At 71.3% G+C, this 56,108-nt stretch carries 51 protein-coding genes and 2 tRNA genes; 26 read left to right on the forward strand and 27 right to left on the reverse strand.

Annotated elements, in window-relative coordinates; genetic code table 11:
• Positions 1-21 precede the first annotated feature (21 nt).
• The 3 genes from ACSJD1_RS00250 to ACSJD1_RS00260 form a co-directional block, all read right to left on the reverse strand.
• On the reverse strand, positions 22-1,449 hold the full coding sequence (locus tag ACSJD1_RS00250; RefSeq protein ID WP_438853324.1) for an MBL fold metallo-hydrolase RNA specificity domain-containing protein: 1,428 nt from the start codon (positions 1,447-1,449) through the stop codon (positions 22-24).
• A 4-nt stretch (positions 1,450-1,453) separates the two neighbouring features.
• On the reverse strand, positions 1,454-2,290 hold the full coding sequence (locus ACSJD1_RS00255; RefSeq protein WP_438853325.1) for a universal stress protein: 837 nt from the start codon (positions 2,288-2,290) through the stop codon (positions 1,454-1,456).
• A gap of 121 nt (positions 2,291-2,411) precedes the next feature.
• Positions 2,412-3,329, reverse strand: a complete 918-nt coding sequence (locus ACSJD1_RS00260; protein ID WP_438853326.1) for a DNA-3-methyladenine glycosylase family protein — start codon at positions 3,327-3,329, stop codon at positions 2,412-2,414.
• A 98-nt stretch (positions 3,330-3,427) separates the two neighbouring features.
• Between ACSJD1_RS00260 and ACSJD1_RS00265 the strand changes: the two genes are divergently transcribed.
• The 5 genes from ACSJD1_RS00265 to ligD all read left to right on the forward strand — a co-directional run bounded on the left by ACSJD1_RS00265 (position 3,428) and on the right by ligD (position 8,636).
• A complete protein-coding gene (locus ACSJD1_RS00265) occupies positions 3,428-4,429 on the forward strand; it encodes a TIGR00341 family protein (RefSeq protein WP_438853327.1) in 1,002 nt (333 codons plus the stop codon).
• A 95-nt stretch (positions 4,430-4,524) separates the two neighbouring features.
• A complete protein-coding gene (locus ACSJD1_RS00270; RefSeq protein WP_438853328.1) occupies positions 4,525-5,703 on the forward strand; it encodes a trans-sulfuration enzyme family protein in 1,179 nt (392 codons plus the stop codon).
• 105 nt (positions 5,704-5,808) lie between these two features.
• A complete protein-coding gene (locus tag ACSJD1_RS00275; RefSeq protein WP_438853329.1) occupies positions 5,809-6,282 on the forward strand; it encodes a hypothetical protein in 474 nt (157 codons plus the stop codon).
• Between the two features lie 86 nt (positions 6,283-6,368).
• Entirely contained in the window at positions 6,369-7,382 is a 1,014-nt protein-coding gene (locus tag ACSJD1_RS00280; RefSeq protein ID WP_438853330.1) for a hypothetical protein, read from the forward strand.
• Positions 7,383-7,391: 9 nt separating this feature from the next.
• On the forward strand, positions 7,392-8,636 hold the full coding sequence (gene ligD, locus ACSJD1_RS00285; RefSeq protein ID WP_438853331.1) for a non-homologous end-joining DNA ligase: 1,245 nt from the start codon (positions 7,392-7,394) through the stop codon (positions 8,634-8,636).
• Between the two features lie 7 nt (positions 8,637-8,643).
• Here ligD and ACSJD1_RS00290 read toward each other — a convergent pair whose 3' ends face one another.
• Positions 8,644-9,234: a TetR/AcrR family transcriptional regulator gene (locus tag ACSJD1_RS00290; protein WP_438853332.1), complete on the reverse strand. Its 591-nt coding sequence runs from the start codon at positions 9,232-9,234 to the stop codon at positions 8,644-8,646.
• A gap of 77 nt (positions 9,235-9,311) precedes the next feature.
• On the opposite strand from ACSJD1_RS00290, the gene ACSJD1_RS00295 reads away from it, so the two are divergent.
• The 3 genes from ACSJD1_RS00295 (at position 9,312) to ACSJD1_RS00305 (ending at position 11,779) form a co-directional block, all read left to right on the forward strand.
• The gene (locus tag ACSJD1_RS00295; RefSeq protein WP_438853333.1) at positions 9,312-10,406 is read left to right on the forward strand and encodes an SDR family NAD(P)-dependent oxidoreductase; all 1,095 of its coding nucleotides are present in this window, start codon (positions 9,312-9,314) and stop codon (positions 10,404-10,406) included.
• An 82-nt stretch (positions 10,407-10,488) separates the two neighbouring features.
• Positions 10,489-11,505: an SDR family oxidoreductase gene (locus ACSJD1_RS00300; RefSeq protein ID WP_438853334.1), complete on the forward strand. Its 1,017-nt coding sequence runs from the start codon at positions 10,489-10,491 to the stop codon at positions 11,503-11,505.
• 103 nt (positions 11,506-11,608) lie between these two features.
• Positions 11,609-11,779, forward strand: coding sequence for a hypothetical protein (locus ACSJD1_RS00305; RefSeq protein ID WP_438853335.1), 171 nt, complete (start codon positions 11,609-11,611; stop codon positions 11,777-11,779).
• Between the two features lie 66 nt (positions 11,780-11,845).
• On the opposite strand, the gene ACSJD1_RS00310 is transcribed toward ACSJD1_RS00305, so the two are convergent.
• Genes ACSJD1_RS00310 through ACSJD1_RS00330 form a run of 5 tightly spaced genes read right to left on the reverse strand, consistent with a single transcriptional unit; the run spans position 11,846 to position 18,801 of the window.
• On the reverse strand, positions 11,846-12,604 hold the full coding sequence (locus tag ACSJD1_RS00310) for an SDR family NAD(P)-dependent oxidoreductase (protein ID WP_438853336.1): 759 nt from the start codon (positions 12,602-12,604) through the stop codon (positions 11,846-11,848).
• A complete protein-coding gene (locus ACSJD1_RS00315; RefSeq protein ID WP_438853337.1) occupies positions 12,594-13,730 on the reverse strand; it encodes an ATP-NAD kinase family protein in 1,137 nt (378 codons plus the stop codon). Before ACSJD1_RS00315 ends, ACSJD1_RS00310 begins: the two co-directional genes overlap by 11 nt.
• A gap of 1 nt (position 13,731) precedes the next feature.
• Positions 13,732-15,306: an aminomethyl-transferring glycine dehydrogenase subunit GcvPB gene (gcvPB, locus tag ACSJD1_RS00320; protein WP_438853338.1), complete on the reverse strand. Its 1,575-nt coding sequence runs from the start codon at positions 15,304-15,306 to the stop codon at positions 13,732-13,734.
• Positions 15,303-16,730, reverse strand: coding sequence for an aminomethyl-transferring glycine dehydrogenase subunit GcvPA (gene gcvPA / locus ACSJD1_RS00325; protein ID WP_438853339.1), 1,428 nt, complete (start codon positions 16,728-16,730; stop codon positions 15,303-15,305). The genes gcvPB and gcvPA overlap by 4 nt, the downstream gene beginning before the upstream one ends.
• Before the next feature lie 7 nt (positions 16,731-16,737).
• On the reverse strand, positions 16,738-18,801 hold the full coding sequence (locus ACSJD1_RS00330; protein WP_438853340.1) for a beta-galactosidase: 2,064 nt from the start codon (positions 18,799-18,801) through the stop codon (positions 16,738-16,740).
• Positions 18,802-18,930: 129 nt separating this feature from the next.
• Between ACSJD1_RS00330 and ACSJD1_RS00335 the strand changes: the two genes are divergently transcribed.
• A complete protein-coding gene (locus ACSJD1_RS00335; RefSeq protein ID WP_438853341.1) occupies positions 18,931-19,587 on the forward strand; it encodes a GntR family transcriptional regulator in 657 nt (218 codons plus the stop codon).
• Positions 19,588-19,648: 61 nt separating this feature from the next.
• Here the strand turns inward: ACSJD1_RS00335 and ACSJD1_RS00340 are convergent, their stop codons facing one another.
• From ACSJD1_RS00340 to ACSJD1_RS00360, 5 genes are all read right to left on the reverse strand, one after another.
• Positions 19,649-21,409, reverse strand: coding sequence for an amylo-alpha-1,6-glucosidase (locus tag ACSJD1_RS00340; protein ID WP_438853342.1), 1,761 nt, complete (start codon positions 21,407-21,409; stop codon positions 19,649-19,651).
• On the reverse strand, positions 21,406-22,314 hold the full coding sequence (locus tag ACSJD1_RS00345; protein ID WP_438853343.1) for a carbohydrate ABC transporter permease: 909 nt from the start codon (positions 22,312-22,314) through the stop codon (positions 21,406-21,408). Before ACSJD1_RS00345 ends, ACSJD1_RS00340 begins: the two co-directional genes overlap by 4 nt.
• The gene (locus ACSJD1_RS00350) at positions 22,311-23,351 is read right to left on the reverse strand and encodes a carbohydrate ABC transporter permease (protein WP_438853344.1); all 1,041 of its coding nucleotides are present in this window, start codon (positions 23,349-23,351) and stop codon (positions 22,311-22,313) included. Before ACSJD1_RS00350 ends, ACSJD1_RS00345 begins: the two co-directional genes overlap by 4 nt.
• Entirely contained in the window at positions 23,348-24,628 is a 1,281-nt protein-coding gene (locus ACSJD1_RS00355; RefSeq protein ID WP_438853345.1) for an ABC transporter substrate-binding protein, read from the reverse strand. The genes ACSJD1_RS00350 and ACSJD1_RS00355 overlap by 4 nt, the downstream gene beginning before the upstream one ends.
• Before the next feature lie 135 nt (positions 24,629-24,763).
• On the reverse strand, positions 24,764-25,948 hold the full coding sequence (locus ACSJD1_RS00360) for a low temperature requirement protein A (RefSeq protein WP_438853346.1): 1,185 nt from the start codon (positions 25,946-25,948) through the stop codon (positions 24,764-24,766).
• A gap of 170 nt (positions 25,949-26,118) precedes the next feature.
• Between ACSJD1_RS00360 and ACSJD1_RS00365 the strand changes: the two genes are divergently transcribed.
• Entirely contained in the window at positions 26,119-26,775 is a 657-nt protein-coding gene (locus ACSJD1_RS00365; RefSeq protein WP_438853347.1) for a DUF305 domain-containing protein, read from the forward strand.
• 125 nt (positions 26,776-26,900) lie between these two features.
• On the opposite strand, the gene ACSJD1_RS00370 is transcribed toward ACSJD1_RS00365, so the two are convergent.
• Entirely contained in the window at positions 26,901-28,661 is a 1,761-nt protein-coding gene (locus ACSJD1_RS00370; RefSeq protein ID WP_438853348.1) for an LVIVD repeat-containing protein, read from the reverse strand.
• Between the two features lie 267 nt (positions 28,662-28,928).
• Here ACSJD1_RS00370 and ACSJD1_RS00375 point away from each other — a divergent pair, with 267 nt between their 5' ends.
• A complete protein-coding gene (locus ACSJD1_RS00375) occupies positions 28,929-29,651 on the forward strand; it encodes an SOS response-associated peptidase (RefSeq protein WP_438853349.1) in 723 nt (240 codons plus the stop codon).
• A 37-nt stretch (positions 29,652-29,688) separates the two neighbouring features.
• A complete protein-coding gene (locus ACSJD1_RS00380; protein WP_438853350.1) occupies positions 29,689-30,078 on the forward strand; it encodes a DUF2255 family protein in 390 nt (129 codons plus the stop codon).
• A 74-nt stretch (positions 30,079-30,152) separates the two neighbouring features.
• On the opposite strand, the gene ACSJD1_RS00385 is transcribed toward ACSJD1_RS00380, so the two are convergent.
• Positions 30,153-30,785, reverse strand: coding sequence for a DnaJ family domain-containing protein (locus ACSJD1_RS00385; RefSeq protein ID WP_438853351.1), 633 nt, complete (start codon positions 30,783-30,785; stop codon positions 30,153-30,155).
• A 72-nt stretch (positions 30,786-30,857) separates the two neighbouring features.
• Positions 30,858-31,142 carry an SHOCT domain-containing protein gene (locus ACSJD1_RS00390; protein ID WP_438853352.1) on the reverse strand — a complete coding sequence of 95 codons (285 nt, stop codon included), beginning with the start codon at positions 31,140-31,142 and terminating at the stop codon, positions 30,858-30,860.
• Positions 31,143-31,225: 83 nt separating this feature from the next.
• On the opposite strand from ACSJD1_RS00390, the gene ACSJD1_RS00395 reads away from it, so the two are divergent.
• Positions 31,226-31,627 carry a YbaK/EbsC family protein gene (locus tag ACSJD1_RS00395; protein WP_438853353.1) on the forward strand — a complete coding sequence of 134 codons (402 nt, stop codon included), beginning with the start codon at positions 31,226-31,228 and terminating at the stop codon, positions 31,625-31,627.
• Here ACSJD1_RS00395 and ACSJD1_RS00400 read toward each other — a convergent pair.
• The 5 genes from ACSJD1_RS00400 to ACSJD1_RS00420 form a co-directional block, all read right to left on the reverse strand.
• A complete protein-coding gene (locus ACSJD1_RS00400) occupies positions 31,590-32,210 on the reverse strand; it encodes a hypothetical protein (protein ID WP_438853354.1) in 621 nt (206 codons plus the stop codon). The genes ACSJD1_RS00395 and ACSJD1_RS00400 overlap by 38 nt on opposite strands.
• A gap of 113 nt (positions 32,211-32,323) precedes the next feature.
• A tRNA-Gly gene (locus tag ACSJD1_RS00405) sits at positions 32,324-32,399 on the reverse strand.
• A 92-nt stretch (positions 32,400-32,491) separates the two neighbouring features.
• Positions 32,492-33,595, reverse strand: a complete 1,104-nt coding sequence (locus ACSJD1_RS00410) for a hypothetical protein (protein WP_438853355.1) — start codon at positions 33,593-33,595, stop codon at positions 32,492-32,494.
• Positions 33,596-33,604: 9 nt separating this feature from the next.
• Positions 33,605-35,476 (reverse strand): substrate-binding and vWA domain-containing protein, encoded by a 1,872-nt coding sequence (locus tag ACSJD1_RS00415; protein WP_438853356.1) that lies wholly within the window; start codon positions 35,474-35,476, stop codon positions 33,605-33,607.
• A gap of 66 nt (positions 35,477-35,542) precedes the next feature.
• Positions 35,543-36,226: a phosphatase PAP2 family protein gene (locus tag ACSJD1_RS00420; protein WP_438853357.1), complete on the reverse strand. Its 684-nt coding sequence runs from the start codon at positions 36,224-36,226 to the stop codon at positions 35,543-35,545.
• A gap of 107 nt (positions 36,227-36,333) precedes the next feature.
• Here ACSJD1_RS00420 and ACSJD1_RS00425 point away from each other — a divergent pair, with 107 nt between their 5' ends.
• Positions 36,334-36,873 carry a YaeQ family protein gene (locus tag ACSJD1_RS00425; protein ID WP_438853358.1) on the forward strand — a complete coding sequence of 180 codons (540 nt, stop codon included), beginning with the start codon at positions 36,334-36,336 and terminating at the stop codon, positions 36,871-36,873.
• Positions 36,874-37,742: 869 nt separating this feature from the next.
• Positions 37,743-38,666: a thrombospondin type 3 repeat-containing protein gene (locus ACSJD1_RS00430; protein WP_438853359.1), complete on the forward strand. Its 924-nt coding sequence runs from the start codon at positions 37,743-37,745 to the stop codon at positions 38,664-38,666.
• A gap of 107 nt (positions 38,667-38,773) precedes the next feature.
• Here ACSJD1_RS00430 and ACSJD1_RS00435 read toward each other — a convergent pair whose 3' ends face one another.
• On the reverse strand, positions 38,774-39,376 hold the full coding sequence (locus ACSJD1_RS00435) for a hypothetical protein (RefSeq protein ID WP_438853360.1): 603 nt from the start codon (positions 39,374-39,376) through the stop codon (positions 38,774-38,776).
• 393 nt (positions 39,377-39,769) lie between these two features.
• Positions 39,770-39,856, reverse strand: a tRNA-Leu gene (locus tag ACSJD1_RS00440).
• 308 nt (positions 39,857-40,164) lie between these two features.
• Here ACSJD1_RS00440 and ACSJD1_RS00445 point away from each other — a divergent pair.
• From ACSJD1_RS00445 to pknB, 9 genes are all read left to right on the forward strand, one after another.
• Positions 40,165-40,965 (forward strand): HAD family hydrolase, encoded by an 801-nt coding sequence (locus ACSJD1_RS00445; RefSeq protein ID WP_438854093.1) that lies wholly within the window; start codon positions 40,165-40,167, stop codon positions 40,963-40,965.
• Positions 40,962-43,484 carry a glycoside hydrolase family 65 protein gene (locus ACSJD1_RS00450; RefSeq protein WP_438853361.1) on the forward strand — a complete coding sequence of 841 codons (2,523 nt, stop codon included), beginning with the start codon at positions 40,962-40,964 and terminating at the stop codon, positions 43,482-43,484. Before ACSJD1_RS00445 ends, ACSJD1_RS00450 begins: the two co-directional genes overlap by 4 nt.
• Before the next feature lie 99 nt (positions 43,485-43,583).
• Positions 43,584-44,333 carry an FhaA domain-containing protein gene (locus ACSJD1_RS00455; RefSeq protein WP_438853362.1) on the forward strand — a complete coding sequence of 250 codons (750 nt, stop codon included), beginning with the start codon at positions 43,584-43,586 and terminating at the stop codon, positions 44,331-44,333.
• Positions 44,330-44,860, forward strand: a complete 531-nt coding sequence (locus ACSJD1_RS00460; RefSeq protein ID WP_438853363.1) for an FHA domain-containing protein FhaB/FipA — start codon at positions 44,330-44,332, stop codon at positions 44,858-44,860. The genes ACSJD1_RS00455 and ACSJD1_RS00460 overlap by 4 nt, the downstream gene beginning before the upstream one ends.
• Before the next feature lie 3 nt (positions 44,861-44,863).
• A complete protein-coding gene (locus ACSJD1_RS00465) occupies positions 44,864-46,096 on the forward strand; it encodes a PP2C family protein-serine/threonine phosphatase (protein WP_438853364.1) in 1,233 nt (410 codons plus the stop codon).
• Between the two features lie 61 nt (positions 46,097-46,157).
• Positions 46,158-47,489 (forward strand): FtsW/RodA/SpoVE family cell cycle protein, encoded by a 1,332-nt coding sequence (locus ACSJD1_RS00470; RefSeq protein ID WP_438853365.1) that lies wholly within the window; start codon positions 46,158-46,160, stop codon positions 47,487-47,489.
• On the forward strand, positions 47,486-48,940 hold the full coding sequence (locus tag ACSJD1_RS00475; RefSeq protein ID WP_438853366.1) for a peptidoglycan D,D-transpeptidase FtsI family protein: 1,455 nt from the start codon (positions 47,486-47,488) through the stop codon (positions 48,938-48,940). The genes ACSJD1_RS00470 and ACSJD1_RS00475 overlap by 4 nt, the downstream gene beginning before the upstream one ends.
• The gene (locus ACSJD1_RS00480; RefSeq protein ID WP_438853367.1) at positions 48,937-50,628 is read left to right on the forward strand and encodes a serine/threonine protein kinase; all 1,692 of its coding nucleotides are present in this window, start codon (positions 48,937-48,939) and stop codon (positions 50,626-50,628) included. The genes ACSJD1_RS00475 and ACSJD1_RS00480 overlap by 4 nt, the downstream gene beginning before the upstream one ends.
• Positions 50,629-50,684: 56 nt before the next feature.
• Positions 50,685-52,361 carry a Stk1 family PASTA domain-containing Ser/Thr kinase gene (gene pknB / locus ACSJD1_RS00485; protein WP_438854094.1) on the forward strand — a complete coding sequence of 559 codons (1,677 nt, stop codon included), beginning with the start codon at positions 50,685-50,687 and terminating at the stop codon, positions 52,359-52,361.
• A 55-nt stretch (positions 52,362-52,416) separates the two neighbouring features.
• Here pknB and ACSJD1_RS00490 read toward each other — a convergent pair whose 3' ends face one another.
• The gene (locus ACSJD1_RS00490; RefSeq protein ID WP_438853368.1) at positions 52,417-53,055 is read right to left on the reverse strand and encodes an anthranilate synthase component II; all 639 of its coding nucleotides are present in this window, start codon (positions 53,053-53,055) and stop codon (positions 52,417-52,419) included.
• A 245-nt stretch (positions 53,056-53,300) separates the two neighbouring features.
• Between ACSJD1_RS00490 and ACSJD1_RS00495 the strand changes: the two genes are divergently transcribed.
• Positions 53,301-53,540 carry a cell division protein CrgA gene (locus ACSJD1_RS00495; protein ID WP_129234281.1) on the forward strand — a complete coding sequence of 80 codons (240 nt, stop codon included), beginning with the start codon at positions 53,301-53,303 and terminating at the stop codon, positions 53,538-53,540.
• Between the two features lie 321 nt (positions 53,541-53,861).
• Here the strand turns inward: ACSJD1_RS00495 and ACSJD1_RS00500 are convergent, their stop codons facing one another.
• Positions 53,862-54,719: a rhomboid family intramembrane serine protease gene (locus ACSJD1_RS00500; RefSeq protein WP_438853369.1), complete on the reverse strand. Its 858-nt coding sequence runs from the start codon at positions 54,717-54,719 to the stop codon at positions 53,862-53,864.
• 19 nt (positions 54,720-54,738) lie between these two features.
• Positions 54,739-55,278, reverse strand: coding sequence for a peptidylprolyl isomerase (locus tag ACSJD1_RS00505; RefSeq protein WP_438853370.1), 540 nt, complete (start codon positions 55,276-55,278; stop codon positions 54,739-54,741).
• A 120-nt stretch (positions 55,279-55,398) separates the two neighbouring features.
• Here ACSJD1_RS00505 and ACSJD1_RS00510 point away from each other — a divergent pair, with 120 nt between their 5' ends.
• Entirely contained in the window at positions 55,399-55,935 is a 537-nt protein-coding gene (locus ACSJD1_RS00510) for a hypothetical protein (RefSeq protein ID WP_438853371.1), read from the forward strand.
• Positions 55,936-56,108 lie beyond the last annotated feature (173 nt).

Below are 56,108 nucleotides of genomic sequence, written 5' to 3' on the forward strand. Positions count from 1 at the left end.
TGCCTCGGGCGAGCCCTTCCCTCAGATCGAGGCGTCGATCGCCGCGACCCGGTCCTCAGCCGCTTCGGCCCGCGCGACGGCGGGTTCGAGCGGGGCGACCTGGCCGAGGTCCGGCACGCGGGCCCGCCACCCGAGCTCGCGCCTGATGCGCGCTCGGAGCGTGTCGGCCGCGTGCGCCTCGCCGTGCACGACCCAGGTCATGCCCGGCGGCTCGGGCGCCGTTCGCATCCAGCCGAGGATCTGCTCCGCGTCGGCGTGCGCCGACATCGACTCGATCATCGCCACCTCGGCGCGGATCGGGACGTCGCGGCCGAACAGCCGGAGCGACCGCTCGCCGGCCTGCAGCGCGGCACCGCGCGTGCCGCCGGCCTGGAACCCGGTCAGCACGATCGCGTTGTGCGGATCCGACCCGTAGGCCTCGATGTGGTGCAGGATGCGTCCGCCCGTCAGCATGCCGCTGGCCGAGATGATCACGAGCGGGCCGCCGCGGAGGTTCAGCAGCTTGGAGTCGTCGACGGTCGTGACGCGCCGGGCGAGGCCGTACATGCGACGCAGCTCGTCGCCGCCGAGCCGGTGCTCCTCGGGGTGGCGCTCGTAGATCTCGACGGCGTCGACGGCCATGGGACTGTTGAGGTAGATCGGCACGTCCGGCAGTTCGCCGCGGTCAGCGAGCCGCGAGAGGTGCAGCAGCACGCTCTCGGTGCGGCCGATCGCGAACGCGGGGATGAGCACCACGCCCCCGCGCCGTGCCACGCGCCGGATGACGTCGCCGAGCTGCCGCTCGGGATCGTCGTGGGCATGCGTCCGGTCGCCGTAGGTCGACTCGGCGACCAGCACGTCGCACGTCTCGAGCGCCTCGGGCGGCCGCATGAGCGGGTCGTCGGGCCGACCGAGGTCGCCGGTGAAGTGCGCGGTGGCGCCGTCGACGTCGAGCCGCACCTGCGCCGCTCCCAGGATGTGGCCGGCGTGCACGAGGCGCGCCTCGATGCCCGGGGCGACCGTCCGCGACTCGTGGAACTCCACGGGCTGGAACCTCGGCATCGTCCGCCCGACGTCCTCCGACGTGTAGAGCGGACGGGGGTCGGCGTGCTTCGACCAGTGGCGGGATGCCGCGTGTCGGGCCTCCTCCTCCATGAGGTACGCGCTGTCGGCCAGCAGGATCTCGGCGAGCTCGATCGTGCCCGGCGTCGCGAGGATCCGCCCGGCGAAGCCGTCCCGCACGAGTGCCGGCAGGTACCCGGAGTGGTCGAGGTGGGCGTGGGTCAGCACGACCGCGTCGATCGACGCGGGTGCGACCGGGAACTCCTGCCGGTTCCGTGCCCGCAGCACCTTGTAGCCCTGGAACAGGCCGCAGTCCACGAGCACGCGCGCACCGTCGCCCTCGACGAGGTGCCGCGACCCGGTGACCGTGTCCGCTGCGCCGAGGAAGCGGATGCTCCGCGCGCCCACGGCTCTACCCGACGTCGCTGACGACGATGACCGGACCCGTCGCGCGAAGGAGGAGGTCGTGGCTGACGGAGCCGAGCAGGAAGCGCGCCATGCCGCCCGCCGTGTGGCTCGCGACGATCACGACGCTGGCGGACTCGGTCGCGACGGCGAGCACCTCCGCCGCGGCTCCGCGCTCGAGGCGACCCACGGGGTCGGCACCGTGCGCCCGCGCATGCGCCAGCGCGTCGTCGAGCACGTCCCGCCGCATGTCCTCCATGACCGAGACGTCGCTCAGGTACTCGACGTACGCCGAGTTCCAGCTCGTCGGGACGACCCACGCGTGCACGAGTTCGAGCGGCTCCCCGAGCCGTACCGACTCCTCGATCGCGAAGCGCACGGCCTCCTTCGAGCGGGCGGATCCGTCGACCCCGACCACCACCCCGCGGCGATCGACCTCCTCCCAGTCGGGCGGGATCACCGCGACCGCGCCGCGACCGCGGCGGCCGGCGAGGCGGGCGCCGAGCGTCCAGGCGGTCTCGTGGCCGCTCTGCGAGGACCCGACCACGACCAGGGCCCCGCTGTCGAGGTACGCGGCCAGTTCCCGGTCGGGGCGCCCGTGGACGGTGAGCGTGTCGATCGGCCGCGACGGATGCTCCGTCCGGAGGCGGTCGGCCCGGTCGATGAGCTCGACACGCGCCTCGGGGAGGTCGCCGGTCGCCCGGAGGTACTCGCTCGACGTGTCGGCTCCCGGCAGCGTGTGGACGATGAGGAGGGGCGCGGCGTCCCCCCGGTCCGCGGCCCACTTCAGCGCCGCATCCGAGTTCGGCGATCCGTCCCATCCGACGACGACCTGCGTGAACACCTGCGATCACCCCTTCGTGGCATTGACGACTGCGTGTCCCCAGCCTCGCCGAGGGGTGATCGCGGTCGCCGGGCCGAAGGTCACTCGGCCGGGCGAGGCGGCGACCGAGTGACCGCGCCGCTCAGCGCCCTCGATGGTCGACGAACGACATCCGCGGCCCCCGCCGCGGCCGGCCACGGAGCCCCGCCGCCATCATCAGGCGGATCACGCGATAGCGCTGCCCGGCCCACGGTTCGAGCGCCTCGAGCATCTCCTCGTCGGTCATGTCGCGGCCGAACAGCGCGTGGCCGACGTAGTTCGAGAGGTGGTAGTCGCCGACCGACACGGCGTCCGGGTCGCCCAGGGCGCGCTGCCCGACCTCGGCGGCCGTCCACGCGCCGACGCCGGGGAACAGGGTCAGCCGCGCCGCGGCGTCGACGTGCGCGAGCTCCGCGGCCTCCTCGATGCGTGCGGCGCGAGCGGCGACGCGCTGGATCGCCGCCGCGCGCTTGGGGTCGACGCCGGCGCGGTGCCACTCCCAGACCGGGATGGCGCGCCATCCGTCGGCCGAGGGGGCGACCCGCATCGGGCGAGGCACGGGCCCGGGTGCGGGGGTGCCGAACGCGAGCACGAGCCGGCGCCACGAGGCGTGCGCCTGCAGCGTGATCACCTTCTGCTCGAGGATCGCCGGCACGAGCGACTCCATCACGCGCGCGGTGCGCGGCACGCGCAGGCCCGGATTGCGCCGGTGCGCGGCGTCGAGTTCTTCGATGCCGGTGCGGAAGCCGGTCGTGTCGTCGCGCTCCCCGAGCATCGAGGGTGCGAGGGCGACCGCCGCGGCGGCCCCCGGCCCCCAGGCGTCGACGCGGACGAGGTCGACGTCGCGCTGCACGATGCGCAGGGTCGCCGCCCCGGCGTCGGTCAGGGTGGACCGCCAGATCGCACCGTCGGACGTGCGCACGAACGTCGGGTCGCCCGGACCCCTCCGGAGCACGCCGAGCGTCTGCGCGACGTCGGTCTCGTGCGGGGCGCGCCAGTCGAAGGCGAGGTCGGGATCCACCCCTCAAGTGTGCGCCCCGCCACCGTCGCGCGTCCGAACTGCTCGCGGCCCACGAGTCGCCGGTTGTCGCCGCGCGGCCCCGGTGGGATCATCCGGGTGTGGCGAAGTTGACCGCGATGCTGCTGCCGACGCTGCAGCGCAACCCGCTCACCGACCTGCTCGACCAACTCGACCTGGGGTCGGGCGACCGGGTGGGCAAGCGCAGCGGCTTCGTGATCATGCTCGTGCTGTCGGCGATCATCGCCGCGGCCGGGGTGCTGCTCGACTCGACCGCCACCGTGATCGGCGCGATGATCATCGCTCCCCTCGGCACGCCGATCCTCGGCATCGCCGCCGGGATCGTCACCGGTCGTGCCCGGCTCGTCGTGGCATCCGTCGTCTGGGTCGCCGGTGCGGTGGGGGCGGTGATCCTGATCGGGGCCGCGTTCTCGGTCGTCCTGCCGAACGGCGCGAACCTCGCCGCGAACTCGCAGATCACCGGGCGCACCTCGCCGCAGCTGATGGACCTCGTCGCCGCCCTCGCGACCGGCGTCGCGGGCGCGTTCGCCATGAGCCGCAAGGACCTCAGCGCCGTCCTGCCGGGCGTCGCGATCGCGATCTCGCTGGTCCCGCCCCTCGCCGTCGTCGGCGTCACGCTCGGGCAGGGCGACTTCGACGGCGCGTTCGGCGCGTTCCTGCTGTTCTTCTCGAACGTGGTCGCCCTGATCATCGCCGGAGCGATCGTGTTCACGATCGCCGGGTACTCGCGCGACGCGCTCGCGCTGCCCGCCCGGCGGCGGCGGGCGTACACGATCGTGACGGTGCTGACCGTGCTCACCGTGATCCCGCTCGGCCTCAACACCCTCGTCATCGTCGCGCAGGCCACGTGGACCGCCCGGATCCAGGCGGCCGCGACCGAGTGGATCGGCGACGACGGCGGCGAGATCGACGGCATCACCTGGAAGAGCCTCGTCGCGCGGATCTCGGTCCAGGCGCCCGGCGGACGGATCCCCCCGGTCTCGGAGCTCCGCGAGGTGCTCGAGTCGGAGATCCCCTCGATCGTGGGCGTGGAGGTGGACGTGACCGACGCCGTCGTGCACCCCGTCATCGACCGGCAGTGACGCCGGGATCGGATCGCGCGCCTGGGCGGCAGCGGTCGTCACGGCCGCCGACGATGGGCGAGGATCGACCTGGACCGTCGACGAGAGGACCAGCCATGCACGACCGAACCCGCGATCCCCGAGCGGACGAGGGCACGCACGACGACCTGCACCCCGAGACCGTCGCCGTGCACGCCGGCCGGCCGCCGCGCGAGCCCGACGGGCCGATGAGCACCCCCGTGCACCTCGCCTCGACCTTCCACGAGGGCGGCCCGACCGCCTACGGCCGCTACGGCAACCCGTCGTGGACGGCCTTCGAGGAGGCGCTCGGCGCGCTCGAGGGCGGGGAGTGCGTCGCGTTCGCGTCGGGCATGGGCGCGATCTCGGCCGTGCTCGCGCTGGTGCCGACGGGCGGCACCGTGGTCGCGCCCCGGCACTCCTACACGGGAACGATCGGCCTGCTCGACGACCTCGTCGCCACCCGGAACGTCGCGGTCCGCTACGTCGACGTCCGCGATGCGGCGGCGGTGGCGGATGCCGCGCGCGGTGCCGACCTCGTCTGGGTCGAGTCGCCCACCAACCCGGCGCTCGAGGTCGCCGACCTCACGGCGATCGGCCGCGCCGCACGCGCGGCGGGCGCGCTCCTCGCGGTCGACAACACGTTCGCGACGCCGCTCCTCCAGCGCCCTCTCGAGTCGGGCGCCGACCTCGTGGTGCACTCGGCGACGAAGTCGATCTCGGGCCACAGCGACGTCGTCATGGGCGCGGTGATCGCACGCGACGCCGCCCTCCGCGACCGCATCGTGACGCGACGGAGCCTCGGCGGCGCGATCCCGGGCCCGCTCGACGCCTTCCTCGCACTCCGCGGCCTCCGCACGCTGCCCGTGCGCCTCGAGCGAGCCCAGGCGAACGCCCGAGAGCTCGCCGCCCGCTTCGCGGACCACCCCGCGCTCGACGAGCTCCGCTACCCGGGCTTCGGCACGATCGTCTCGATCGTCGTCGCGGGCGGTGCGGATGCCGCTGAGCGCGTCGCGGCGTCGACCCGGGTGTGGGTGCATTCGACGAGCCTCGGGGGCGTCGAGTCGCAGCTCGAGCGCCGCCGCCGGTGGCCCGCGGAGGCGGACACGATTCCCGAGGGGCTCGTGCGCCTCTCGGTGGGTCTCGAGCACGTCGACGACCTCGCGCGCGACCTGGAGCAGGCGCTCGCACGCGCCGCCGACCCGGGCGACGGGGCGCACGAGGGTGCGAACGCTCGCACGGCCGGGCCGGTCCCGCCCGCCGCATCCGGCTACTGAGCACGGCGCGGGCCGGAGGCATCCGCATGACCTTCGGCCCCGTCACGCGCTCGGAGCTCGGATCAGGCTTGACGCGACCCGACCCATGCGAAGGGGGTGCCGAGGATGACCGTGCAGGGCGTGGCGCGCCGGCTGCTGCTGACGGTGCAGATCTTCGTCGGGATCACGAGCGTGCTCGGTGGAGCGGCGCTCGTGCTGAGCGGGGTGATCGACTTCAGCGGGACCGCCCTCGCGATCCCGCCCGATTACCTCGAGGGGTCGCCGTTCACGTCGTTCGCGATCCCCGGCCTCGCGCTCGCGATCGTGGTCGGCGGCACGCACCTCGTCGCGTTCGTGATGCTCTCGCGCCGCATGCGCTGGGCGATGATCGGCTGCGCCGTCGCCGGCTTCGGCATGCTCGTGTGGGTCTTCGTCCAGATGATGTTCATCCCGTTCAGCCCCCTGCAGGCGGTCTACTTCGGGCTGGGACTCGTCGAGCTCGCGGCGACCATGGTGCAGCTCGACATCCTGCACCCGTGGGCGCATGCGACCGTGCACCGCGACCACGCTCCGAAGGCCGCGGCCGCCGGCCCGGGCTGAGGCCCGTCGGCGGCTTCCGCCGCCTCGTGATCCGTGCCATGGTGGGGACGGAGGGCACCTGCTGCCCGACACGAGATGAGGTCGTCATGACCCGGATGCCGAGGGACGGAGTGTTCGCCGGGCGTCGCGCCCGTGCCGGCGCATCGTTCCTCGCGGTCGCCGTGGTCCTCGCGGCGACGAGCGTGTCGGTCGACCTCGCCGTGCCCGGGTTCGGTTCGACGGTGCAGCGAACGGTCGTCGGAGTCCTCTCCGACGTGCTCGAGATCGTCGCGGTCTGGGGTGCGCTCCCGCTCGGGCTGCTGCTGCTCCTCCTGGCGGGCGAGCCCCGCGCCTGGCGGCGCTGGGTCGCGGTGCTCGTCGCGGTCGGCGCGCCGATCGTGGTGCAGCTGACCGGCGTCGGCCGCTCGCCGTTCCTGATCCTGCTGGCGCTCGCGGCCGCCGTCGGGGGTTACGCGCTCATCGCTCTCGGGCTGTCCGAGCACCGCCGCGACCCGAGCCGGCCCGACCGGGTCGCGGTCGCGGTCGTCGTCCTCGCCGCCGCGGAGCTCGCGGTGGTCGCGCTCGGCGTGCTGCACCTGCTGGTGTGGAATCCCATGGCGACCGTCCCGCAGCTCTCGCTCGCGCAGATCTACGGGATCCTCGTGGAACGGTTCGGGGTGATCGACGGCGGCCCGTTCGTCTGGGCCGTCGGCGCCACGCTCGCGACGGCGGCGGGGTCCATCGTGGCGATCCAGGGCTCGCGACGCGGCATCGTCACGACGCACGACGTGATCACGGTCGGATTGCTGCTCATCCACGCCACGACCTTCTTCCTGTGGTGGGCCGGGTTCGCGCTCGGGCTGCACCTCGCCGACGCGTTCGCGGCCGTCGGCGGCGACGTCTCGGCGGTCGGCTCGCTGCTCGCCCTCCTCGGGGCCTCGTGCCTGGCCGCCGCGATCCTCCTCCAGCTGCGGCGTGCGACGGAGGGCGACGACGGGCCGGGCCCGCCCGCTGACGACGGAGCGGACGCGCCCGCCGGCCGATCGATCGCGCCGTCGAACGACGATCAGGCCGACGACTCGGGCGGCACGGAAGGAGCGCCGGCGGCGGTCACCCCCTAGCGTGGTGTCATGGCTGCGCGCAGCGACGACGCCGTGGTCCTCGACGTCGGGGGGCACGAGGTCCGGGTGAGCCATCCCGACCGGGTCGTCTTCCCCGAACCCGGACTCACCAAGCTCGACCTCGTCGAGTACTACCTCGCGGTCGCCGACGGCGCCCTACGCGGCGCGGGCGGTCGACCCATGGTGCTCAAGCGCTTCGTCAAGGGCATCGGCGCGGAACCCTTCTTCCAGAAGCGCGTTCCCGAGAACCACCCCGACTTCATCGACACCGCCACGCTGCACTACGCCCGCGGCACCTCGGCCGAGGAGGCGGTCGTGCGGGATGCCGCGGGCCTGGCCTGGATCGCGAACCTCGGATGCCTCGACCTCAACCCGCACCCGGTGCGGGCCGAGGACCTCGACCATCCCGACGAGCTCCGCGTCGACCTCGATCCGATGCCGGGCGTCGACTGGTCGCAGATCGTCGACGTGGCGATGGTCGCGCGCGACGTGCTCGACGACCACGGGCTCGTGGCCTGGCCGAAGACGTCGGGCTCGCGCGGCATCCACCTGCTCGTGCGCATCGAACCCCGATGGGACTTCCGCGAGGTGCGGCTGGCGGCGGAGTCGCTCGCGCGCGAGGTCGAACGCCGGGCGCCCGGCCTGGCGTCGGCGCGCTGGTGGAAGGAGGAACGCGGCGAGAGCGTCTTCGTCGACTTCAACCAGAACGCGAAGGACCGCACCGTGGCATCCGCCTACTCGATCCGGCCGCTGCCCGACGCGCGGGTGTCGACGCCGCTCGACTGGGACGAGGTCCGTTCGAGGCGCCCCGAGGAGTTCACCGTCGCGACCGTGCTCCAGCGCTTCGCGGAGCGCGGCGACCCGCACGCCGGCATCGACGAGGCGGTCGGCTCCCTCGACGGGCTGCTCCGACTGGCCGAGGAGCTCGGCCCGGCCGAGAAGGCGCCGCGGGGTGCCGCGCGCGGCGACGGGTCGGGGCGACGCGTCTCGACGATGCCGCTCATCGAGGTGGCCCGCACCGAGACGAAGCCCGAGGCGCTCGAGGCGCTCGAGCGATGGAAGGCCTCGCATCCGGCCGTGGTGCCGCTGCTCAGCCCGGCCGACGTGCTCGTCGACGGCATGCGCGGGTCGAGTTCGCTCTGGTATCGGGTGCGGGTCAACCTGCAGCACGTGCCCGAGGCGGACCGGCCCGAGCAGGGTCCGCTGCTCGCCGACTTCGACCCGTGGGCGGGGCGGTGGCCGCCCGCCGACTGAGCCGGCGCTAGCGCGGGGCCGTCGGCGCGAATGCCGCGTGCAGCAGCGCCCACGCGCGCTCGGCCGTGGCCTCGCGGTCGTCGGGCTCGGTCCGCGCGACGAGGCCGGCGAGCATCGAGATCGCGAGGAGCACGTCCTCGACGCCGACGTGCTCGCCGAAGCGGCCGGCGGCCCGTTCGTGCTCGACGGCGGCGGCCGCGATGTCGCGCACGCGCGCCCCGAGCCGCTCGACGCGCGGGTCGTGCGGGTTCGCCGTGATCAGGTCGATGAGGGACGTCGAGACGAGGGCCTGCGCGATGACGCCCTGGAGCAGGGCATCCAGCCCGGCCTCGGGCGGGGCGACCGCGGCCTCGAGTTCGTCGAGGTTCTCCTCGTAGACCGCGACGGCGAGCGAGAGCCGGTCGGGGAAGTGCCGGTAGAGGCTGCCCTGACCCACGCCGGCGCGCTTGGCGATGGCGCTGAACGGCGCGGAGAGCCCGTCGGCCGCGAAGATCTCGCGCGCGGCCGCCAGCAGGGCACGGCGGTTCGCCGGACCGGCGCTCGGGCCGAGGTTCGGCTTGCGCGGCTTGGGACCTTCTCCCTGTCGTCGCTCGGGCATGGGTGTTACGTTACTACCGGACAAGGTTGTCCGGTGTCCGAATGCGACACGGAACGAGCGAAGAAGAAGGAACCCTCATGAGCCCCACCAAGCCCCTCACCGGCGACTCCTCGATCAAGACGTGGCTCGAGGACCCCGTCGGCGGGCCGATCATCCGCGACCTCCTCTCGCAGGCCGGACAGGACCCGGACGTGCTGCGACCGGTCCACCGCCTCGCGCTCAAGCGCCTCATCAAGCTCAGCAAGGGCCAGTTCTCGCAGGAGATGGTCGACCAGCTCGTGGCGCGCGCAGCGGCGGGCGACGTCCCGGCCGGCTCGGCCGAGGCGTCCGCCCCCGCCGCCACCGCCGAGAGCGCTGCCGAAGACGCCCCCGAGGCCGAGGCCGTCGAGCGTCCCGAGTGGGTCGAGCGCATCGACCAGGGCCGCTTCACGGGCAAGACCGTGATCGTCACAGGTGCCGGCTCGGGCATCGGCCGCGCCACGGCGTCGCGCATCGCGCGCGAGGGCGGCACGGTCGTGGCCGTCGACGTCTCGCAGGAGCGCCTGGACGCCCTCGCCGATGAGCTCAGGCCCGCGGCGCACGACGGGGCCGAGGTCGTGACGCTCGTCGCCGACATCACCGACGACGCCAGGATCGCCGAGATCGTCGCCGCGGCCGGCGGCCGCATCGACGGCCTCGCCAACATCGCCGGGATCATGGACGACATGACCCCGATCGGCGACCTCACCGACGCCGTGTGGGACCGCGTCATGCGCGTGAACGTCGACGGCACGATGAAGCTCATGCGCGCGGTCGTCCCCGGCATGCTCGCCCAGGGCTACGGCTCCATCGTGAACACCGCGTCCGAGGCAGCGCTGCGCGGCTCCGCGGCCGGCGTCGCCTACACCGCGTCGAAGCACGCCGTGGTCGGCCTCACCAAGTCGACCGCGTTCATGTACGGCCCGAGCGGCCTCCGCGTGAACGCCGTCGCTCCCGGCCCGACCATCACCAACATCGAGGCCTCCTTCGCCTCGCCGCTCGGCGCGCAGCGCGTGCGGCAGGCGATGGCGCTGCTTCCGGATGCCGCGGAGGCCGAGGCACTCGCCGCGTCGATCACCTTCCTGCTCTCCGACGACGGCGTGAACATCAACGGCGTCGTGCTGGCCTCCGACGGCGGTTGGTCGGCCGCGTAGCGCCTCGCGGGCCCGAGCCCGCGGGCTCGAACGGGCGCCGGTGCGGGGAGCGCGCCGGCGCTCGGGGTGACAGCATGGGTCGATGGCCACCAGCGCGAAGCGGATCCTGTTCATCGGCGGCAGCGGCGTCATCAGCTCGGCCTGCGTGAGACGCGCGGTCGAGGCCGGTCACGACGTGACCGTGCTCAACCGCGGCGGCTCGGCGGGCCTGCGACCGGTGCCCGCCGACGTGCGCCAGGTCGTCGGGGACATCCGTCGCCCCGACACGGTGCGCGCCGCGCTCGGCCGCGGCACCGCCGATCCGCTCGAGTTCGACGTCGTCTGCGAGTTCCTCGCGTTCACGCCCGAGCACGTGCAGGCCGACCTCGACCTCTTCGAGGGTCGAATCGGGCAGTACGTGTTCACCAGCTCGGCGTCGGCGTACCAGACGCCGCCGAGCCGGCTGCCGGTGACCGAGTCCACGCCGCTCGTGAATCCCGCATGGCAGTACTCGCGCGACAAGATCGCGTGCGAGCAGCTGCTCGTCGATGCGGTGCGCGAGCGAGCGTTCCCCGCGACGATCGTGCGGCCGTCGCACACGTACGACGCCACCCTCATCCCCACCATGGGCCACTGGACCGACGTCGCGCGCATGCGCGCCGGCCGGCCCGTCGTCGTGCACGGCGACGGCACCAGCCTCTGGACGATCACGCATCACGACGACTTCGCCGTCGCGTACGTCGGCCTGCTCGGCAACCCGATGGCCGTCGGCGACGCCTTCCACATCACGGGCGACCACGCCCCGACGTGGAACCAGATCTACCGCTGGCTCGCTGAGGCGGCCGGCGCGCCCGACACCGAGCTCGTGCACGTGGCATCCGAGACCATCGCCGCCGTGCACCCCGACTGGGGCCCCGGCCTGCTGGGCGACAAGGCGCACTCGATGGTGTTCGACAACGACAAGGTGAAGGCGCTCGTGCCCGAGTTCCGCACCACGGTCACGTTCGACGAGGGTGCGCGGCGCATCGTCGAGTTCCACGACGCGCACCCCGAGCTGAAGGTCGTCGACCGAGTGGCGGATGCCGCGTTCGAGCGGATCCTCGCACTCCCCCGTCGATGAGGTGGGAGCTTCCTGCGACCCGTTCCGCCGCACCCGCGCTCGGGTCTAGCCTGTTGGCACGCGGCCGCCCGAACGCCGGGACGGCCATCCGAAGGGGGATCCCATGACCAGCTTCGTCGACCCGCTCGAAGGCCCGTTCAGCCGGGGCCAGGAGGCCGAGATCGAGTACGAGGAGGAACTCGAGGCGGAGGGCGTCGGCGAGGACGACGTCGAGTTCGTCATGGAGGAGGTCGCCGACCCGGAGGACGACGACGAGGACTTCGGCGGTCGCTGAGGGTCCGTCGGGAGCCGGGGCGTCCAGCAGGCGCGGAGCGCACGCCGGACCGCCCCTCGGGAAGCCCTATGCGATCCCGCCCCCGTCGACGACCAGGGCGGAGCCCGTCACGTAGCTCGACTCGTCGCTTGCGAGCCAGACGACCGCGGCGGCGATCTCGCGCGGCTCGCCCATGCGCCGCAGCGGACGGTCGGCCGCCTCGGCGAGGAAGGCGTCGGCGTCCTGGCCGAGCTGGCTCGCTTCGTCGCGGAGCATGCCGGTGTTCACGTCGCCCGGGTTCACCGAGTTCACTCGGATGCCCTGCGGACCGTGGTCGATCGCGAGCGCGCGGGTCATGTTGACGACGGCGCCCTTCGACGCGCAGTACGAGATCGCCTGCCCGCCGCCCTTGAGGCCCCAGCCCGACCCGGTGTTGACGATCGAGCCGCCGCCCGCCGCGGCCATCACGGGCACGACGTGCTTGCACATGAGGAAGATCGAGCGCACGTTCACGCCGAACACGCGGTCCCACTCCTCGACGGTCGTCTCGACGGCGGTGGTCCGGCGGATGATCCCGGCGTTGTTGAACACGACGTTCACGCCGCCGAACTCCGCCACGGCGGTGTCGACGACCCGCACGATGTCGTCCTCGCTCGACACGTCGGCCTGGATCGCGACGGCGGTGAAGCCCGCGTCGCGGATCTCGGCGGCGACCGCCTCGGCCGCCTCCCCGTTCAGGTCGACGACGGCCACGGCCGCCCCTTCGGCGGCGAGGGCCTTGGCGGTCGCGCGGCCGATGCCGCCCGCCCCGCCCGTGACGATGGCCTGCTTCTGCTCAAGGCGCATGGAGCGCTCCTTCGTTCTCTGGTGCATGGACTGGATAGACGCTGGTGGTGGAGGGACCGGTCACGATCCGGGCGAATCCGGCGAGCCGGGCGTCGACGGCGGGCTCGCCGGTGTCGACGAGGAGAGGGCGGCCGCCGAGGTCGATGAGCTTCTGCTCGGGGGCGACGACCATGAGCGGTTCGTCGCCGAGCGCCTCGACGACGCGGGCGGAGAGCTGCTGGTTCCCGCGGCCGAGCAGGAAGCCCTGCCCGCCGATGATCGACACGACCGCCTGCGCCGGTCCCTGTGCGGCCTGGTCGAGCAGGTCGCGCTCGGAGGCCGCGGCGACGACGACCCGCCCGTCGAGCACCACGTCGACGCCGAGCGGCGTCTTGTCGACGCCGAGTTCGCGGGCGACCTCGGCCATCGTCCCGCCGGGCCCGAGCAGGTAGCGGATGCCTGGCTGGAGGCGAGCCGCCGCACCGCGGGCCGCGAGCCGGACCGCGGCCTGCTCGTCGGACGGGGTCGACGCCTTGCGGGCCTGGGTCCGCCCCGCCCGGTAGGGCACCCGGAGGGTCCCGTACAGGCGCGGCTCGACCCGGGCGTGCCGGAGCTGCTCCTCGTCGACGTCGAGCACCTCCCGTTCGAGCGTGGGCAGCCCGCGCTCGTCGAGCCACGCCGCGGCGAGCGCGCCGGCCGCTCGCGGCCCGACGGCGAACACGGGCGAGTACATCTTGACGCCGGCCGGGATCCCGACCGCGGCCGTGCGCGGCGGGAGGCCGCGCTCCACGTCGCGCGCGGTGCCGTCGCCCCCGGCGAACAGCACGAGGTCGACGCCGACGTCGCCGAGGGCGCGAGCGGCATCGGTCGTGTCGGCGGCCGTGGTGTGCGCACGCGGATGCCAGACGACGATCGGTCGGAGGCCCGCGGAACGCACGGCATCCTCGCCCATCGGTCCCGCCGCGGTGACGACGTGCTCGTCGGGCCGGGCTTCCGCGACCACCGCGAGCGCCGCTGCGGCACGCTCGGACGCCCGAGCGTGCGCCCCGCGCTCCCCCGCCCGGCGCTGCACGTCGGCGCCGTCGCTGCCGGCGAGACCCGCTGGCCCGCCGACGCCGGCGACGGGGTTCACGATGAGTCCGAGCACGTCAGGCTCCGACGGCGTCCGGGTACTTGCGGCGGTAGGCCCGCCACGTGACGGCCCAGCGCTCGGGGTCGTCAAGGTCGTCGTGGTGCGTGTGGTGCACGGTCTGGTTGTGCGGGGCCGTGCGCACGACCTCCGGCGTCTCGCGCGCCTCGCGGGCGACCTCGGCGAGGACGTCGGCGTACTCGTCCAGTTCGGCCTTGGAGTACGACTCGGTCGGCTCGAGCGTGAACGGCTGCGGCACGACGTACGGGTGGTGGCTCGTCCAGTAGTGCATGCCGAAGTCGCTCGCGCGGACGCCGATCTCCTCCGAGCTGATGCCGGTCTCCTCGAACAGCTCCTGCCACGAGTAGCGCACCTGCTCGATGCGGCGGCGTCCGGTCGCGTAGGGCGCCGAGGCGCCGGGGATGTCGAGGATCCGCTTCATCAGGTAGTTGTTGTTCAGCACCGCGGTCTCGGCGACGGCACGCAGGCCCTCGGCGCCGAGCGCCATGATCCACGCGTACGCGCGCACGATGTTCGGCACGACGCCGTGGAACGGCCCGATGGCGCCGATCGACTGCGGACCGGCCTCGCGCACCTCGTATCGGTCGCCCTCGCGGACCACGCGCGGGCCCGGGAGGAACGGTGCGAGCGCGGCGCTGACGCCGTTCGCGCCGGTGCCGGGGCCGCCCGAGCCGTGCGGCGTGCCGAACGTCTTGTGCACGTTGAAGTGGCAGACGTCGAAGCCCGCGTCGCGGGCCCGGGTGATGCCGAGGATGCCGTTGGCGTTGGCCTGGTCGTACGAGGCGAGCGCGCCGACCGCGTGCGCGGCGTCCACCCACTCCCGGATCGCCGGGTTGTAGATGCCCGTGTCCTCGGGGTTCGTGACCATGATCGCGGCGGTCCGAGTCGAGAGCGCGCGCTTCAGGGCATCGAGGTCCGGGTAGCCGTCGGCGTCGGGGTGCAGGGTGATGACGTCGTAGCCGGCGGCCTTGGCTGCGGCCGCGTTCGACGGGTGGCTGAAGATCGTGGTGATGACCTCGCGGCGCTGCGCGCCCTCGCCGTTGGCCTCGTGGTAGGCGCGGATCATGGCGATGTTCGCCCAGATGGCGGCCGACCCGCCCTGGGTGTGCAGCGACACCTCGTCCATGCCGGAGACCTCGGCCAGCATCCGCTCGGTGCGCCAGATGATCTCGAGCGCGCCCTGCGCGTCGGCGGGGTCCTGCAGCGGGTGCATCGCGGCGAGCTTCGGCGTCGAGATGATGCGCTCGTTGACCTTCGGCGCGTACTTCATCGTGCACGTGCCCTGGCCGATGTCGACGTTGAGGTCGGCGCCGAGGTTCTCCTGCGAGAGCCGAAGGTAGTGCTTGAGCACGCGCATCTGCCCCATCTCGGGAAGTGCGGGCGCCTCGCGGCGGGCGAGCCCCTCCGGCAGGGCTGCGACGACATCGCCGACGGCCTCGCGCACGCCGGACTCGACGGGCGTGACGAGCACGCCGCGCTCGCCCGGCGTGGAGAGCTCGAAGATCACCGGCTCGTCCCAGCGAGCCTGGTGGAAGCGGCGGAGGGCGGGCTTGGGGGCGATGGGCAGGCTCATGCGCGGTGCTCCTCGGGGGTCGGGGCGGTGTCGAGGGTGGCGGCGGACTCGGCGGCGGACGCCGCGACGAGTCCGGTGACGGCGGTGGCGAGGCGGTCGATGTCGCGCTGCGTGGTCAGCTCGGTGACGCACACGACGAGCTCGTGCTCGCCGGCCGGCACGCCCGGCTCGATGCCCTCGGCGCGGAGCGCGCGGACGACGTCGGCGGCGGTGAGCCCGGCGTCCGACACGTCGACCGCGAACTCGCGGAGGTGCGCCGCACCGTCGGTGAGGCGGATGCCGGGGATGGCGCCGAGCGCGCGCTGCGCGTAGGCGGTGCGGGCGAGCAGCACCTCGCCGAGCTCCCGCATGCCCTGCGGGCCCATGAGCGCGAGGTGCACGCCGGCGGCGATGCCCCAGAGCGCGGCGGCCGTGCCGACCCACTCCTTGCCCTCCTCCCGGAGCGCGAACGAGGTCCGGTCGTAGGCGACGTCGCCGAATCCGACCTCGCCCGGCACGTCGGTCGCCTCGAGGCCGAAGAGCCGCGAGGGCATCTCCATCACGAACCTCGGGTCGTCGTGCACGGCGATGAAGCCGGCGTGCGCGCCGCCGTACCACTGGTGCAGGCCGAGCGACTGGATGTCGCCGCAGACGATGTCGGCGCCCTGCTCGGCGGGCGGCGTGAGCACGCCGTACCCGACGGGGTCGGTTCCGACGACGAGCACCGCGCCCGCCGCGTGCGCGGCGTCGGCGACCTCCTGCAGGCGGTGCTCGAGCGCGCCGGTGCGGCTCGGCGTCTCGACCCAGACCGCGGCGACGTCGGCGTCGAGGCGATCGGCGATGGCCGCGACATCCGCCGTGCCGTCGACCGGGGCGACGAACTCGAGCTCGAGGTGCAGGCGCACGTAGTCGAGGACCTTCGAGAGCTTGGCGGGCAGCACGTCGCTCGCGACGAGCACGCGGCGGCGTCCCGTCATCCGCCCGGCCATCGAGAGCGCGGTCGCGGTCGCCTGGAACCCGTCGTAGGTGGGCACGTTCACGACGTCCATCGACAGCAGCTCGCCCATGAGCGACTGGTACTGGAACAGGGCCTGGAACCGGCCGTGGTCCTCGTAGGGCTCGCCGGCGTACGCCGTGAGGAACTCGCTGCGCCCGATGACCTCGTCGACGACCGCCGGCACGTGGTGCGCGTAGGTGCCCTGGCCGAGGAAGCTCAGCCGCTCGGTCGTCGGCACGTTGCGGGCGAGCAGCCCGCTCACGTGGCGCTCGAGGTCGGCCTCGGCGACGAACGGCTCGGGCAGGTCGAGCGCTCGTCCGAGGCGCAGGTCCTCGGGGACGTCGGCGTAGAACTCCTCGACGGATGCCGCGCCGACGGCGGCGAGCATCTCGGCGCGGACGTCGGGGGCGGTGTTCGGGATGTACGGATGCACGAAGGGTTCGGTCATGGACGCCTCACTCGGTGGTCTCGGACAGGGTGATGAACGGGGGCGCCTCCGCGCGGGGCGCGGCCAGTACCGCGACGCCGAGGGGCGCGAGGACGAGCCGCGCGCCGACGGCGCCGTCGCCGAGCAGGTCCCTGGCGCCGTCGGGCACGTCCACCGCGACCTCGTGGTCGCCGTGGTTGAGCACGAAGGTGTAGTCGGTCGCGTCGTCGGCGCGGGTGACGGCCTCGACGTCGCGGTCGATGCGGCCGCGGGCTGGCAGGCCCGCGTCGGCGAGCGCCCGGCGCAGGACCGCGACGTGGCCGTCCTCGGCGAGCGCGGCCGCGACGTACCAGGCCGCGCCGTCGCCGTGCCGGCGCCGGGTGACGGCCGGTCGGTCGTCGAGCACGCCGCCCGCGAAGCGCGCGACGACGGATGCCTCCGGTGAGGCCTCGATCCACTCGGTCCACACGGGCGCGTCGAACGCGTCGCCGTCGAGCCGGATGCGCTCGGCGCGACCGTCGGGCACGGGCCACGGCTCGTCGACCTCGATGCCGAGGAGGTCGCGGAGGGGTCCGGGCGCCCCGCCGGGGTGGACCTTCTCGGTCGGATCGACGACTCCCGAGAACGGCCCGACGACGACCGTGCCGCCGGCGGCGGTGTACGCCGCGAGGGCGTCGGCCTGCGCGGCATCCGTCACGTAGAGGTTGGGCACGACGACCAGGTCGTAGCCGTCGAAGGGGCCGATGGCGCGCACGGCGTCGACGGCGTGCCCGAGTGCGTGCAGCGCACCGTGCCAGGCGCGGGCCTGCGCGAGCCAGCCGAGTCGCTGCGAGGGCAGCGACTCGGCGGCGCTCGTCCCCCACCACGAGTCCCAGTCGACGACGAGCGCGACGCGGGTGCGCACGCGCGTGCCCTTCACCGGGGCGAGGCGCTGGAGCTCGCGCCCGAGCGCCGCGGTCTCGCGGAACGTCCGCGACCGCTCGCCACGGTGGCCGAGCATCGCGGAATGGAACTTCTCCTGCCCGTACCGGGCCTGGCGCCACTGGAAGAACATCGCGCCGTCGGAACCGTGCGCGACCGCCTGGAGGCTGTCGATGCGCATACGCCCGGGCGCCTTCGGCACGTTGACGTCGCGCCAGCTCACGGCGCTCGCGGCCTGCTCGAGGAGCAGCCAGGGCTGTCCGCCCTTGAGGGATCGCATGAGGCCGTAGTTCAGCGCGGCCGGAACGTGGGCGCGGGGGTCGGCCGGGTCGGGGTAGGCGTCGTCGGTGACGAGGTCCTCGACCTCGGCGAACCGCCAGTAGTCGAGCTCGCGGAAGAGGCTCATGAAGTTGGTGGTCACGGGCAGCTCGGGTGTGACCTCGCGGAGCACGTCGATCTCGACCTGGAACAGCTCGAGGAGCGCGTCGGAGGAGAACCGCTCGAAGTCGAGCAGCTGGGTCGGGTTGATCGGCCCGGTCGCCCGGCGGGGCGGCTCGACCTGTTCCCAGGCGGTGTAGCGCTGGCCCCAGACGTTCACGCCCCATGCCTCGTTGAGCCCGTCGAGGTCGCCGTGGCGCGCCTCGAGCCAACGCCGGAAGTGGGCCGCGGACTCGGGGCACCAGCAGCGGGCGACGTGGTCGCCGTACTCGTTCGAGACGTGCCACAGGACGACCGCTGGGTGCTCGCCGTAGCGCTCGGCCATCGCCCGCGCCATCCGCGCGACGTTCTCGCGCCAGACGGGCGAACTCGGGCAGTAGGCCTGACGCGACCCGAACTCGAGGCGACGACCGTCGGCGTCCCACGGGAGCATCTCGGGGTGGCGGCGCACGAGCCAGGCCGGCGGCGTGGCCGTGGCCGTCGCGAGGTCGATGCGGATGCCTCCGGCCCAGAGCACCTCGATGACCCGGTCGAGCCAGCCCCACTCGTAGACGCCCGGCGAGGTCTCCAACTGCGGCCACGAGAACACGGGGAGGCTCACGAGGTTGACGCCCGCCTCGCGCATGAGCCGCACGTCCTCGTGCCACACCTCCTCCGGCCACTGGTCGGGGTTGTAGTCGCCGCCGTAGGCGAGCGCGTCGAGGCGCATCGGCCTCGGGGTCGCGTTCGTCACGTCGTGTCCTCTCCGTCGTGGATCTGTACAGGTCGCCCTGCGCACTGTATTCTGTATACAGACACGCTAGGCCGCAAGTCGACAGGGGTCAAGCCCTAGGCTTGCGGCGTCGACCCGGCTGGAGGAGCGATGGCGATCGAACGCAAGAACCTGCGTTCCCAGGTGCGCGAGGAACTGCTCGCGCGCATGCGTACGGGGCAGGTGCGCCCGGGCGAGGGCATCAACGAGGTGCAGCTCGCCGGCGAGCTCGGCGTCAGCCGCACGCCCCTGCGTGAGGCGCTCATCGCCCTCGAGAGCGAAGGGCAGATCACGAGCGAGAACGGCAAGGGCTTCCGCTTCGTGCCGCTCTCGGCGACCGAGTTCGAGGAGCTCGCGCCCGTCATGGCCGCGCTCGAGTCGCTCGCCCTCGAGCTGAGCCCGCCCGACGAGCTCCGGGAGATCGGTCGGCGGCTCGCTGAACTCGCCGCCGACTTCCACCAGGAGGTCGTTGAGCACTCGCTCGTCGTCAACAAGGACGACGAGTGGCACGCCATCATGCTCTCCGCGTGCCCCAACCGGCGGCTGCTCGACACGATCGAGGCCACGCGCGGCGCGTTCCACCGCTACGAGTCGCTGCTGGTTCCGAACGACGTCATGATCGAGCGCGTCGCGGCGGAGCACGCCGAGATCGCGCGGCACCTCGCCGACGGGGACGTCGCCGCGGCATCCGTCGCCCTCAAGGCGAACTGGATGAACGGCATGCGCCGCATTCTCGACAACGCGTCGAGCTCCTACTTCAGCGCCTGACCGGGCACGGCCCGTCGCGCCCGCGCCCGGTCCCACCGTCCGCTCCATGCGTCCGGCGAGCTCAGTCGCCGTGCGACAGCGCGACGGCGAGGTCGATGAACAGCGCGGCCGACCAGCCGAACGCCGTCGTCGCGGTGGGGGCGCGCTCACCCGTCCGCGGGTCGAAGTACTCGTGCGGGCCGCCGGCATGGACGACGAGCTCCACGGTCCGCTCGGCGAGCCGCCGGGCGCGATCCGGGTGGCCCGAGCGGGCCAGGCCCTCCGCCACGAGCGCGTTGGTGTTGACCCACACCGGCCCGCGCCACATGCGCTGCGGCGAATGATCCGGGTCGCCGACCGCGACGGTCGGGACCGGCCACTCGGTCGCGAAGCGCTCCGGGTCGTCGAGGGCGTCGACCAGCCGGGCGACGACGGACTGCGGCAGCATCCCGGTGAGGAGCGGCATGAGCCCCACGACGGTGTCGCTGTCGACCGGTCGGCCGGCGGCGAGCGAGCGGAACCGGCCGTGATCGACGTCCCACAGTTCGAGCAGCCGGTCGAGCATGCGGGCCGCCCGCTCTCGGTGGGCGGTGGCGGCCCAGGCCGCGCGGCCGTCGACGGCACGCGTCTCCGCGCCATCCCACGCGCCGAACCGCTCGACGAGCTCCGCGAGCTCCAGGTCCTGCTGCACGAGGTACGCCGCCAGGTCGGGGGTCGTCGTCGGCAGCGGCCCGTCGAACACCGGGCTGTCGTCGAGGCCCGACGAGTACGGGTGCCCGTACTCCGGGAGGCCATCGCGGTCGAGGTCGGAGTGCTCGAACCACCAGTCCTGCGAGCGGCGGATGGTGCCGACCATCCGTCGCGCCCAGGCGGCGGTCCCTGCCTCGACTGGCTCCGCCTCGAGCACCTTGCGGAGCGCCCACGCCGCGAGCGGCGGCTTGGTGAGCGGCACGGGGGCGCTCGGGTCCGCCACCGCGGAGCCGGCGCGGCGCAGGTTCTCCCGATCGGAGGCGGGCAGGTCGTCGCTCGACGCGAGCACGCCGTGCTCGTGGACGACGTCCGGGAGCTGGCCCTCGGGGGTCGGGAACCGCAGCGCCAGGTCGAGCTGCTCGCGCGCGAGCTCGGGATCGCCGTGGCGGAGCCCGACCGCGATGAAGTACGCGTCCCACTGCCAGAGGCCGACGTAGCCGATCTTCGAGGGCACGACCGCGCGCGCGCCGGCGAGCTGCGGCAGCTCGACGACGTTCGCGCCGAGCACCCACCAGCAGAACGCGGCCATGTGCTGCAGGTCGTCGCGGACGACCGGGCAGCGCGCGAACCAGTCGAGCCACGTCGCACGCGTCTCCGCGAGGTGCTCGGCGTGCGCGTCGCTCCGCGCGAACTCGACGCCGCGATCGGCGTCGATCGTGAAGGCGACGGATGCCGCGTGCCGCCCGCCGATGCGGAGGGCCTCGGCCTCGTCGCCCGCCCGCACCGTCCACGAGACCATCGCCTCGCGACCATCGGCGACGCCGAGGCTCAACGCGTGCGGGCCCGCGAAGGTGAGCGTGACGGCGCCGCCGCCGAGCTCGACGACGTGCGGCAGCACCCGCGTGACGGCGAGCCGCGCGCCGTCCCGGTCCCGCACCTCGAGCGCGTCGATCGCCACGCACTCCTCGAGCGACCGCTCGTACTCCGAGGTGTGCACGCGCAGCCCGTCGCCGTCCCGGAACACCATCAGGCGCGACCGCGGCAGCGTGAACGGCGCCCGCACCAGGTCGAGATGCTCGCCGGCACGTGCGGCAGCGGTCGCGGCATCCGCTCGCCCCATGACCCGGCGGGGCAGCGTCGGCGCGGCGCTCATCGGCCGCCCAGGCCCGACGCGGCCATGCTGTTCAGGATCCGGCGCTGGCCGATCACGAACGCGACGAGCATCGGGATCGTCGCGAGCGCCGACGCCGCCATCACCAGGCCGTAGTCGACCGACCCGAACTGGCCGCGGAAGCTCGCGAGCAGCAGCGGCACGGTGAACAGGTCGGGCGAGTTCAGCAGCACGAGCGGGAACAGGAAGCTGTTCCACACGTCGAGCGCGACGATGATGCTGAGCGCGCCGAGGCCCGGCTTGAGGTTCGGCAGGATGATGCTCCAGAACGTCCGCCAGCGGCCCGCGCCGTCGACGAGCGCCGCCTCCTCGAGCTCCTTCGGCAGGCTCAGCACGAACTGCCGCATGAGGAACACGGCGAACGGGTTCACGAGCATGGCCGGCACGATGAGCGAGAGGTGCGAGTCCACCCAGCCGAACTTCGCCATCAGCAGGTAGAACGGGATGAGCGTGACCTGCTTGGGGATCATCTGCGTCGCGAGGAACACGATGAACAGCACCCGGCTGCCGCGGAAGCGGATGCGCGCGAAGGCGTAGCCGGCCATCGACGCCGTGAGCAGCGTTCCGACGACCGACAGCACGCAGATGTAGATGCTGTTGAGGTACGCCTGGCCGAACGGCACCGCGTTCCACGCATCGACGTACTTGTCGAGCGTCCACGGGTCGGGCCAGAGGCTCAGCGGGTCCTGCAGCAGCTGCGGGAGCGTCTTGAACGAGGTCAGCAGCATCCACAGGAACGGGAACACCATCGCGAGGCCGGCGGCGACGAGCGCCGCATGGATGGCGACGCGGCCGATCGTGCGGCGGGTGCGCCCGTCGCCGCGCCGGGCGGGTCGTTCGAGCTGCGGGCGGCCGACGAGCGTCGACTCGAGGTCTGCGGCGGTCATGCGGAATCGTCCTCGTAGTGCACGAACTTCTTCTGCGCGCCGAACTGGATCGCCGTGATGAGGAGGGTCAGCAGCAGCAGGATCACGGAGGCGGCGCTGGAGGGTCCGAACTCGAACCGCCCGAAGCCCAGGTCGTAGATGTGGTAGACGATCGTGCGCGTCGCGTTGTCCGGACCGGCGTTCGCGGTGAGCACGAACACGGTGTCGAAGGTCTGCAGCGACGAGATGAACGCGACGATCGAGGAGAAGAACACGATCGGCGAGAGCAGCGGCAGGCGGATGCTGCGGAACAGCCGCCACGCGCCGGCGCCGTCGATGCGGGCGGCCTCGATGACCGAGGGCGAGATGTTCTGCAGGCCCGCGAGGAAGATGATGACGTTCAGCCCGAGGGACGACCAGATCGCCACGATGCAGACGGCGATGAGCGCCAGGCGCGGGTCGCCGAGCCAGTCCGGCGGGTCGATCCCGAAGACGCTCGCGATGGCGCCGCTCAGCACGCCGTCGGCGCGGAACAGCTGCTGCCAGATCATCGCCACGGCGACGGTGCTCGTGACGACGGGTGCGAAGAAGAGGATCAGGTAGAGCGTGCGGGTGCGCAGCCTCTCCAGGGCGACGGCGATGACGACCGCGAGTCCGAGGCCCACGGGCACCGTGATGACCGCGATGAGCAGCGTGTTCACGATCGAGCGCAGCAGGAGCTCGTCCTGCAGCTGCGCCGTGAAGTTCTCGAAGCCGACCCACTCGAGCTCGGTCAGGCCGTCCCACGAGGCGAACGCGAGCACGAGGCTCGCGACGAACGGCAGGAGCACGAAGAGCGCCATGCCGACCAGCTGCGGGCCGACGAACACGTAGCCCCAGCGGCGGTCGCGGCGGCGCCACGCGGCCTCGCGGCGCGGCGCCGGGCGACCGGACGGGACCGGGCCTCCCGGCGCGCCGCCCGCGACGACGGCGGACGGGGCGGATTCCGCGGGGTGCGCGGGCGACGCGACCGGGGTGCCGGTCGCGCCGCCCGAGGTGATCACCATGGGTGGACTCACTCCGCCGTCTTCTCCGCGACGAGGTCGGCGACCGCGTCGAGGGTGGACTGCGCGTCGGACTTGCCCTCGTAGAGCTTCAGGAACAGGTCGCTGATGTCCGTCGAGAGTCCGGGCACGCGCGCCTCGGGCGCATAGTCCTCGAAGCCGACGTCGCGCATGTCGAGGAAGGTCTGCGCGTGGGCGGGGTAGCCGTCCTCGAGCACGACCTCGTCGGCCCCGGCGATCGAGGGCACGGCGTTGCCGCCGCCGGAGAGGCGGAAGACCTGTCCCTCGGCCGAGAGGAACTCGGTCCAGAAGGTGAAGGCGGCGTCGGGGGCATCCGTCTTGCCGTTGATCGCCAGGTACGAGGTGGCGACGCCGGTCGGGGCGGCCTGGCCGTCGGGCGTCGGCCAGCGCACGATGTCGTAGCCGTCCTGCTCGCCGGCGCTCGAGACGGTGCCGATCGTGTAGCGGCCCTGCGAGAAGAAGCCCGCCTTGTGCGTGACGAACACGCTGTCGGCGCCGGCGCCCTCGGGCATCGTGTCGGCGACGACGAAGGTGCCGTCCTGGAAGTATCCGCCGAGGGTCTCGACGGCGTCGACCGTGGTGGCGTCGTCGTTGCCGACGAAGGCGCCGGACTCGTCGTAGGCCGTGCCGCCCTGCGCCGAGATCCAGCTGTAGTGCGTCGCCCAGTAGTTCCAGAACATCGAGCCGATGAGGCCCGCGTCGGCGAGCGCGTCGTTCATCTCGAGGTACTTCTCGGTCGTCCACTCGCCGTTCTCGGCGAGGGTGGCCGGGTCCTCCGTGATGCCGGCCGCCTCGAGGGCCTGCCGGTCGTACCAGAGCACGTCGGGGTTGGAGTCGTTCGGGGCCGCGTAGATCTCGCCGTCGGTCTCCGCGGCGCCGAAGAGGCCGGGGAAGAAGTCGTCGGGGTGCGTCTCGCTCGCGTCGGAGGCCATGCGCTCGCTGAGCGGGAGGAGCACGTCCGCGTCGACGAACTGGCCGATCTTGTCGTCGCCGATGTAGAAGACGTCGGGCGCCGTGCCGCTCGTGAGCTGGGCGAGCAGCTTCGAGTGGTAGTCGCCGTAGCTGGCGACCGGCTGCAGCTCCACCGTGATGTCGGGGTGGCGCTTCATGAACTCGTCGTTGAACTCCTCGAAGCGGGTCAGCTCCTCGGGGGTGCCCCAGGTCGACCACACGACGGTGTCCTCGTCCGAACCTCCCCCGCCACCGCTGCAGGCCGCCAGGCCGACCGTCATCGCGCCGATCGCTCCGACCGCGAGCAGACGTCTCGTCATTGAGTTCGCACGGCGCATCGCGCCCCACCTCTTCCGTCATCGAGTTCCACCGGGTGCATCCCGGCACTCAGTATTTTGTATACAGAACTCAGCAGAGGTCAAGTCTCGAATCGGCAACGGCGATCCGGTGAGGGCTCACCCGCCCTTCGGCGCGCGGCGCCGCATCCGCTCGACGGTCTCGCCGATCGCCGTCGCGACGAGCACGACCGCGGCGAGCACGCCGGTGCCGAGCGGATCCAGCCACGGCGACGCCGCGGCGACCAGGAGGATCGCGGCGAAGCCCCCCAGCTGCGCCCGCATCCATCGTCGCTCGAGCACCCGCCGGAACAGCACCGTGCCCAGGAGGAAGAGCAGCGGGCCGCCGAGCACCGTCACCACCGCGGCGACGCTCTGCTCGTGCGGATGCCCGAGCACCTCCTTGTCGCCGACGCCGAGCAGGACGATCCCGCCGACGATGAGCAGGTGCACCCACGAGTACGCCGTGCGGGCGACGCGCCCCGGCGCATCGGCCGCCTCGATCGCCTCCGACCCGATCCGCTCGCCGTGGTCGAAGTAGATCCACCAGCACGCGGCGGCCGCGACGAACGCCGTCACGAGGGCGACGACGCGGTCGACGGATGACTCCTCCGCGACGAACGCGAACCCGGTCACGAGCAGGCCCTCGCCGAGCGCGATGAGCACGAACAGCGCGGTGCGTTCCGCGATGTGCGCTCCGGAGACATCCCATCGCCCGATCTCCATGCGGCCCCGGCCGGGCACCGGGTAGCCGAGCACGCTGCCGACGAGCTCGAGCCCGAGCGCCGCCGCCCAGAACGGCAACTGGGCGGGCAGCGGCATGAGTGCTCCGACGATCCAGAGGGCCGACCCGGCGAGCGCCCAGACGAGCACGTTGCCGAAGTCGTGCGCGACCTGCCGATCGTGCCGCGCCGTCGCCCACACCATGAAGGCCGCGCGGCCGAGCATCAGCGCGATGTAGGCGAGCGCGAACGTCCACGCCCGATCCCCGAAGGCCTCGGCGATCGCCGCGCTCATCACGAATGCGACGAACGCGAGGGCGATGACCGCGACCCGCACCGGCACCCGGACCGGATCGAGCCAGTTCGTCACCCACGTCGTCGACACCCAGGCCCACCACAGGGCGCACACCATGATCGCGCCCTCGAGCGCGCCGAGCAGCGTCTGGTCCTCGTACAGGTAGACGCCGAGCTGGGTCAGCCCGAACACGAAGACGAGGTCGAAGAACAGCTCGACGTAGGTGACGCGGTCGGCGCGCTCCGAGTCCGCCGGGCGCAGCACGTCGGCGCGCAGTCCGATGGCCATGCGGTCATCCTGCACCCTGTCGGGCGTCGGCGGGCGGATGACACGGGCGTCCCGGCTCGCGCCGTCCCGGCATCCGGGTTAGCCTGACTGGACTCGCGGAGCCGAACGGCCGCGCCGCCACGGCGACCCGCGAGCCCTACGTACTCTTCGACGCGGATGAGGTATTCCGGATGGCGGTATCGGCTCGGTCCCTCGGCGTTGCGGCCGCGTTCACGCTCATGCTCGGCCTCACCGCGTGCACGACCGGCGACGACGCCCCCGCGCCGACGAGCCCGGTCGTCCAGCTCGGCGCGCCGGGCGAGGAGAATCGAACGCTCTCCCCCGACGAGGCGTCGAAGGGAGTCGACGCGCCGGGCTACATCGAGGCCGACGCGCAGTTCATGCGCGACATGATCCACCATCACGACCAGGCGATCACCATGACGGGCTGGGTCGAGGCGCGGACCGACGACCGCGACGTCCGCCTGCTCGCGGAGCGCATGAGCATCAGCCAGACCGACGAGCTCGAACTGATGGCGACCTGGCTGCAGGACCGGGGCCAGCCGGTCAGGGACACCGGACACGACCACGGCGCCGCGGCGATGCCGGGCATGCTCACCGACGACGAACTGGCCGAGCTCGAGGCCGCGAGGGATGGCGAGTTCGACCGCCTCTTCCTCGAGTACATGATCAAGCACCACACGGGCGCCATCGAGATGGTCGGCGACCTCTACGCCGCCGGTGGCGGCCAGGAGCAGGCCGTCGGCGACTTCGCACGGCACGTGGAAGGCGACCAGAACATCGAGATCGCGCGCATGCAGACGATGCTCGCGGAGCGGTCGTCCTGACCCCGCGGTCGTCCTGACCCCCGCGGCACGACGGCGGGCCGCATGCGAGATGCCCGGCGATCCGAGGATCGCCGGGCATCGTCATGCCGGTCGGGGAGGCCGGTCTCCCGGCCTCCCCGTCGGACTCACTGGAAGGTCGCCGCCAGCGCCTGGACGCTCAGGACCAGGTTCGAGTCGGCCGGAGCGCCCGACTTGCGCTGCGCGTTGGCGAGCTGGTCGAGGATCGAGCCGCTCTGCGCCCCCTGGGCCGCGAGCTTCTCGGCCTGGTCGAGCGACTTCCGCACCTGCTTGAGCGCATTGCCGCTCAGGCTGCCGTCTCGCTCGGCCTGGTCGACGAACGCACGCGAGAGCACGAAGCTCGGGTCGTGCGACAGCGCCGTCTGGTGCTGGGCGTTGAACGCGTCGAGCTGGACTGCGGCGGCCGCCGCGATCTCGTTCGCCGACAGGTGGGCGCTCGGCGTGAGGGCGACGCTGTCGAAGCCGCGCGCGATCTCACTGCCGAACACGTTGCCGTTGTACCAGTACGTCGACCAGTAGCCGCCGAGCGTGATCGCCGGCGTGGAGATCGGGCCGCGGTCGAGGTACGCGATCTCGACGGGGTTCGCCGAGTCGGTGAAGTCCCAGATCGAGAGCCCGCCCTGGTACCAGGCCTGGACCATCACGTCGCGCCCGGGGACCGGGATGAGCGACCCGTTGTGCGCGACGCAGTTCTCGCTCGTCGACTGCGGTGCCGGCAGCTTGTAGTAGCTGGCGAACTGCAGCTGGCCGTCGACGATGTCGAAGATCGCGTCGGCGCCCCACTCGGGCTGGTCGGTGACGCGGCAACGCGCGCCGCTTCCGCCGCCCCACTCGTCGGTGAAGACGACCTTCGTGCCGTCGTTGTTGAACGTCGCCGAGTGCCAGTACGAGAAGTTCGGGTCGGCCACCTCGGCGAGGCGAACGGGGTTCGCCGGGTCGGAGATGTCGAGCAGGATGCCGTTGCCCTGGCAGGCGCCGGCGGCCAGTCCGATCTCGGGGAACGCGGTGATGTCGTGGCACGCGTTCGTGTTCGGCGACGGGCTGTAGCCCGACCCGCTCGGGTGCAGCGGCTGCGTCGGACCGTTCTGCAGCCCGTCGACGCGTCCCGTCTCCGGGTCGGCGAAGATCCGCGGCTGCGACACGATCGACGCGGTCTCGGGCGCGGCGACCGGCACCTTGATGACGTCGATCCGCCAGCGCGTCGGGTTCTCGCTGAGCGCGTCGCCGCTGCTGCAGCCCTCGAGCTCGAGTGCCGAACGGATGCTCGAGGTGCCCGAGTTGTAGATGTAGACGTTCTCGGGGTCGCTCGGGTCGGTCACGAGGGTGTGCGTGTGCGATCCGCGACACGTCTGGACGCCGGGCAACTGGACCGGGTTGTCGATGTCGCTGATGTCGAAGATGCGGACACCGCGGAACCGCTCGGGGTTCACGAGGCCCGAGACGCCCTGCGTGCCGCAGTCGATCCGGCCGCTGGTCTGCTCGACCGACATGAACAGCAGGTCGCCGTAGACCGACACGTCGCCCTGGCCGCCCGGGCACACGAACGTGCCGCGCAGCGAGGGTGCCGCCGGGTCGGACACGTCGTACACCTGGAAGCCCGCGTAGCTGCCGCCGATCGCGTAGTCGCCCGTGAACGCCAGGTCGGAGTTGAAGGACGCGTCGAACGGCGCGACCTTCTGGAGGCTCGCCAGCAGGTCGACGTTCGACGTCGCCATTCCGGCGTCGAAGAGACCGGGGCTCAGGTCGACGCGCGGGTCGTCCTCGGCGGCGGCGGCCGTGCCGGTGACGAGGGAGGCGCCCAACAGCAGTGCGCCGGATGCCGCGACGGCGCGTCTGCGCCATCGGACGGGACGGTGTTCGGATCTCATGGGTGGTGCCCTCTCTGTCGCATGGAGCCCGTTCGGTGAGGTGGTGCGAGGTGGAGCAAGATCACGGCGCCCGAGGCCGGTGTGATGCGCGAAAGCTGCGAATCGCACCTCATCGTGCGTCGTTCCTTGCATCCAACGTACCGATGCGAACGCATTCAGAACAGCATGCGTTTTCCGCGGTGGTGCGCTACGACGATGACGCCCCCATCCGTGCACCTGTCGGAGGGTCGACGTAGGCTCGATGCATCCGATCGGAGGGGCGCTCCCATGTGCGGACGATTCGTGGTCTCGCAGCAGGCCGACGACCTCACCGCGGTCTTCGATGCCGAGAACGACTTCGCCGACTGGCGGCCGTCCTACAGCCTCGCGCCGACCGACACGGTGCCGATCGTGCGCGAGCGCGCCCGCTCCGACACCGGCGAATTCGTCCGCCGCCTCGAACCCGCCCGGTGGGACTTCCACCCCGCGTTCATGAAGGACTCGAAGCGACCCCAGTTCAACAGCCGGATCGAGACCGTCGCCACGAACGGGCTGTGGAAGGGCGCGTTCGCGTCCGGACGGTGCGTGGTGCCGATGCGCGGCTACTTCGAGTGGACGGGCGAGCCGGGCAGGAAGCGGGCGCACTACCTCCACGGCGCCGACGACGTGCTCGCCGCGGCGGGCATCTCCACGGCGCGCAAGCTCGACGACGGCACCTGGGAGGTGTCGACCTCGATCATCACGCGCGAGGCGCGCGACGCCTCGGGCGAGGTCCACGACCGGATGCCGGTGTACCTCCCGCTCGACGCCGTCGACCACTACCTCGCCCCTGAGAAGCTCTCGGCCGGCGAGGCCTCGGCGATGGTCGACTTCCTCATCGCCCAGTCCGACCGCGTCGCACCCACGATCTCCGAGTACGAGGTCGACCCGCGTGTGAACAACCACCGCCGCATCGACCCGCACGACCCGACGTTGATCGACCCGCTCCGCGACGACCCGACGCTCGTGTGATCGCCGCTGCCCGCTCCCGTATGAGAGAGGACCGACCATGACCGACTGGACCGACGACCAACTCGACCGCGTGGGTGCGGCCGACCAGCTCGAGATCGCCTCGGTGCGCGACGACGGTTCGCTGCGCCCGTTCACGACCGTCTGGGTGGTCCGGATCGGCGACGAGCTGTTCGTGCGCTCGGCCTACGGACCCGAGAACGGCTGGTACCGGCGCGCGAAGGAGGCGGGCGTCGGCCGGATCAAGTCGGCCGGGGTCATCCGCGATGTGGCGTTCATCGACGTGCCGGCCGACGATACGAGCCTGCACGAGTCGCTCGACGCCGAGTACGAGCGCAAGTACGGTCCGAACCATGCCGCGCACGTGATGGCGACCGTGCTGGGCGACCACGTCCGCGGCGTGACCCTGAGACTCGAGGCGCACGACTGAGCCGGCGCCGTCGGCGTGCCCGGAGGGGCTGCCGGCACGGCAGCCCGGAGCGGCCCAGGACGGGCACGTCGTGCTCAGCCGCGCCGCCACCAGCGCCGTCGTGCCCGGCGGGCGGACGCCTCATCGGCGCGCCGCCGCTCGGCGTCGGCGTCGGCAACCCGGCGCCGCTCCTCGCGTCGAGCCCGCCATGCGTCCACCTCTGCCGTCGCGTCTCGCGTCGGCGTGATCACGGGCGGACCGCCGAGCAGTTGGCGGCGCGCCTCGACGACCCGCGCGTTGAACTCGGCGACCGCATCGCGAACCTCCTGCTCGCGATGCAGTCGGTCGAGGCGCTCATCGAGTTCGGCGTCTTCGACGCGCAGCGCGAGCGCGGGAGGTCCGAGCCCGGTGAGGCGCTCCGTCTCGATCTTCCGTCGGATCCACCAGTCCGGGTCGTGACGGCCGAGCCCCGGCAGCGGCTTGCCCGCACCGGGCAGGTCGTCGAACTCGCCCCGCCGGATCGCCTGCTGGATCACGACCTCGACGTACGCCGCACGCTCCGCCGCGAGCGACCCGGCCGTGGACCGGTCGGCGGGCCGCTCCCGGCCCGATCCGGAGCCCGAGCCCGCGGCATCGACCTCCGCGGCCTCCTCGCTCGCGCCCGCGGTCTCGCGCTCCCACTTCTCGAGGCGGTACTGCGCAGCGTCGCGCCGCGGGTCGTCGACCATCGTCGTCCCCTCCGTCCGATGCGGTCGGTGCTTCGATGGTAGGTCGATCGCTCGGGCGCCGCAGGTCGCGGTTCAGCCGGGGCCGCGCCGAGCCTCCCGGAGCGTCGACGCCGACATCCGGAACTCGTCGGCCGAGATCTCGCCGCGCGCGAACCGTTCCTCGAGGATCTGCATCGCGGCGTCGGAGGTCGCCCCGCCCTCACCGTACGGTCGGACCCCGCGATCGGCTCCGCCGTGCCCCGATGCCGACCGCACCAGCAGCACGATGAGCACCGCGATGCCGCCGATGACGAGCGCCCCGAACAGCAGGCCCGGAAGCCACATCCACCATCCGCCGAAGCCGTAGTCCCACATCATCGGCGCCACCTCCCGTGGACACCCGGGCGAGTTCGCGCCCGGTTCCTCCAGCCAACCCGATCCACGCCGACGCGAGCAGGTCGTTGGGCCCGGGCCGTCGCCGGGCCCGCTTCGGCTCGCTCGATTTCGGTCCGGCCCTCGACGCCGCCGAGCTGCTCGCCGCACCCACGCTGGCGGCCCTGAGGGCGACGGATGCCGCGGCCGATGTGCTCGTCGCCGCCATCGATCCGGGGCTGGCCGACACGGCGGCATTCTGCGAGCACCATGGGATCTCGATGTCCGACGGGGCGAACTGCGTCATCGTGCAGGCCCGCCGCGGGGAGCGCAGCTGGAACGCCGCCTGCCTCGTCCGCGGCTCGAAGCTGCTCGTGCCCGGTTCGTTCCTCGCCGCGTTCCCGCGCGCCGAGGTGCTGGCGCTGGCACAGGCGCGCCTAGCCGGCGACGGGCTCAGAACACCTCGGGCAGCGTCGACCCGTCGAAGCTGAAGACCCCGGTGAGGTCGATGCCCCGGACGGTGCCCTCGGCGTGGTACGCGATGCCCCATTCGTCGATGAACGAGCCGTCGGCGAACGTGCACGGCGCGATCACGGGGTCGTCGGGATCGTCGGGTGCGGTGAGGCCGCCGCCGCCGGCGCTCGTACCGAAGCTCGTCGTTCCGCCGAGTGCGCTGCAGAGGGCGGATGCGGGGTTCCCGGGCGGGTCGTCGGGGATCTCGGTCCGCGAGAGGTACGCGAGCGCGGCGAGCGTCGGCTCGTCGGAGGTGATCGTGACGAGGTCGACGTAGATCCGCGAGTCGGCGTCGTCGTCGAGGGTCTGGAACCGGCACACGGCGACCGGGTCGCCGAGCGGCACCCAGTCCTCCTCGTCGAGGTTCGTCCGCCAGGCGGGCTGTCGCTGCTGCACCTCGCCGCCCTGCCCCTCGCAGTACGCGGCGGCCTCGGCCAGGTCGCCGGCGGATGTCGCGGGGTCGCTCGCCGTCGGCGGCGCAGCGGGTTCCGAGCATCCGGCCAGGCCGAGGCCGATCACCGCGATCAGCGCGGCGCCGGCCATCCGACGGATCCGTCCCATGCGCACCTCGCTCCTCGTTCGCGTGCGTGCCGACGCGCCCCACACTAGACGGCGCGATCGGCGAACGGCCTCGGCATCGTGGCGAACGACGGCGCAACGAGGGGGCCTTGACGTGGAGCGGATGACGGGGTTCGAACCCGCGACCTTCACCTTGGCAAGGTGACGCGCTACCAACTGCGCTACATCCGCATGGGGCGGCTCCGCCGCTCCGTTGCCGCTCTTCCGACCGGCTGGACGAGCCTACAGGACCGGCGAGCCCTTCGACGACCGCCGCTGCCGATTCAGTCGCCTGCCGCGGGCGGGCGACCCGGGCCATCGCCCGATGGGAGCTCACCCGGCGCACGCAGGCCCGGCGCGCCCTCGCCCGACGCCCGCTCGAACGCGCGCTCCCATTCCTGCAGTTCCTTGCGGCCGCCGATGAGGCCGTCGAGCGAGACCTGGAAGTGGAGCCCGCGCCGGGCGTTGACCTGCTTGATGTTCTGCACGAGCTCGCCCGACACCGCGACGACCGCCCCGCGCACCTCGCGGACGCGCTCCTCGGGGTCGTCCCAGAGATGCGGGTGGGTGAGGATGTCGAGCAGGTAGTCGCGGTCGAGTGCCGCGGTGAGCTTCCGCAGCGTGTCGTCGTACTCGATCGCGGCGATCCCGCGCTGGCCGCCGGCCTGCCCGCTGCCGGCGCGATCGAGCCTGACGAACAGCTCCTCGACGTTCTCGGCGATGCCCATCATGTCGTTCGCGGTCTGAGCGGCGACGGCGTTCCCTCGCGCGCCGACCTGGGCGTACTCGGCGGCGAGCGTCCGCAGGATCGCGACGTTCCGGCGGATCGGCTCCGGGACCTTCGCGTCGCCGGCACCCCGGGCACGACGCCGTCGCGCCCGGACCACCCCGAACACCGCGCCGGCCGCCGCGACGAGCACCGCCGCGCCCACCACGAGCCCGAGCATCGGGCCGATCCCGCCGCCGCCGTCTCCGCCCACGACGAGCGGTGGCGGGTCGTCGGCGGCCTGCACGCCCTGCACCGTCTCGGTGAGCGCGCCGCCGAGGCTGTCGGCACCGGATTCCGCCTCGTTGGCGATCTGCATCGCCTCGCCCGCGTCGAGCACGCGCGAGCCGGCGGAGACGTCGTCGCCCACCGCGACGATGATCGTGTCGTAGCCGGTCGTCTCGGCGAGCTGCGTGACGATCTCAGGCCCGGACGCCTCGAGCGCGGCGTTGTCCGAGAACACGGCGATGCCGATCGAGTCGTCGCCGACCTGCGCGAGCAGGGCGTCCTGCAGGGCCGAGGCGCCGCTCACCTCTGACGAGACGTACACCGGCGAGGCCTGCAGCGCGTCGGATGCGTCGTCGACGTATCCGTCCGCCGCAGCGATGAACTGGCCACCCATCCGCCGCCCCTAGAAGTTGTTGATGACCGATGCGAACACGAGGTCGATCTTCGCGGCATCCGACGCGTCGAACCACTGGCCACCGGTCGCCTCGGCGATCCGCTGCAGCGAGCCGGTGTCGGCACCCTCGCCGTACGCGATCGGGAAGATGCGCACGGGCGCCGCGTCGCCGCCCTCGCGCGAGCTCCTGCCGATCTTCGCGATGAGCGAGTCGATCGAGATCGACGAGTCGGTGTCCTGCCCGTCCGAGAGCACGACGATCGCGTTGATCCGACCGGGCTCGGCGCGTTCGATCATCTCGTCGTACGCGACGGCGATCGCGTCGTACAGCGGCGTGCCCTCGCGGTTCGCGTAGCGCAGGTCGTCGATCGACGCACTCAACCTCTCGCGGTCGGATCCGAGTGCCGAGACATCCCGCAGCACGATCAGGTTCTCCCCCGCCGCCGAGTCGACGCCCGTGGTGAACGCCCACATGCCGACCTCGTCGGTGCCGCGGAAGTGGCCGAGCGTCGCCTGCGCACCCTCGATCGCGCCGTCGAGCTTCGACCGGCCGTCCCCGATGGGGTCGTCCATCGAGCCCGACACGTCGATGAGCTCGAGCACCGATGAGGGCTTGCGGATCTGCGTCCACTGGTCGAGCGCCGCCGAGACGACGTCGACGCCCGGGCGGGGCAGGGTGATCGCAGGCCCGGCGGGGTCGACGCCGTACTGCTCGGTGAACAGGTCGCCGAGCGGCACCGACTCGTCGAGCGGGCGGAACCCGTACTCCGGGAGGATCCGCTGGGCCGGCTCCGTGGCGAGGAAGTCGACGAACGCCTCCCCCGCCGTGCGCTGCACGTCGGTCACCCAGTCCGCGCCGAGCACGGTGACGGGGTTGTCCGACCACATCGACCCGCCCGACGGGTAGATCGCGACGAGCTTCTCCTTCGGCGGCGTCAGGGTCTCACCAGGTTGCACGGTGTGCGAGTCGGGGTTGCCCTGGTTGTAGTTGAGCATCGAGGTCTCCTCGAGCGCCACGGCCGAGACGTAGCCGGAACCGCCCGCGCCGTTCTGCGTCTCGTCGTAGAGCGTCGTGAGCACCTTGCCCGTCGTGTCGCCGTAGTGGATCACACACTCCTCGAACACGCGCGAGAACTCCTCGGCGCCCGCGACATCCGCCGCCGTGAGGTCGGCCGTCTTGCCGGACGCCTCGTACGACTGCATCAGGATCGCCGAGAGCCCGGTGGTCGACGTGTTCGGGTTGGTCTTCGAGATCTTGAACGAGCCCCAGATCGGCTTGCCCGCGCTGCTCCAGCCGTCGGGGTCGGCGCACAGCTCCTCGAAGTCGGAGATGCCGATCTCGGCGTCGGGCCAGCCGAGGGCCTTCGCCATCGTCTCGGGCATGGCGAAGATGACCGGCGTGTGCGTGAACGACACCGGTTCGCCGACGAGCGAGGGGGATGCCGCGGCCGCGACCCGCTCGGTCCACACGGTCGAGGCGGGCGACCAGAGCGTCGGCCAGCGCCGCGCGTCCTCGTCGGGCCAGTCGCCGCCCGCGGTGAGGAACCGCGTCGCGTCGCCCGACGACACGTTGACCGGCCGCACCGTCGCGCACTCGTCGAGGCCCGCGTGCTCCGGCGACTCCTTGAACGCCGCCGCGAGGGCGTCGAGCATGTTCACCTTCTCCGACGAGGTCGCGACGACGACGCTCGTGCAGCCGTCGTCGGCGAAGTCGCCGCCGTCGATCGCGCCGCGGTCGACGTCGTCCTGGCCGAAGGTGCACGCGCTCAGGGCGACGGTCACCGCGACGACGACCGCCACCGCGAGCCCGCCGCGAACCCCCCGGCGAGACGTCGACGTGATCGCGGGTCGAGCGGCCGTGCGCCGCGGAACGGGTGCCATGTGAACAGGGTAGGTCCCGCGAATATCGATCGCATCACGGTCCGGGCACTCGGATGCCCGGCGACGTCAGAGCAGCTCCCGCCGCACGACTGCAGCGCTCCAGCGGCCGAGGAGCAGGCCGGCGACCGTGTCGGTGATGTGGTGCTGCCCGCGGTGGATGCGCGAGAACGCGACGGCCCCCGGAATCCCGTATCTGAGCACGGGTCCGAGCGCCCGGGCGCCCCGCGCCTCGTGCCGGTCCATCAGGTCGGCGAGCGTGGTGTGCAGGGCGACGGATGCCGCGGTGTGCCCCGACGGGAACGACGACGTCGCGTGCGGCGGCTCGGGGCGCCACACGCCCTGTGGCCGCGGCCGCCCGACGAGCGCGGCGGCTCCGACGAAGCAGGCGGTCTCGAGTGCGAGCGCGGCAACCGGCGCGACCGCGGCGCGCGGGTTGCGCGTCAGCACCCAGGTCACGACCCACCAGAGCGCCCCGTTGACGATCGTCTGCGGCACCCCCGAGTACCACGAGACCGGCGCGGTGAACCGGTCGAGCGACCCGCGAGATCCGGCCTGTGCGACCGGAGCGTCGACCTCGCCTCCGCCCTCCCGGTCGTCCGGCCGATGGCCGGACGCGGCCTGGAGCCCGCGCACCGCGCGGTCCTCGGCGGGGTCGTCACCGCCCACGAGCCGCACCAGCCGTCCGGCCGCCGCGAGCACCGCGATCGCGCCGATCCCGGGAAGGAGGAATGAGCGGAGGACCCGGCGCATGCCCGCAGCCTAGTCGGCCTTCGGCCCGGTTCCGGGGCCGAGCCGTGCACCGGTCACGACGCCGCCGGCTGCGCGGCTCGACGGCCGCGCCCGTAGGCTCGTGGACCATGGCCCTGGGTGCGACGATCCACACGTTCGATGTGCAACTCGCGGACGTCGATCGCGGCCGATACGAGAGCCTGACGCTCCGCATGGCGCGGCACCCCTCCGAGACGGATGCGTTCATGGTGACCCGCCTCCTCGCCTACTGCCTCGAGTACGAGGAGGGCATCGCCTTCAGCGAGGGGATCTCGGCCACCGACGAACCCGCCGTCCTCGTGCGCGACGACACGGGACGGGTGCTCGCGTGGATCGAGGTCGGCGCCCCGGATGCCGACCGCCTGCACCGCGGCGCCAAGCTCGCGGAGCGCGCCGCCGTCTACACGCACCGCGATCCCGCGAAGGTCGCCGCGGCCTGGGCCGGCAAGCGGATCCATCGCGCCGAGGCGATCCCGCTCGTCAGCTTCGATCCCGGGTTCATCGACGACGTCGCGGGAGTGCTCGAGCGCCGGAACGCGATGACGCTCTCGATCACGGAGCGGCACGCGTACCTCGAGCTCAACGGGTCGAGCTTCAGCACGGCGATCCACGAGCATCCAGCGGGCTGAACGCGAGAACGTTGGGGAGTAGCGATATCGGTCGCGCCCTGTAGATCCGCGGCAGTCCCGGGGGCCAATTGTCACAGAACCATATACTTAATGCCCGTTCTTCCAAGCCCAGGTGAGACAACGAATCCGACTCGCGTCTCATCCGCGTCGATGGCGGATAGTTGTCGACCCCTACCCGTCCAACCATCTGGCATGCATCTGCGTTGGATCCGGTGAAGACCGAAGTTGGCTCGTGAGATTCGCTGCCTCGGAGACTCCGAGGCTACAGATGAAGTCCACGACCGCAATCGCAACTTCCTCACGTCCCAAGGGGTCCTCAGGATCCGCTGGAGTATCGTGCTCCACTTCCGCACGGTCCTCGGGAGGGGCGAGCACAGTCTCCCAGTACTCGCGGAGGCGTGCGGGTAGCCGCCGGTGAGCTTCCCCTCGACGCTCTCCAGCCAGCGACCACACATCTCCAACAGCGAGAAGTAAAGCAGTCGGAGATCTTGCGCCTGGCCGTTCTGCATGACAGCAAGTGAGGCCGTCTCTATCACGTAGTAGGAGTTCAAGGCCTTGAAGAACTCCGCCACGAGGGTTGCCTCAGGCGTAATACTTAGGGCGACAGGTTCTAGGTCGGGTTCGGTGCCGGCCTGTCCGCAGCGGAAATCGGCGAGATCCGCGAATCAAGTGTCACCGCCGACCAGGACGGCGTCACCGTGCACGTTCGCGCTGGCCGCATCCGGTCGGTGCCGGTTCGTCGGGTATGGGCCGCTCGCCTCGAGGAGGTTACCGACTCGAACAGCGACGAGTAACTGATCCGCCGGTACGACCCTTCGTTCGACGGCGACTCGTACATGGGCGGCGGGTCCGTAGCTTGGACCTTCGACGTGAAGATCACCACCTCCCCCACGGTCAACGACCGCGACGGCGACGGAATCGTCGATGAACAAGACAACTGCCCTGACGTCGTGAACCCCGAACAGGACGACCTCGACAGCGATGGCCTTGGAGATAGCTGCGACCCGGACATCGACGGAGACAACGTCTCGAACGAGCAGGAGGTCGTGGCCGGCACCGACCCCACCTCGCCGGACAGCGACGGAGACGGAATTTCTGACTACGTCGAGAGCAACGGCGGACTGTACGTCGACACCGACCAGGACGGAGTAGTCGACGGTCTTGACACTGACAGCGACGACGACGGGATCGCCGACGCCGACGAAGGGGTCGGAGACAGCGACCATGATGGCATCCCGAACTGGCGCGACCCGACGGTCGTGTACTCGGTCACTCTCATCCCCGCCTACGCGTATGTGGGCGCCGGCGGCACCGCGGTGGGCGGTGAAACTGCGCGCTTGTCCGGTTTCGGCGCATCGCTTGTTCAGCAGGTCTGTTTCGTCTCCACCTGGAAGGCAACAGAGTTGAATCCCCGATCGGACGCAGGGATCCTGTGGAACGGAACGGAGCCAGCCGGCTTGGACGAGCTGACCGCCACCGAGAACGACTACGTCATCGACATCACGAACACATCCAACAAGAAGGGCGCCTTCATTCAAACGGTAGTGCTCAGATATTGCGATACCCCCATCAGCACCTCGAACGGCTACTACACCTCGTACCAGCTCAACCTGCAGCTCGCACCGCTCGGTGGTGCACTCAGCTCGATCGAGCACTCCGTGGAGGCGTATATCGTCACTGACAATGGCCGATCAGATTCGGTGAGCGTGAAAGGCAGTTCGAGTTCGGGGCCGGGGCTGAAGGTCTCCTGGGGAAAGACCGGTCGGCCTAGGGTCTTCGAGTTTGAGGGTTGACCGGGTCGCCGGGCAGGAGGAAGCCCTCCCCGCTCACGCGGCAAGCAGCGCTGCCTCCTGCCTCGTCTGAGGTGACTTCGTCCCCCGGGCTGAAGCTGGGGGAGAAGTCAAAGAGGGAGCTCCGACGCGGCGATCCTTGCGCGACCTGCAGCAAGGGCCAACGGGAGGTAGAAACCTGCGATCAGGAGCACGCCGCAAACGGAAAGTCCGAGAATCCACCAAGCATGCGTCCATGCCGACGCGGCGCTTTCGTCGCCGGCATCCGCAAGGGCACCGGCCACGGCCTCGTCCGTGACCGCGGATTCCAGTTCTTCCCGCTTGTCGATCAGATCGCTGGCAGCCGTCGCGGCGTCCTTCTTCGCGGTATCCCAGGCGGCGCCGGTCTTCTTGATGGCATACGTGTTGTCGAGATAGGGAGGGACTGCCAGTTCGCGAATGTAGTACTTCTTCGTCGACTCCACCTCGTCCGCGGTGGTCGCCACTAGCCGGACAGCGTCAACGACTTCGTCTTCTAGCGCAGCCCGTTCGCGTGCCGCCTGGCTCGCCTCGCTCGCGAATCTGAAGGCGACTTCATCGGAACGATGCGCCGCGCGGATCGAGATCGTGCTGACTACGATGCCGGCCGCCAGCGCCAGCAGGCACAGAGCACCCACCAGGTTCCGCGCGATGGAGATGTTCCTGGCAAAGCGTTCTCGTGGCGTCCGGGTCACGATTGCCGAACCTAGCGCGCACTGTCTGCTGGACGGCCGTCCCAATACAGGGGCCATGCCGGGAGGGATGCGGTTCCCGCCAATCCGTTCGTGCGGTAGGCGCGCAAGCGGCCGTTGGCGGACGCCGCACGGGGCCGACATCCGGATGAACAACCGTCGCGCGATCACGGTGCCGACGCCTCGGCCGTCACTTCCAGATGAACAGACCCTCCGCGCCGAACGGTTCCCCGATGATGAACGGGAGCGGGTTCGCTGCCGCGACCGGAACGAATCCGGCGGTACTGTCCCGTTCAAAGTCCGAACGACCGACTCGGAGGGTGACCCTCGCACGAGGGTGTCGGCCAGAGAACGCGAGAACGGCCCGATCCCATCGGGATCGAGCCGTTCTGCTGGTGGTGCGCAAGGGGGGAGTTGAACCCCCACGCCCTTCCGGGCACACGGACCTGAACCGTGCGCGTCTGCCTATTCCGCCACTTGCGCATACCGCTCCGCACACAGGTGCGAACCAGCCAACCGAGACTAACACAGCTGGTCTGCGCGCCCGAATCGAGCGGATGCCGCCGAGCCGTGGCCGCACGCCGGCGGGGAAAGCGGCGCCGACCGGGCGACGAGCACCCTTGGCATCCGCTCGGAACCCGGATCGCATCTCGCGCCGCCGCCGACGTCGGGCTTAGCCTTGCACCACGGCACCGGCGCCCGACCGACACCCCTGATTGAAAGGATCGCCCGTGACCCACCCTCGCGACGCGCATGCGCCCGTCGACCCGCACGACGTCGACCTCGGCGGCATCCGCGGCTGGTTGTTCGACCTCGACGGGGTGCTGACGCCGACCGCGGTCGTGCACATGCACGCGTGGGCGCGGTTGTTCGCGCCGTTCCTCGAGGCGCAGGGTGCGGAGCCGTACCGGGACGCGGACTACTTCGCCTACATCGACGGCAAGCCGCGCTACGACGGGGTCCGGTCGCTGCTCGAGAGCCGCGGCATCCGCCTGCCCGAGGGCGAGGTGTCCGACGCGCCGACGGAGGAGACCGTGCACGGGCTCGGCAACCGCAAGAACGAGGCCTTCAACGCGACCCTCGCCGAGGAGGGCGTCGAGCCGTACCCGGCGAGCGTCGCGCTGCTCGACGCGATCGAGCGTGCGGGCGGCGACGTCGCGGTGGTGTCGAGCTCGAAGAACGCGCCCGCGGTGCTCGAGGCCGCGGGGCTCGCCGAGCGCTTCGAGGTCGTGGTCGACGGCGCCGTCGCCGCACGCGAGGGCATCCTCGGCAAGCCGGCGCCCGACATGTTCGAACGCGCGGCCGCACTGCTCGGCCTCGCACCCGAGGAGTGCGCCGTGATCGAGGACGCCGAGTCCGGCGTGAAGGCCGGCGCGAGCGGGCCCTTCGCGCTCGTCGTCGGCGTCGATCGCGGCGTCGGGCGCGAGGCGCTCACCGAGCTCGGGGCCGACGTGATCGTCGACGAGCTCGACGAGCTCATCCCGGCGCTCGAGCGCGCCGGCGAGACCTCCGCCATCCTCAACGACGCGGCCGACCCCCAGACCCCCACCCCCGGCGCACCCGCCGCCGCAGACGAGGAGGACCGCGCATGAGGTTCGCCGACACCGACCCGCTGAACCGCACGATCTTCCCGATCGACGAGTGGGCGCTCGTCGAGACCGAGTTCGGCGCCGACGACATGGGCCGCACCGAGACGCTGTTCGCCGTCGGCAACGGCTACCTCGGCCTCCGCGGCAACGTCGAGGAGGGCCGCGACGGCCACGTGCACGGCACGTTCATCAACGGCTTCCACGAGACCTGGCCCATCCGCCACGCGGAGGAGGCGTTCGGGTTCGCGCGCGTCGGGCAGACGATCGTGAACGCTCCGGATGCCAAGGTCATCCGCCTCTACGTCGACGACGAGCCGCTCGTCATCACCGAGGCCGAGATCATGGCGTACGAGCGTCGCCTCGACTTCCGGCTCGGCGTGCTGAGCCGACGCATCGAGTGGCGCACGCCGTCGGGCAAGCGCGTGCTCATCACGAGCCGGCGCATGGCGAGCTTCACCGACCGCCACCTCGGCGTCATCGACTACGAGGTCGAGATGCTCGACGCGGATGCCGCGATCACGATCTCGAGCCAGATGCTGAACCGCCAGGACGGTCGCGACGAGTACCGGAGCGGCGTCACCGAGGCGCCGGGCGCGTTCGACCCGCGCAAGGCCGAGACGTTCACCGAACGCGTGCTGCAGCCGCGCGTGCAGAAGAGGTCGGAGGACGGCCGCTATGTGCTCGGCTACCAGACGACGAACTCCAAGATGGCGATCGCCGTCGGCGCGCAGCACTCGATCACGACCGACAACGAGTTCAGCGAGAGCGGCTCGATCGGCGAGGACCTCGCCAAGCACATCTACCGCATCCGCGCGCGGCGCGGCGTGCCGATCCGCATCACCAAGCTGATCAGCTACCACACGGCGCGGAAGGTGCCGGCGCGCGAACTGGTCGACCGCTGCGAGCGCACGCTCGATCGCGGCGGCGAGGTCGGCGTCGCCGAGCTGTTCGCCCAGCAGCGCTCGTGGCTCGAGGACTTCTGGGCCCGCTCCGACGTCGAGATCGCCGGCCAGCCCGAACTCCAGCAGGCGAGCCGGTGGAACCTCTTCCAGCTCGTCCAGGCGACGGCGCGCACCGACGGCGGCGGCGTCGCCGCGAAGGGCGTGTCGGGCTCGGGCTACGGCGGCCACTACTTCTGGGACTCCGAGATCTACGTCATGCCGTTCCTCAGCTACACCGCGCCCATCGTGGCGCGGAACGTGCTGCGCTTCCGGCAGCGGATGCTGGAGCCCGCGCGCGCCCGCGCGCTGGAGCTCAACCAGCACGGGGCCCTCTTCCCGTGGCGCACCATCAACGGGCTCGAATCCAGCGCCTACTACGCGGCCGGGACGGCGCAGTACCACATCGACGCCGACATCGCGTATGCGCTCACGCAGTACGTGGCCGCGACCGGCGACGAGGACTTCCTCGCCCGCGGCGCGATCGACATCCTCGTCGAGACCGCGCGGATGTGGGAGGACCTCGGGTTCTGGCGCACGAACGCCGACGACGTGTTCCACATCCACGGGGTCACGGGTCCCGACGAGTACACGACCGTCGTGAACGACAACCTCTACACGAACGTCATGGCGCGCGCGAACCTCGCGGCCGCGGCATCCGCCGTCGACGACCTGCAGGTGCTCGACCCGCACGCGCACAAGAAGCTCATCGAGCGGCTCGGGGTGACGCCCGCCGAGGTCGCCGGATGGCGCCGCGCCGCCGCGCACATGCACATCCCGTTCGACGAGAAGCTCGGCGTGCACCCGCAGGACGCGGCGTTCCTCGAGAAGGAGCTGTGGGACCTCGAGCACACGCCCGACAACCGGCTCCCCCTGCTGCTGCACTACCACCCGCTCGTCATCTACCGGTTCCAGGTGCTGAAGCAGGCCGACGTCGTGCTCGCCCTCTACCTGCAGGGCCACCGGTTCACGACCGAGGAGAAGCTCGCCGACTTCGAGTACTACGACCCGCTCACGACGGGCGACTCGACGCTCTCGGCGGTCGTGCAGTCGATCATCGCGTCCGAGGTGGGCTACCACGAGCTCGCGCTCCGCTACTTCCGATCGGCCCTGTTCGTCGACCTCGCCGACCTGCACCACAACGCCGCCGACGGCGTGCACGTGGCCTCCACCGGCGGCGTCTGGGCGGGACTGGTGTCCGGTTTCGGCGGGTTCCGCGATCACAACGGTCGGTTCACGTTCGATCCGCGACTGCCGGACGGCTGGGAGCGACTGTCGTTCAAGCTGACGATCCGCGGAATGCGGGTGCGGGTCGACCTGACCGAGGACGCCATCCGGTTCCGGCTCGAGACCGGCGGGCCGGATGCCGAGCTGCTGCTCGGGGTCCGCGGACAGGAGGTCGTCGTGACGGCCGACGCGCCCGTTGTCGTCCCGCTCGACGGGCACGGCGCACGTCGGGTCGGGGCGCCGACGATGCAGAACGTGCGCGGCGCGCGGCGCGCCGACGGCACGCTGCTCACGGCGTCGATCCCGACGCTGTCGCTCGACGTCGACGAGGAGGAGCAGGCCGCGATCTTCGACTGAGTCGAAGCTCTCGGAACCGCATCGTTCCGCCCGGAGCCCGACGCGTTCGCACGGGCTGCGGTTAGCATGTGAGTCGGAAACGCACCGGACGGGAGACCTGTGGGCCTACTGGACAACTTCGAGAAGGGTCTCGAGCGCGCGGTCAACGGCGCGTTCGCGAAGACCTTCCGCTCGGGGCTGCAGCCCGTCGAGATCACCGCCGCGCTGAAGCGGGAGATCGACACCAAGGCCGCGGTCGTCTCGCGTGACCGTGTGCTGGTGCCGAACCGCTTCATCGTGCGGATGTCGCCCGCCGACCACCGGCGCATGGACTCGCTCGGCCCCGCGCTCATCGACGAGCTCACCGACATCGTGCAGAAGCACGCCGCGAACCAGCGCTTCCAGTTCGCCGGCGGCATCTCGATCGCGCTGCACGCCGACCCGGGCCTGGCCGAGGGCATGGTGCAGGTGGAGTCGCAGAACGTGAAGGGCCGGGTCGCGTGGACCCCGGTGCTCGACGTCGACGGCCGGCGCCATCCGATCCTGAAGGGCCGCACGGTCATCGGTCGCGGCAGCGAGGCCGATCTCACGCTCGACGACTCCGGCGCGTCGCGCCGACACGCCGAGGTGCAATGGGACGGCCAGCGGGCCCGCGTGCGCGACCTCGGCTCCACGAACGGCACGCAACTCGACGGGCAGCCCGTGAAGGAATCGGTCCTCGAGCCGGATTCGGTCATCACGATCGGCCGCTCGCGTATCGTGTTCCGGGTGCTCGCCCAAGCCGACCCCACCGACACCGCGGCCGCCCGCCGCGTCGACCCGGCCGCAGACCGTCGCGACGGCGGCGGATTCTGGGGGCCCGAGCGATGAGTGAACTCACGCTGCTCGTCCTGCAGCTCGGCTTCCTGCTGCTGCTGTGGGTGTTCGTGTTCGCCATCGTCTACGCGCTGCGCAGCGACCTCTTCGGCCAGCGCGTCCGCAAGCTGCAGCCCGAGGCCGCGGCCGCAACGCCCGGCCCCGCCCCGGCGGCGAGTGCGACCGCCCCGACCGCCGCGGTCTCGAAGCCCGCGCCGGCACCGTCGGGCGGCGGCGACGCCACCGTCGAGAGCGCCTCGCGCCTGGTCATCACGTCGGGCGCGAAGTCCGGCGCCGAGTTCCCGCTCGGGCGCGACGAGATCACGATCGGCCGTTCGAGCGATTCGGCGATCATCATCCGCGACGACTACACGTCGACGCACCACGCCCGCCTCATGCTCTGGAACGGTCGCTGGATGCTCCAGGACCTCGACTCCACGAACGGCACGTTCCTCAACGGCTCCCGAGTCACCGTGCCGACGCCCATCCCGCTCGGAGCCACCGTCAAGGTCGGAGCGACGACGTTCGAGCTGCGGCGGTAGCCGATGGCCAGCGTCAAGGCGAGCGCGGCGGTCTCGCACGTCGGCCGGGTCCGCGCGAGCAACCAGGACTCGGGCTATGCCGGGCGCCGACTGTTCCTCGTCGCCGACGGGATGGGCGGCCACGCCGGCGGTGACGTCGCGAGTGCGATCGCCACGCGCCGCATCGCCGAGGCCGATGGCGACTACGACTCGTCGGCGGAGGCCGCCGCCGCGCTCGAGTCCGCACTCCTGTCGGCCAACCGCAACCTCGAGGAGACGGTCGCCGAGCACTCCGAGCTGACCGGCATGGGCACGACGACGAGCGCGATGCTCGTGCAGCAGGACCGCGTCGTCATCGCGCACATCGGCGATTCGCGCGTCTACCTGTTCCGCTCGGGCGAGCTCAGCCAGGTCTCCACCGACCACACCTTCGTGCAGCGCCTCGTCGATGCGGGGCGCATCACCGCCGAGGAGGCGATGGTCCACCCGCGGCGTTCGGTGCTCATGCGCGTGCTGGGCGACGTCGAGGCCTCCCCCGAGATCGACACCCTGGTGATCGACACCCACCCCGGCGATCGGTGGATGCTGTGCTCCGACGGGCTCTCGGGCGTCGTCTCCTTCGACGACATCCACGAGATGCTCTCGGCCGACGCCGGTGCGAAGCAGGTCGCCGACCGATTGGTGAAGGCGTCGCTCGACGGCGGCGCCCCCGACAACGTCACGGTCGTGGTCGTCGACATCGGCGACCCGCCCGCCCCGGACACGCCGCCGCTCATCGTGGGATCGGCCGCCGCTCCGCTCGCCTTCGGCACGGCGCCCGAGCCGGCGCGCCGCCCCGGCATCCGCCTCACGCCGTTCCGGCCGCACCCTGTCCAGGAGACGCATTTCGAGCCCGACTCGGAGGAGTACTTCGACGAGCTGATCGAAGAGGACGAGCGCCGACGGCGGCGGCGGCGCATCATGTGGGGCGTCTGGATCACGCTGCTCGTCGGCGCGATCGTCACGGTGACCGCGGTCGGGTACCAGTGGACCCAGACGCGCTACTACGTGGGCGAGTACAACGGTCGCGTCGCGATCTACCAGGGCATCCAGCAGGACCTCGGCCCGATCTCACTGCACCGCCTGCACTCCGAGACCCCCGTCGACATCGCCGACCTGAAGGCGTACGACCAGCAGCGCGTCGTGCAGACGATCACGGCGGGCACCCTCGATGAGGCCATGCGCATCGTGGACCGATTGGAGGAGTCCGTTGACTGACCGAGGCGCGGCCAGTGCGGCCGAGCGCGCCCCCGCGACGGCGAGCGTGCGGCGGATCCGCATGCCCCAGAAGCTGAGGAACCTCGAGCTCGGCCTGCTCATCGTGGCATGCGTGATCAACTCGGGGGCCATCGTCCTCGTGCAGCTCGGCGCCCTCGGCCGGGTCGACACGCAGCTCGTCCTTCTCGGCGCCGGACTCTCGGCGCTGGTGTTCGGCCTGCACATCGCGATGCGCTTCGTGGCGCGCGATGCCGACCCGTTCCTCCTGCCGATCGCGACGGTGCTGAACGGACTCGGCATCGCCATGATCTACCGCATCGACATCGCGTACGGCGACGGCGGGTGGGACAGTGCGGCGGTCCGCCAGATCGTGTGGAGCGTGATCGCGATCGTCGCCGCACTCGCGACGATCCTGCTGATCCGCAACCACCGCACGCTGTTCCGCTACACCTACCTCTCGGGCCTCATCGCGATCGTGCTCCTGCTGCTGCCGCTTATGCCCGGCCTCGGGCAGACGAGGGGCGGCGCTCGTGTCTGGATCGGCATCGGCGACCTCGTCACGTTCCAGCCGGGCGAGATCGCGAAGATCGCCCTGGCGGTGTTCTTCGCCGGCTACCTCGTGCGCAACCGGGACTCGCTCTCGATGGTGGGCCGGAAGTTCCTCGGCATGCGGTTCCCGCGCGGCCGCGACCTCGGTCCGCTGCTGGTCGTCTGGGCCCTGTCGATGGCGGTCATCGTCTTCCAGCGCGACCTCGGCACGGCGTTGCTGTACTTCGGGCTGTTCCTCGTGATGCTCTACGTCGCAACCAGCCGGCTCTCGTGGGTCGTGCTCGGTCTCAGCCTGTTCTTCGCCGGCGCGATCATCGCCAGCCAGACGCTCGACTACGTCAACGGCCGCTTCCAGAACTGGCTGAACGCGTTCGACCCCGCCGTGTACGACGCGCAGGGCGGCTCGTTCCAGCTCGTGCAGGGCCTGTTCGGGCTCGCCAACGGCGGGCTCATCGGCACCGGACTCGGCGAGGGTCGTCCCGACCTCACCCCGGTTCCGCAGTCCGACTACATCATCGCGAGCCTCGGCGAGGAGCTCGGGCTCGCAGGGCTCTTCGCGATCCTGGCGCTGTACGTCCTGTTCGTCGCTCGCGGATTCCGCATCGGGTTCGCCGGGCAGGACGACTTCGGCAAGCTCCTCGGCGTCGGGCTCGCGTTCGTCGTGGCGCTCCAGGTGTTCATCGTCGTGGGCGGCGTGACCCGCGTCATCCCCCTGACCGGCCTCACGACGCCCTTCCTCGCGGCGGGCGGTTCGTCCCTCGTCGCCAACTGGATCATCGTCGCGCTGCTGCTCCGGCTCTCCGACACGGTGCGCAACCACCCGAGGCTGGTGATCGACGGATGAACCGCGAACTCAAGCGGGTGACGATCGTCTCCCTCCTCATGTTCCTCACGCTCTTCGTCGCCTCGACGGTGATCCAGTACGTGCAGGCCGACAACCTCGCCGCCGATCCGCGGAACGCACGGACCCTGTACCAGAGCTATTCGGTCGAGCGCGGTCCGATCCTCGTCGGCGGCGAGCCGATCGCGTTCTCGGAGCCGTCCGACGACGACTACAAGTTCCAGCGCATCTACGCGAACGGGCCGCTGTACGCGCCCATCACCGGGTTCATCCCCGTCAACGGAGAGGCGACCGGACTCGAGGGCTCGCTGAACGCCGAACTCAGCGGCACCTCCGAGTCCCAGTTCTTCGACTCGCTGAACCGGCTCATCTCGGGCCAGGACCCGATGGGCGCCTCCGTCGAGGTCACGATCGACCCCGTCGCCCAGCAGGCGGCGTGGGACGCCCTCGGCGACTACACCGGCGCCATCATCGTGACCCAGCCGAGCAGCGGCCGCATCATCGCCATGGTCACGAAGCCCACCTACGATCCGAACACGCTCGCGGTGCACAGCGGCGAGGAGGTCGACGAGACCTACCAGGGCCTCCTCGAGAACCCGGGTGACCCGCTCTTCAACCGGGCGACCGGTGGCGACATGAACCCGCCCGGCTCGGTCTTCAAGCTCGTGATGACCGCGGCCGCCCTCGAGTCCGGGCAGTACACCCCCGACAGCACCTTCCCGAACCTCGCGGAGTTCACGCTGCCGCAGACGAGTTCGGTGGTCCGCAACTCCAGCGGCGGCACGTGCGGCGGCGGCGCCGAGGTGACCCTCGCGACGGCGCTCCGGCTCTCCTGCAACATCCCGTTCGCCGAACTCGCACTGGAACTCGGTGACAATGCGATCCGGGCGCAGGCCGAGAAGTTCGGCTTCAACTCGAACTTCACGATCCCGAACCCCACCGAGACGAGCACCTACCCGGAGAACCCCGACGAGCCGCAGACCGCGCTGAGCGGCTTCGGCCAGGGCGACGTGCGGGCGACGCCCATGCAGATGGCCATGGTCTCGGCCGCGATCGCGAACGGCGGCATCGTGATGAACCCCGACCTGGTCGAGTCGATCACCGCGCCCGACTTCCGCCCGATCGAGGAGTTCGCCGGCTCCCAGTTCGGGCGGGCCATCAGCGAGTCGACGGCCCGGACGATGACCGAGATGATGGTCAACGGCGTCGAGGACGGCGCCGCGAGTAATGCAAGAATAGACGGCGTCAGCGTGGCCGGTAAGACGGGTACAGCGGAGAACGGCGAGGACGATCCCTACACCTTGTGGTTCACAGGTTTTGCCCCCGCCGACGACCCTCAGTACGCGATCACGGTGCTCGTGGAAGACGGCGGAGGGCTTGGTCAGGAGGGGTACGGCAATCTGATTGCCGCGCCATTGGCGAAACAGGTACTAGAGGCGGTGCTGAACAAATGAGACCGAGTGCTGGGCTCACCTTCGGTGGACGGTACGAGCTGCAGTCCCGGATCGCCATCGGCGGCATGGGCGAGGTGTGGCAGGCCACCGACCTCGTCATCGGCCGCCAGGTGGCGCTGAAGATCCTCAAGGACGAATACCTCGGCGACCCGGGCTTCCTCGAGCGCTTCCGCGCCGAGGCGCGTCACGCCGCGCTCGTGAACCACGAGGGCATCGCCAACGTCTTCGACTACGGCGAGGAGGAGGGCAGCGCCTACCTCGTGATGGAGCTCGTCCCCGGCGAGGCGCTCTCGACGATCCTCGAGCGCGAGCACGTGCTCTCGACCGACAAGGTCCTCGACATCGTCGCGCAGACCGCCGCGGCGCTCCAGGCCGCGCACGCAGCGGGCCTCGTGCACCGCGACATCAAGCCGGGCAACCTCCTCATCACGCCCGACGGCCGCGTCAAGATCACCGACTTCGGCATCGCGCGCATCGCCGACCAGGTGCCGCTCACCGCGACGGGCCAGGTCATGGGCACCGTGCAGTACCTCTCGCCCGAGCAGGCGTCCGGCCACCCGGCGTCGCCGACGACCGACATCTACTCGCTCGGAATCGTGGCCTACGAGTGCCTCGCCGGACGCCGACCCTTCACGGGCGAGTCGCAGGTCGCGATCGCGATGGCCCAGATCAACGAGACCCCGCCCGACCTGCCCGTCACGGTCTCGGAGCCCGTGCGGAACCTCGTCTACTCCTGCATCGCGAAGAACCCGGCCGACCGTCCGCAGACCGCTGCACACCTCGCGCGCGCCGCCACCGCCCTCCGCCGCGGCGACGTCCAGGCGGCCGCCGCGGCCGTGCCGGCGGTGCTCGGCGCCGCGGCCGGCATGACCGCGGCCACGATGCTGATGCCGCAGGCGGGCGCGAACACCGCCGCGACGACGGTGCTGCCGGCGGGCGCGGGCGTGCCGGAGCCTGAGGAGGAGCAGGCTGCCGAGCGCAAGCGGAGCCCGTGGACGTGGCCGCTCATCGTGCTCATCATCCTGCTGGCCCTGGTGCTGATCGGAACGATCATCGCGCTCGCGCTGAACAGCGGCAACAAGCCGGCGGCGAGCACGTCGAGCGGCCCGGCCACCACGACGGCGCCGCCGACGACGACGACCGCGCCGCCGCCCGAGACCACCACCGCAGCGCCGACCACCGAGCAGGTGGACCGCGCCGCGTACATCGGTCGCAACGTCGACGACGTGCGAGGCGAGCTCGAGGGACTCGGTTTCGTGGTCAGCACGCAGGAGGGTGGACCCGCCGCCACCCCGGCTGAGGCCGGCAACGTCACCGACGTCAACCCGAGTGGGCCGGTGCCGATCGGATCGACCATCACGGTCACCTACCTCGGCCAGCCGGAGGCTCCGAGCGCGCCGGGCTCGGCCCCGAGCGTCACGCCGAACCCGGCGCAGCTCGACGCGAGCGGCAAGGCGCTGCTCAGCGTGTCCTGGCCGAAGGCCTCCTGCCCCTCGGGTCAGGGCGACCCGACCGGCTACACCGTCCTGGCCGACGGACTGAACCCCGCGCAGTCGCAGCTTCCCGCGAGCGCGACCAACACGGTCGTCGAAGCCTCGGCCACCGGGAACTACGAGATCTCGTACACGTACACCTGCGCCGGCGGCACGTCCGCGGCCTCGCCCCCCGCTGCGGTCACGGTCAACTGACGCATCCCCGGAACGAGCCCTACACGAACGGAGACACCGTGAACGATGGAGATCGCATGCTCGCGGGTCGGTACCGCGTGGGTGCACTCATCGGGCGCGGCGGGATGTCCGACGTCCACGTCGGCACCGACACGAGGCTCGGTCGGCAGGTCGCGATCAAGCTGCTGAAGCCGCAGCTCGCGACGGATCCGGCGTTCCGCATGCGCTTCCGGCAGGAGGCCCAGTCGGCCGCGCGGATGGCGCATCCGACGATCGTCCGCGTCTTCGATGCGGGCGAGGAGACGGTGACCGACGCCTCGGGGCACGAGGTCCAACTGCCGTTCATCATCATGGAGCACGTCGAGGGGCGCGTCCTCAAGGACATCATCCACGACGGTCCGCTCGACCCCGCCGCCGCCGCTCGCGTCATCGACGGCGTGCTCACCGCGCTCGAGTACTCGCACCGGGCCGGCGTCGTGCATCGCGACATCAAGCCGGGCAACGTCATGATCACGACCGGTGGCCAGGTGAAGGTGATGGACTTCGGGATCGCCCGGGCCGTCTCCGACTCGGCGACGACCGTCGCCCAGACCACCGCGATCCTCGGTACCGCATCGTACTTCTCGCCCGAGCAGGCGAAGGGCGAGACGGTCGATGCGCGCACCGATCTCTACAGCACGGGCGTGGTCCTGTTCGAACTGCTCACGGGTCGCCCGCCGTTCCGCGGCGACACCCCGGTCGCGGTCGCCTACCAGCACGTCAGCGAACGACCGGTCAAGCCGAGCGTGATCAACCCGAAGGTGTCGCCGGCCCTCGACGCCGTCGTCATGCACGCCCTCGCGAAGGACCGGACCACCCGGTACCAGACGGCCGCCGAGTTCCGGGCCGACGTCGAGGCCGCGGCATCCGGCCGGATCCCCGTGCCGAAGAAGACGGATGAGACGGCGCTGTTCTTCGGGACGCCAACGGGTTCGCTCTCGACCTCCGAGTTGGCGCTGCGCCAGCTCACCGAGGACGACACCATGACCCGCACGCAACGACGTCCACCGGCGATCTGGATCTGGTCGGGCATCATCGCGGTCGTCGTCATCGTCGTGGCCGTCATGTACTGGGCATTCAACCTGCAACCGGCGGACACCCTCCCGTCCAACGCGCGCGAGGTCCCCCAGCTGACCGGCTCGACGTGGGAGGAGGCGGCCAACGAGCTGCAGTCGCTCACGCTGCCGCCCACCCGGATGGATCGCGTGAGCGACACCGTCCCGGCCGGCGAGGTCATCGAGACCGAGCCGGCGGCCGGCGAGATCGTCGACACGGGCACGCCGATCAGCGTCTTCGTCTCCACCGGCCGTGAAGCGGTCTCGGTTCCGGACCTGGTCAACGTGCAGCTCGATCAGGCGAAGACGATGCTCACCGATGCCGGCCTGACACCCGGATCCGAGACCCGGCAGAACTCCCCGACGATCGCGGCCGGGATCGTCATCTCGACCGATCCCGCCGGCGGATCGTCCGTGGACCAGGGCAGTGCCGTGAACTTCACGATCTCGTCGGGCAACGTGACCCTGCCCGACCTGACGGGTCAGTCGTTGCAGGCGGCGTCCTCGTACCTCGGCACATCGTCGTTGCAGCTGTCGCCGAAGCCCGTTCCCGACACGAGCTGCGCGTCGCAACCCGGTTCGCCGGTGATCCGGCAGACGCCCGCGCCGGGCGACGTCCCGCAGAAGTCCGAGGTCGAACTCGTCTACTGCGCCGGCTGAGCCGACGGCAGGATGAGCCGACCGTACACCACGACCGCTGGCGCAGCGCGCGGGCTCAGCTCGCGCGCACGAGGGGGTTCAGCGACTGCGCACGCTCCCGCGCCTCGGGAAGCCCGGCGGTCGCGAGCCAGTTGCCGAGCATCCGGTAGCCGCCCTCGGTGAGCACCGACTCCGGGTGGAACTGGACCCCGAGGATCGGCGCCGTCGCGTGACGGAGCCCCATGATGACCCCGCCCTCGGTGCGGCTCGTGACGACCAGTTCGTCGGGCACGGTTCCGTCGACGACCGCGAGCGAGTGGTACCGCGTCGCGGTGAAATGCTGCGGGACACCGTCGTAGAACGGGCTGTCGTCGTGCACGACCTTCGAGGTCTTGCCGTGCATCAGTTCCTCGGCGTTGGTCACGACGGCGCCGAACGCCTCGGCGATCGCCTGGTGCCCGAGGCACACGCCGAGGATCGGCTGCCCGGACGCGAGCGCCGCCTCGACGACCGGGATCGAGACGCCCGCATCGGCGGGCTTGCCCGGACCGGGTGAGATGAGCACGCCGTCGTACTCGGCGATCCGGTCGGCGACCTCGTCGACGGGGATGTCGTCGTTGCGCACGACGTCGGTCTCGGCGCCGAGCTCCTGCAGGTACCCGTTGAGGGTGTACACGAAGCTGTCGTAGTTGTCGATGACGAGGATCCGGGTCATTGCTCCACCGTGGCGTCGATTGGGTTCACGATCCCGTCCGCCAGGGAGGACCCGGGTGGACAGGACGAAGATCGGGCCGGCGCGGATGGCCAGCACGAGGATGACGCGGAACCAAGCCGGTCCCGGCAGGATACGCCACACGGCCGCCAACACGCTCATCGCCGGGACTCCCTCGTCGCCCGCCGCTCCCGTGCGGCCGCATGAGCCGGATCGAAGGCCGAAGTCGGTGCAGTAGAATCTCCGGCATGGCACGCACCAATTCTTCGAAGCCCGCGCGCGCGGAGCAGCCGAGCGGCGAGGACGCGCCGAACCCCGTCTGGTTCAAGCCCGTCATGTTCGGCTTCATGCTGCTCGGCCTGGTCTGGATCATCCTGTTCTACGTCAGCCAGGGTGCGCTGCCCGTGGCCGCGCTCGGCTCGTGGAACATCCTCGTCGGCTTCGGCATCGCCTTCATCGGCTTCCTCATGACCACGCGCTGGCGCTGACGCCGGCCTGAACGACCTCGAGAGCGGGGCGGATGCTGCGGCATCCGCCCCGCTTTCCCCATCTCTGCACAGTGTTATCCACACCTTCCACAGGTTTCTCCACATACTCCACACCCTGTGGAGAGGCGGGTACCGCGGAATTCCGGACGATGTGCAGAATCACACCGGTGTAACTCTCCCCAACTGTGGACAGCGTTGTGGATAACCGTGGCCGTCCGCCCACAGTGACCGGTCCTGCAGGTGTCGCCGAGGCCCCGCGGGGTCGCCGAAGCGGGCGCGCCGGCGGTGCCGGACGTGCCCACGGCTCATGGGCGATGTCGGTCAGAAGAAGAGGAAGTACCGGAGGCTCAGCACGAGCAGCAGAACGACGAGGCCACCGAGCAGGACGAACTGCAGCACGCGCTGGTCGCGTTTGCGCGTCTCGACGTAGATGAGCCCGACGAGGGCGCCACCGATGAGTCCGCCGAGGTGGGCCTGCCACGAGATGTTCCATCCCGGCACAAAGCCGATGACGAGGTTGATCCCGACGAGGATCAGTAGCTGGGTCGCATTCCCCCCGAGACGGCGCTGGATCACGAGGTACGCGCCCATGAGACCGAAGATCGCACCCGAGGCACCGACCACGCTTGTGTTCGGGTCAGCGAGCCAAATCACGCCCACCGATCCCGCCAGCCCGGAGATCAGGTACAGCGCGAGGAAGCGCCATCGTCCCAGCAGATTCTCGAGCAGCTGGCCGAAGATCCAGAGCGTGTACATGTTCAGGAGCACGTGGAAGATCAGGGCGGTGGAATGCACGAGCAGCACCGTGATCATGCGCCACGGCTCGACCTCGAGCACGCCCATCGCGAGCGGCGTGAAGTAAAGCGAGTTGGTGACGGCCCGGCCGAGCCCGGGGATGAGCTGCAGCAGGTAGACGGCCAGCGTGATGCCGATGATGGAATACGTCACCACCGGTGCGCCCCGTCGTGCGGCGGAGCGCACGCGCGTCAGCGCCGCGGGTGCGGTCCGCGGCGCCGACGCGCGCTGCTCGCGCATGCATTCGGGGCAGATGACGCCGACGGGCGCCGGGGTCTGGCACTCCCCGCAGATCGTGCGGCCGCAGCGCTGGCACAGCACGAAGCTCTGCCGATCGGGATGCCGATAGCAGGTGCTCGCGCGCTCGGGCGCCGGGTCGCTCACCGGGGGTCGGGGGTCGTGCTCAGAGCTGCTCGACGGTGATCTTCTCGATCACCACGTCGTCGAGCGGCCGGTCGCGGCCGTCGGTGGGGACCGAGGCCAGCTTCTCGACGACGGCCTGGCTCGCGGCATCCGTCACCTTGCCGAAGATCGTGTGCTTGCCCTGCAGCCACGTGGTCGGGCCGACCGTGATGAAGAACTGCGAACCGTTCGTGCCCTTGCCGCCCTGGATGCCCGCGTTGGCCATCGCGAGGACGTACGGGTCGGTGAAGTCGAGCTCGGGGTGGATCTCGTCGTCGAAGCGGTAGCCCGGCCCGCCGATGCCCTGGCCGAGCGGGTCGCCGCCCTGGATCATGAAGCCGGGGATGATCCGGTGGAACACGACGCCGTCGTAGAGGGGCTCGGTGGTGGTCTGGCCCGTCGCCGGGTGCGTCCACTCGATCTCGCCGGTCGCGAGGCCGACGAAGTTCTTCACGGTCTTCGGTGCGTGGTTGCCATAGAGGTCGACCTTGATGTCGCCGTGGTTGGTGGTGATCGTCGCGACTGCGGTGGGATTCGGCATACCGACGATTCTCTCATGCACGATTCGGCACGGGGCTGGCAACCCCCGGCCTTCCCACCCCACATCCAGCCGGTTCGGTGGCAGGATGGAGGAGTTCGCTGCACAACGATGGAGGTCGAGATGAGCCTGTCACGCAAGCGCCGGAAGGAACTCAAGCGACTGCGCAGCAGTGCAGGGGATCTGTGGGGGAACCAGCAGGACGTGCTGGACCACGCGAGCAAGGTCGCCCGAGAGGCGAGCCGCCAGCTCAACCTGCTCACGCAGGAGGAGGTCGTTCCGCGGGTGCGCACGGGCTACCAGACCTACGTGCGGCCGGGCGTCGACCAGGCCCGGGTGTACGCCCGCAGCGCGGGCGACCAGGTCGAGCGCTCGCTCGGCAGTGCGCTCGGTTCGCTGCTGTCGATCGGCGACATCGCCAACGACACGCGCGTTCGGCGGGCGCTCGAGCGAGTGTCGCCGCGCGCAGCGGCCGAGGTCAGGCGCAAGCAGGGCCCCGGTGTCGGCACCTACCTGGCGATCGGGGCCGGCGTCGTGGCGGCGGCAGGCGTCGCCTACGCGGTCTGGCAGACGTTCCGCGCCGACGACGAGCTCTGGGTCGCCGATGAGGAGCCCGGCACCGCATCCGATGCGGGTGTCGCACCGTCGCCCGTCATCTGATCCCCACGGTTTCCCGAAGGCCCCCATCCGCAACGGATGGGGGCCTTCGTCGTCTCCGCGATCACCCGCGCGGTCGGTGCTCGCACTGAATTCCGGCGGATTCGGAGAATTCCCTTGCGTGTGAGGAGCGAACGACGCTATGGTCGTGACTCGGCCCAGCCGAACACGGCAGA

The organism is Agromyces excoecariae (assembly GCF_051715505.1).
GTDB lineage: Bacteria > Actinomycetota > Actinomycetes > Actinomycetales > Microbacteriaceae > Agromyces.

Excerpts from the sequence above, each read along its gene's own strand:
- ACSJD1_RS00270 (WP_438853328.1), top strand. The coding sequence starts at position 4,525 with ATGCACGACCGAACCCGCGATCCCCGAGCGGACGAGGGCACGCACGAC.
- ACSJD1_RS00275 (WP_438853329.1), top strand. The coding sequence starts at position 5,809 with ATGACCGTGCAGGGCGTGGCGCGCCGGCTGCTGCTGACGGTGCAGATC.
- ACSJD1_RS00280 (WP_438853330.1), top strand. The coding sequence starts at position 6,369 with ATGACCCGGATGCCGAGGGACGGAGTGTTCGCCGGGCGTCGCGCCCGT.
- ligD (WP_438853331.1), top strand. The coding sequence starts at position 7,392 with ATGGCTGCGCGCAGCGACGACGCCGTGGTCCTCGACGTCGGGGGGCAC.
- ACSJD1_RS00290 (WP_438853332.1), bottom strand. The coding sequence starts at position 9,234 with ATGCCCGAGCGACGACAGGGAGAAGGTCCCAAGCCGCGCAAGCCGAAC.
- ACSJD1_RS00295 (WP_438853333.1), top strand. The coding sequence starts at position 9,312 with ATGAGCCCCACCAAGCCCCTCACCGGCGACTCCTCGATCAAGACGTGG.
- ACSJD1_RS00300 (WP_438853334.1), top strand. The coding sequence starts at position 10,489 with ATGGCCACCAGCGCGAAGCGGATCCTGTTCATCGGCGGCAGCGGCGTC.
- ACSJD1_RS00305 (WP_438853335.1), top strand. The coding sequence starts at position 11,609 with ATGACCAGCTTCGTCGACCCGCTCGAAGGCCCGTTCAGCCGGGGCCAG.
- ACSJD1_RS00310 (WP_438853336.1), bottom strand. The coding sequence starts at position 12,604 with ATGCGCCTTGAGCAGAAGCAGGCCATCGTCACGGGCGGGGCGGGCGGC.
- gcvPB (WP_438853338.1), bottom strand. The coding sequence starts at position 15,306 with ATGAGCCTGCCCATCGCCCCCAAGCCCGCCCTCCGCCGCTTCCACCAG.
- gcvPA (WP_438853339.1), bottom strand. The coding sequence starts at position 16,730 with ATGACCGAACCCTTCGTGCATCCGTACATCCCGAACACCGCCCCCGAC.
- ACSJD1_RS00335 (WP_438853341.1), top strand. The coding sequence starts at position 18,931 with ATGGCGATCGAACGCAAGAACCTGCGTTCCCAGGTGCGCGAGGAACTG.
- ACSJD1_RS00340 (WP_438853342.1), bottom strand. The coding sequence starts at position 21,409 with ATGAGCGCCGCGCCGACGCTGCCCCGCCGGGTCATGGGGCGAGCGGAT.
- ACSJD1_RS00345 (WP_438853343.1), bottom strand. The coding sequence starts at position 22,314 with ATGACCGCCGCAGACCTCGAGTCGACGCTCGTCGGCCGCCCGCAGCTC.
- ACSJD1_RS00355 (WP_438853345.1), bottom strand. The coding sequence starts at position 24,628 with ATGACGAGACGTCTGCTCGCGGTCGGAGCGATCGGCGCGATGACGGTC.
- ACSJD1_RS00360 (WP_438853346.1), bottom strand. The coding sequence starts at position 25,948 with ATGGCCATCGGACTGCGCGCCGACGTGCTGCGCCCGGCGGACTCGGAG.
- ACSJD1_RS00365 (WP_438853347.1), top strand. The coding sequence starts at position 26,119 with ATGGCGGTATCGGCTCGGTCCCTCGGCGTTGCGGCCGCGTTCACGCTC.
- ACSJD1_RS00370 (WP_438853348.1), bottom strand. The coding sequence starts at position 28,661 with ATGAGATCCGAACACCGTCCCGTCCGATGGCGCAGACGCGCCGTCGCG.
- ACSJD1_RS00375 (WP_438853349.1), top strand. The coding sequence starts at position 28,929 with ATGTGCGGACGATTCGTGGTCTCGCAGCAGGCCGACGACCTCACCGCG.
- ACSJD1_RS00380 (WP_438853350.1), top strand. The coding sequence starts at position 29,689 with ATGACCGACTGGACCGACGACCAACTCGACCGCGTGGGTGCGGCCGAC.
- ACSJD1_RS00385 (WP_438853351.1), bottom strand. The coding sequence starts at position 30,785 with ATGGTCGACGACCCGCGGCGCGACGCTGCGCAGTACCGCCTCGAGAAG.
- ACSJD1_RS00390 (WP_438853352.1), bottom strand. The coding sequence starts at position 31,142 with ATGATGTGGGACTACGGCTTCGGCGGATGGTGGATGTGGCTTCCGGGC.
- ACSJD1_RS00400 (WP_438853354.1), bottom strand. The coding sequence starts at position 32,210 with ATGGGACGGATCCGTCGGATGGCCGGCGCCGCGCTGATCGCGGTGATC.
- ACSJD1_RS00410 (WP_438853355.1), bottom strand. The coding sequence starts at position 33,595 with ATGGGTGGCCAGTTCATCGCTGCGGCGGACGGATACGTCGACGACGCA.
- ACSJD1_RS00415 (WP_438853356.1), bottom strand. The coding sequence starts at position 35,476 with ATGGCACCCGTTCCGCGGCGCACGGCCGCTCGACCCGCGATCACGTCG.
- ACSJD1_RS00420 (WP_438853357.1), bottom strand. The coding sequence starts at position 36,226 with ATGCGCCGGGTCCTCCGCTCATTCCTCCTTCCCGGGATCGGCGCGATC.
- ACSJD1_RS00425 (WP_438853358.1), top strand. The coding sequence starts at position 36,334 with ATGGCCCTGGGTGCGACGATCCACACGTTCGATGTGCAACTCGCGGAC.
- ACSJD1_RS00450 (WP_438853361.1), top strand. The coding sequence starts at position 40,962 with ATGAGGTTCGCCGACACCGACCCGCTGAACCGCACGATCTTCCCGATC.
- ACSJD1_RS00460 (WP_438853363.1), top strand. The coding sequence starts at position 44,330 with ATGAGTGAACTCACGCTGCTCGTCCTGCAGCTCGGCTTCCTGCTGCTG.
- ACSJD1_RS00465 (WP_438853364.1), top strand. The coding sequence starts at position 44,864 with ATGGCCAGCGTCAAGGCGAGCGCGGCGGTCTCGCACGTCGGCCGGGTC.
- ACSJD1_RS00470 (WP_438853365.1), top strand. The coding sequence starts at position 46,158 with ATGCCCCAGAAGCTGAGGAACCTCGAGCTCGGCCTGCTCATCGTGGCA.
- ACSJD1_RS00475 (WP_438853366.1), top strand. The coding sequence starts at position 47,486 with ATGAACCGCGAACTCAAGCGGGTGACGATCGTCTCCCTCCTCATGTTC.
- ACSJD1_RS00480 (WP_438853367.1), top strand. The coding sequence starts at position 48,937 with ATGAGACCGAGTGCTGGGCTCACCTTCGGTGGACGGTACGAGCTGCAG.
- pknB (WP_438854094.1), top strand. The coding sequence starts at position 50,685 with ATGCTCGCGGGTCGGTACCGCGTGGGTGCACTCATCGGGCGCGGCGGG.
- ACSJD1_RS00490 (WP_438853368.1), bottom strand. The coding sequence starts at position 53,055 with ATGACCCGGATCCTCGTCATCGACAACTACGACAGCTTCGTGTACACC.
- ACSJD1_RS00495 (WP_129234281.1), top strand. The coding sequence starts at position 53,301 with ATGGCACGCACCAATTCTTCGAAGCCCGCGCGCGCGGAGCAGCCGAGC.
- ACSJD1_RS00505 (WP_438853370.1), bottom strand. The coding sequence starts at position 55,278 with ATGCCGAATCCCACCGCAGTCGCGACGATCACCACCAACCACGGCGAC.
- ACSJD1_RS00510 (WP_438853371.1), top strand. The coding sequence starts at position 55,399 with ATGAGCCTGTCACGCAAGCGCCGGAAGGAACTCAAGCGACTGCGCAGC.